Origin of the sequence: Flammeovirga sp. MY04, assembly GCF_001682195.2 — a bacterium.
Classification (GTDB): Bacteria; Bacteroidota; Bacteroidia; order Cytophagales; family Flammeovirgaceae; genus Flammeovirga; species Flammeovirga yaeyamensis.
In genome coordinates, this window is record NZ_CP003560.2 from 2,191,517 (window position 1) to 2,249,187 (window position 57,671).

Genomic DNA, 57,671 nt, shown 5'->3' on the forward strand with positions numbered 1-57,671 from the left:
GAAATCATAATAAATTGGGGAGCTTTACCCATTTCCATAGCTTTAGTGAGCACTTCAATACCGTCTTTCTTTGGCATTTTAACATCACAAAGTGCAACGTCATAATTATTGACTACCAATTTCTCCAATGCTTCTTCTCCATCTTTTGCTTCGTCCACTTCATAGTTTTCGAATTCTAAGATTTCTCTAAGTGTATATCGGATACTCTTTTCGTCATCGATAATCAGAATTTTCTTTGGCATTCTGTTTCAATTAGACTTTTAAAAATTTTTTAATTACCAGGCTACCTCTACGCAGTACTCATTGCCTTGACATTCGCCAAAATCAAAATCCATTTCAGCGTCGGCAAAATGTTTAGTGATTACTTCCATTACTTTAGCTACATCTAAAGCAGGTAATGGCTCTTTATTAGTAGGAGTTAAAATAGCAACTTCAAGCTTATTTGCGGAAACTTTACTTTTAAAGTAATTACATTGTTTTTCTGTTTCTGAAATCAGGTCATCAATAGATGTTCCAGCTGCATTAAAATTTCTTCTCATTATGATAAAGAGGTAGTTGTTAAAAATATACTCCAAAAATAGCTATCAAGGAAGCAATCCCAAATTATTTTTTCTTAAAATGTTCCATCTGTCTGTTTTATTGGGTAGATTAACTGTCTAATAATAAACCGCACTACTTATAAACAATGAAAAAAGACTATCGTAAACTATTACATCTGTATTCTAGAGCAGGCTTTGGTATCAATAAAAAAGAGGCCGATGAGGTAGTAAACAACAAAGATTGGATTACACCTTTAACCAGTATTAAAAATCCTGAGTTACTAAAGTTTGATCTCCCCGAATTTTCATCGAATTACATGCAAATGTCTGCTGATGAAAAAATGGATATGAGAAAAGAAATGCGTAAGCTTTCTAGAGACATTAATATCCATTGGATCGATCAGATGTCTACTGGAAAAGATCCATTGATAGAAAAAATGACACTCTTTTGGCATGGTCACTTTGCTTGTAGGATTGTCAACCCATACAATGCGGTTCAATATACCAATGTATTAAGATCAAACTCTTTGGGAAGTTTTAAAACATTGGTCACTGAAGTAGCTAAATCAGCGGCTATGATAAAGTATCTACATCTTCGTCAGAACAAAAAGAAATCGCCAAATGAGGATTTTGCAAGAGAGTTGTGCGAGCTTTTTACACTAGGCAGAGATCAAGAATATACTGAGAATGATGTAAAAGAAATTGCTAGAGCATTTACTGGATGGTCGAATAAAAAAGATGGTACTTATCGTTTTAATGAAAGACAACACGATAAAGGAGAAAAAACCATCTTTGGAAAAACAGGTAACTTTGGTGGTGATGATGTGATCGAGATGATTTTAGAGAAAAAACAATGTGCTCGATTCATCTGTCAGAAAATCTACAAGGAATTTGTCCATCCTGATATTAACGAGAAACACCTAGAGGAAATTACCTCTGTATTTTATAATAACAATTATGATATTTCCATTTTGATGCATCACATTTTTACATCAAAATGGTTTTATAGTAATGATGTGATTGGTGCTAAAATCAAAAGCCCAATTGAGCTAATCGTCGGGTTAAAACGCACTTTTGATCTTCAACCCAAAAGTGAAAGAGTTTGGCTTATCTTACAAAGAAACTTAGGACAAGAACTCTACTTCCCTCCTAATGTTGCAGGTTGGCCTGGAGATACGACTTGGATTGATAGTAGTCGATTGGCCATGCGATTACGATTGCCATCTATTCTTCTAAATAATGGCATAATACCTATTGCATTTAAAGAAGATTACGATGTGAACCCTAACGAGAATAAAAGGAAAATGAAAAAGTTAGGGAAGTTTCAGGGTGATATCAAATGGTCTAATGTAGAGGGGTTACATCAAGAAGAAGAAAAGAAATGTACACTTGCCAATATTATGATTCGAGGTGAACTTTCTGATGATGCTCAAAACTACCTTGATCAACATCAGCTATCCTCTTTCAAAGATCGAATGATTCAATTATTATCCTTACCAGAATATCAACTTTGCTAATTATGAACAGAAGAGATTTTTTAAAAAGCACATCATTGCTTACCACAGGCACCTTATTTACACCACTTTTTCTTCAACAGACAATGGGTAAGGATTTCTCGCCTTATCAGGGAAAGAGATTAGTAGTGATACAGTTTTCTGGAGGAAATGATGGATTAAATACAGTCGTTCCTTATTTAGACGACCTATATTATAAGGCAAGACCTCAAATTGCTATTCAAAAATCTGATGTCCTTAAATTAGATAATGATTTGGGATTGAATGGACAAATGAAAGGTTTAGCCGATTTATACAATGAAGGTTATCTTTCTGTAATAAATAATGTAGGGTACCCTAACCCCAACCGTTCACACTTTAGAAGTATGGATATTTGGCACACTGCATCTGATACTAATGAGTATTTGAATACTGGTTGGTTAGGTCGTTATTTAGATTCGCATTGTACTTCTGCAAGAGAAGGTATTGAAATGGACAATACTCTTTCTTTAGCAATGAAAGGTAAGAATATCAAAGGATTGGCTTTAGAAGATTCTAAATCACTTTACTTTAAATTGAAATCAGATCAATTTAACGCATTGTCAGAACAAGAGGATCTTAATGAGAATAATCAAGGGTATCTTTACAAAACATTAGCGGAGGCGCATCAATCGGCTAAATATGTATTTGATCATGGCAAAGTGTATTCTTCAAACAGTGCCTATCCTAATTCTAACTTGGGACATCATTTAAAAAGCATTGCCGAAATGATTGTTTCTGGAATGGATACCAAAGTGTACTATGCATCATTGGGAGGTTTTGACACGCATGCCAATCAGAAAAACAAACAAAATGGTCTTCTGAAAGATTACTCGGATTGTGTAAGTGCATTCGTTAAAGACTTAAAGAAAAACGATGCTTTTAAAGACACAGTGATCCTTACTTTTTCTGAGTTTGGTAGAAGAGTGAAACAAAATGCTTCTGGTGGAACTGACCATGGTGCTGCCAATAATGTATTTATCATTGGAGAAAACCTAAAAAAGGCAGGATTGTACAACGAGGGGCCGAATTTAAAGGAATTATACAGAGGAGATTTGGTACATCAAGTAGATTTTAGATCTATATATGCCAACCTATTAGATAATTGGCTAAAAGTCGATAACCATCTGATATTGAAAAAAAATCTGCCAAGTCTTTCTGTTGTTTAAATTAATAAGAAAATAAGTACAATGTTTAAGGTTAAATTCCTTAAAATCTAAGGTCTAGTTATGCTTTTTTGTAACTTTGCTTTACAAATATTTCAAAATGAATATTTGTTTTCTAAAAGTTATTTACGACTTCCGCTATGACATATTTAAAGACTGTACTTACTCTAATAATTACCTTTTCTTTATTCGTTTCTTGTCAAGAAAAATCTGAAAAGAAAGTTGAAAAACATATTGTCATCAAGAAAGATGTTGATGTACAAAAAAGCGAGAAAATGCTAGAAGCATTTGGTGCTGATATAGTTGATTATGAAATCAAAGATATTAATATCAATGATGATCAATTTGAGGTAACAGCTTCGATCACCAATAAAGAAGGTAAAAAAGAAGAAAAAACAATTACTCTAGCCAAAGAAGTCTTTGTAAAGGCGATGAACTCAGCATCAAATACAACGATTAATGTATCTGATGAGGAAAATACGTTTACTTGGAAATCTGATGAAGGTGAAGAAATTTCTCCTAAAAAAGGAATGTTTATTTCTGATGAAGGTTTTGAAAAGGAAATTTCTGAAGAAATAGAAAAGGAACATGGGCAGAACATCAAAAATATTAAAACTATTGATGTTCAAATCGAAAATCAAGATGTAGTTATTAAAGCTGATGTGATCCTTGAAGATGGTAAAGAAGTTCAAAAGACTATCAAAAAAGAATTGGATGAGAACTTTGGTGCAGAAGAAAAAGACGTTAAAGTTCAAGTGATCAAAATTGAAGGAAAATAATCCTAATTCACTATAAAATAAAAGGGAAGCAAAACGCTTCCCTTTTTTCATATCTCATTTATTTTGTACCTCTGTACATTTCATATTTGGCCAACCTACATTCGATTGCACCATTGTATAGTTCTATTCTTTTACTAGGTCGTAGACCAACATGTTTTAACGCTCCCATATTACCAGAGAAGATCCATGCGTCGTAGCCTGAGAAGTCCTGCTTCAGCTTGTCGCCCATATTTTTATAAAGTTCTTCGATGTCTTTACCGATTCTTTCCCCGTAAGGTGGGTTGCAAATAATGATACCGTTTTCACCAATCGATTTTCTATCGAAGAAACTTTGCTTAGAAATTCTAAGATCTTCGTCTAATCCCGAACGACCCGCATTGGCCATAGCTATTTCAATAGCACTTCTATCGATATCTGAACCTACGATTGGAACATCAATTTCTTTAATTGCTCTTTTAGCATCCCTGAATATCTGATTCCAAAGTCTTCTATCATATTTTGGCCAGTTCATAAAAGCAAACTTTCTTTTTAAACCTGGAGGTGTGTTTGAAGCGATCATTGCTGCTTCGACGATTATCGTACCTGAACCACACATTGGATCCAAGAAAGGACGATCACCTTTCCACCCTGTCATTAAGATAAGTCCTGCTGCAAGAACCTCGTTCAAAGGCGCTGCTTTTTGTTCAGAACGGTATCCTCTTCTATTCAATGCCTCACCAGAACTATCTAAAGATAGAATACAGTTTTGCTGAGAAATATGAATGTGTACCTGAATATCGGGATTCTTAATTTTTACGTTTGGTCTTCTTCTAAACACCTCCATAAAATGATCGGCAATAGCATCCTTTGTTTTTAAGGCTACATATTTAGAGTGTCTGAAAGAGTCTGACCATACGGTAGAATCGACAGCGAAAGTACCGTCTTTATCAATATATTTTGCCCAATTGACCTTCTTTACTTTCTCGTATAAATCATTTTCATTACGTGCATTAAACTCTTTGATCGGCATCAAGATTTTTAATGCCGTACGACAATGTAAATTGGCTTTATACATTATTTCAAGATCACCTTCAAAAGTAACGGCACGTCTACCCGCTTTTACTTTTGATGCTCCAATATTGATCAATTCTTGTTTTAAGACCTCTTCTAAACCAAAAAATGTTTTGGCGGTCATCGAGAAAGTATTTTCAGTCAATTTTCTATTCTTTTTGATGAAGTCACAAAGTTAATTCTTTTCATATGGATTGATATAGTTTCTGTTTATTTATTGAAATAAGTTATTGATATATTTTGATTCATTAGGAGGTCGAAGTAAAATTCTTTGCTCTCTGTTTTCATCTAATGGCTTATTTTAAAACAACATGAAACTTCAGTTAATTTATAAACAATCAATACTTTAAGCTCCCCTTTCGATAGCAAAATCAAGATATTTTTGGTATATTTAAAGAAGCACAAAATTTAGACTGGGTAAGCGATTCAATTTCTAAATACGTGCAGCATAACTATAAAACTCAAAGTGATGAATCAATATCAATTACGACAGCTGATTAAAAAAGGCGAAAGTCGCAACTTAGAATTCAAGCAAAGAGTGACCAAGCCTGACCGTTTTGCAAAGACGGTTTCTTCCATCGCTAATACACAAGGAGGGATCCTTTTAGTGGGTGTAAACGATGACCATAGTATCAATGGCATTGACCCTTTCGAGGAACAATATGTGGCCGATGAGATTATCAAATACAATATTCACCCCCCACTTCATGTTAAATTTTCTACTATTGAGACGGATGACGGGTTGGTATTAATGCTCAAAATTCCTAATTCTGAGTTTAAACCACATCGTGCATTATCAAAAAAAGGAGAATGGCAAACTTATGTTCGCTTCAACGATAAAAGTGTTTTGATGTCAGAACGACAGGAGAAAATTCAGAAAAAAGGCATCACACAATCAATACGTCCTTTAAAAAGAAAATTATCCCGACAGGAGAAATCGTTATTAGTGTATTTATATGAGAATGAAAAAATCACATTAAAAAAATTCTGTCAGTTAGTGAATTTTTCGGAAAGAAGAGCCCGAAAAACAGTGAATGAGTTACTGTATTTCGGGCTTCTTCGTGAGCACACCTTCGAAAAGGCCGTGTTCTATTCTTTATAAGGCTTCTTTGTACATTTCCTTATTTATTAAAGGAATCATGGCCAAGACTAAAGCTTGCACATAATATTCCGTTCTTCCGACGGCACCAAAAGTGAGTGAACCTACCGCACCTCCTTTTTGTTTGGAACCATGTTCGTTAAACACCTTATCGTTAGCATAACCTAACTCGATTCCTTCCTCTACAAGTTGTTGTACTTTTGGAGGAAGGTAAAAAACACCTGTCATTCCTTTTCCAATATCACCATCTTTATCAATTACACACATCCAAGCAAAAGCAAACATCTTTCCTTCATCATCTTTATCGATGCCTCCTTCCATGCCTACCCAATAATCCGCATCAGTTGCTTTGGCTTTGGCATTTGTTGCTCTATTTAATGCTCCTTGCCATGTTTCTTCAGTTGACATTGGCTGATCAGAAACTCCAGAAGGCACATCTATCCCTTCCACCTCAAAATCTATTTTTGGTAATATTTTTTGCATTCCTTCCAGTGAAGCATTAATTTTTACTGGATTTTTTGATGCGACGACTATTTTTTTATTCATTTTTTAAACAATTCTATTAAATTTGGCAAAAGAAGATTTTTTTCTCATTTTTGAGACATCAAAAATATTATCTTTGAATACAAACGTAAAAAACTAGAAGAAACCTTCAAAACACTATATATTCCGCGTTATGTTAAAGAATCTATTGATAAAGAATTATGCACTTATTGAGCATACAGAAATTGATCCTGACAAAGGGCTGAACATTATCACTGGTGAAACTGGTGCTGGTAAATCTATTATGCTTGGAGCTTTAGGCCTACTAAAAGGTGGAAGAGCAGACAGCAAAGCACTATTTGATAATGAAAAGAAGTGTATTATCGAAGGTACATTTAATATTTCCTCTTATAAATTAAAAAGTACTTTTAAAGATCTTGAGCTAGATTATGAGAAAGTAACTATTCTAAGAAGAGAAATCACACCTAGTGGAAAATCAAGAGCGTTTATAAACGACACTCCTGTACGTTTGGATGTATTGAAGAAAATCAGCGAAAAGCTGATGGATATTCACTCTCAGCACGATACTTTGCAATTGGGCTCAAATATTTATCAATTAAACTTGGTAGATGCTTATGGTCAACTAGAGAAAAAAGTGGAGCATGTGTTTGTAGCTTATAAAGAATACAGAAAAACAGCACAGTCTTACCAACAACTTCTAGATGAATACAATCAGATTAAAGAAGAATTTGAATTCAATCAATTCCAATTAAAAGAGCTTGATGATGCCAATTTAGATGACATTGACCAAGCAGAATTGGAAATGGAATTGGAAAAATTAGAAAATGCAGAGAACATTAAAGTAGCTTTAAATACTGTTCTTGAAACATTAAGTAGATCTGATTTTTCTGCTGATACAAGTATCTATTCTTCAATTACAGATTTGAATGGGTTATCTGATTACTCTAAGAAATTATCAGAAATTCGAGATCGTTTAGATAGTTGTCATATAGAATTAAGAGATATCATCTCTGAAATCGAAACTGAAGAGGATGCTTTATTCTTCGATCAGGAAAGAATATTCATGATTAAAGAGACATTGGACACTGTTTATGCTTTACAACAAAAACACAGAGTACAAGACCTTGAGGAATTAATCGAAAAAAGAGAATCTATCCGTAGTAAAGTGGACAAAGTAGAAAGCTTTGACGAAGCTTTATTAGAAGCAGAAACAGAAAAGAAAGCAGCATACGAGGCTTTAATGGAAATTGCTGAGACATTATCAGAAGCTCGTAAAAATGCTATTGTTCCTCTATCTGAAGAATTAAATAAAACATTGGCTGATTTAGGAATGCCAAATGGACAAATTCAAATTGATCACCGTATAACTGAACCAACTGTTATTGGTATTGATGAGGTTGAAGTGCTATTTACAGCAAACAAAGGTCGTGCTCCACAGGCACTTCGTGAAGTAGCTTCTGGAGGTGAATTTTCTCGTTTAATGTTGGCTATTAAGTATATTCTAGCCAGTAAAACTTCTTTACCAACCATTATATTTGATGAAATCGATACAGGTATATCTGGAGAAATTGCCATCAAAGTAGGAAACATCATGGAAGAAATGGGAAAAAGCCATCAGGTATTTACTATTAGCCACCTACCACAGATTGCTGCGCTAGGCTCTAAACATTACTATGTATTTAAGGATCATGAGGGTGACGCTACAGTCAGTAAAATCAAAACGTTAGATCAGGAAGGGCGTATCAACGAGATCGCACAAATGATTGGGGGTGCTCAACCTTCAGAAGGTGCTATACAATCTGCAAAGGATCTTATCGGTATTAAATAATTTTTCTGAGAGCTCTAGAGGCAACCAACAAATTCTGTTTCACCGCTTCTAGGACTTTCTACTTTGAAGCTTAACATTTTATTATAAGCATCTATTTTTCCAGATAAGTGTTCATCAGCATCATCACAACACACCTCAAACACATCATTATTTACCTCCTTGGTTAGTAAGCACATTTCTCCACTACCACATCCATCCATGAATATCTCAAGATGAAGATTATTACTTTCATCAAATGTTAGAGAGGTTTGTGCCTCTACTTCATATTTAAAGTCGTCTACCACCTTAAAAAGTTTTCCAGTGTAGCGGCCTGCAACTTTACTTAATTCTTTGTGTTCTAGATTTAACATGAGAAAAAATATTTAATAATTACAATAGTTGTTATTGCAAAAAAATCACCCTATTGAATTGTTGTATTATTATCAGTTGATAATCGATGAACGTTTATCATTCTTTCCAAATATAAATTTTAAGTTCCAAACTTTCAATAAATTATTATATTTTTTCGTAGAAAAATTATAAGTGATAATTATAATAGGGGTAACATTAATCGCTGTATTTACATCTTAATTTACGCAGCTTAAATTTTTAAGATCGAAATTGTTACTTAAAAAAATTGTAATAAATGAAAGTTACTGTGTATGTTTGCAGCGAATTTTTATTCTAAACTTAGTTTTAGTACATCATTTTTATAAAACATGGACGCAATTAAGAGTACAACCCTTTCATTCGAAAACGCAACGGATGTCTATAAAGGTAAAGTAAGAGATGTTTATTTCTTCGATGAAAAAATCGCTATCGTCGCATCAGATAGAATTTCAGCTTTCGATGTAGTACTAGATAGAGCTATTCCTTACAAAGGACAAGTACTGAATCAAATTGCCGAAAAGTTTCTTAAACTTACTGGTGACATCGTACCTAATTGGCTAGAATCTGCTCCTCATCCGAACGTTCACATTGGTAAAAAATGCGATGCCTTTGCTGTTGAAATGGTAATTAGAGGATATTTAGCAGGTCATGCTTGGAGAGAATACAAAGCAGGAAAACGTATCTTGTGTGGTGTGACTCTTCCTGAAGGCTTAAAAGAAAATGACCGTCTTCCTAACCCTATCATCACTCCTACTACTAAAGCTAAAGAAGGACATGATGAAGATATCTCAAGAGAAGAAATCTTATCTCAAGGTATCGTAAGTGAGGAGGATTATCTAAAACTAGAAGAATATACGCAAGCACTTTTTGCAAAAGGACAAGAGTTTGCAAACGAAAGAGGTTTAATTCTAGTCGATACCAAATACGAATTCGGTAAATTTAATAACGAAATTTACCTCATCGACGAAGTACATACTCCAGACTCATCAAGATACTTCTATCAAGAAGGATATGAGGAAAGACAAAAAAATAATGAGCCACAAAAACAATTATCAAAAGAATTTGTAAGACAATGGCTTATTGAAAATGGCTTCCAAGGAAAAGATGGACAAAAACAGCCATTTATGTCAGAAGAGTTTGTAAATTCTGTTTCTGATAGATATATTGAACTTTACGAAAACATAACAGGCGAAACTTTTGAAAAAGCTTCTTATCATCACATTGAAGAAGAAATTTTCAATTCTATCAAAAATGAATTAGGATAAAATCAAGATCCTTGTATTTTTGCATTAAGAAACGTCTAAATTATAACAGACTATAAAGAAATTATGAGATTTTCAGTCAATAAAAGCGAAAAATATACTGTTTTAGTCCCTGAGGAAGAAAAACTAGATTCATTAAAAGCTCCGCAATTAAAAGCAGAGATCGTTACAATGTTCCAATCAGGTACTGAAAACTTAATTATCGATTTGAGCAGCGTAAAATACGTTGATTCTTCGGGATTAAGCTCAATCCTTGTTGCTAACAGATTGTCTACGGAAGTAAATGGTAAGTTAGTTTTAGCTGGATTGAACGAACACGTTATGAAACTTATTAAAATTTCTAAGTTAGAGTCAGTTCTTGAGCTTCACCCAACGGTACAAGAAGCAATTGAAGCGATTTTCTTACACGAAATTGAAAAAGATATTGAAGGTGAAGAAGACTAATAAGTCCACTCTTTAACTTTAAAATAATATAAAAAAGCTCGGATCTCAATTTTTGAGATCTGAGCTTTTATATCCTTAAAGCTTATCCCCATAGTCTTATCCCTTGTCATTCGAGATTACTATATTAGGTTCTAGTGCCGCAATTCCATCGAAAGGCCGACAAATGACTTCTCAGCATTTACGAATTGGTAACCAGCAGTTTTTAATTGATTGTGGTGAAGCAACACAACATCAGTTATTAAACTTTGGCATCAGTTTGCATAAAATTGAGCATATTTTTATCAGTCATTTACATGGCGATCATTTCTTTGGTTTACCAGGATTATTATCCACAATGCATCTGCAAAGACGTACAGAGCCTTTGTATATCCATGGCCCAAGAGGTTTAGACGAAGTTTTATTGGCCAGTTTCAAGCACTCAAAAACAGAATTAAACTACAAAGTTTTTCTATACGACAATCCTACAATGTTTTCAGAGGTGATCTTTGAAAATGAAAAAATTACTGTAGAAACTATTCCTTTGACTCATAGAGTCCCTTGTACAGGATTCCTATTCAGAGAGAAGAAAAAGCAATACCGAATTATTCCTGAAAAACTTCCATCTGGACTTCCTTTTGAAGTTTTTAGAGCTCTAAAACGTGGAGAAAATATTGAATTTAACGGAGATACTATTCGCTATGAAGATGTAACGTTACCTCCAAGAAAATCAAGATCATATGCGTTTTGTTCGGATACCAAATATTCTAAAAGTGTGATCTCTAAAGTCTATGGTGTAGACTTGCTTTATCATGAATCTACTTTTATGGATAGACATAAAGAAAGAGCGAATATCACCTATCATACCACAGCGAAACAAGCCGGTTCAGTAGCCAAAGAAGCCAAAGTAAAAGAACTTTTAATTGGTCATTTTTCGGCACGCTACGCTGACTTAACAGAACTTTTAGAAGAGGCACAAACAGAATTTAACAATACGCAACTCGCCATCGAAGGTCAGAAGTTTTCTATTGTGGAATCTGACTAATTAGTTGTATCTTTAAATTCAATAGATACAAAACACGATTTAATATGCCTTTTGGATTTTTCAAGAAAAAAAAGAAAGAGGAGCCTCATTACGATCCTACCAATATTACTATACGCGATTTACGTTTAGGGTATATATTTGATTATGAACTCCAAACATTTGAAGTTGTTGGAGAATATGAATATGATTGGGGAGATAATGATTTCTCTTGGGAATATAAAATTGAATCTGCTAAGGACACTTTTTATTTAAGTGTTGATGAAGAAGGGTCACTAACAGGCACCGTAAGTCAGAGCATTCTTTGGGGAAAATTACCTGATAATGTTGAAGAAGATATCTTAAAAAAAGGTAAACCACCAAGAACAATCCTATTTAATGGTAAAGAATTCTTTAGGGATGAAAAATCTGTAGGGTATTGGAGAGATGTTCATAGCATGTCTTCAGAAGAAAGCACTGAATATATGTGCTGGGATTACTACGATGAATCTGAAAAATTCACTCTCTGTATTGAACAATATCAAGATGAAGGCTTTTCAGCTTCTTTAGGAATTGTTGAGGATGCAAGTAAATTCACCAACATTTTACCAAACGTTAATGACTAAATTACGTAAACTTACATTATCATAGTGTCAAAAAAACAACGAATTAAATTCATGAAAAAATTAATAATAGCTTCACTAATTTCTCTATTATTTTATTCATGTACCTCTAACGAAAATCGATTTAGAAAGTCACCTGTAGATCAAATGATCATTGAAATGAGTGATTTAAACGATTTTACTATTATTCTTGAGGACATGGATGCAGAAGAGCATTTATTTACGCAGAATTTTTACCGTCATAAATATAAGGTAATTACTCTTGGTGCTGATAGTATTCCTCAGGTAAAGAAAACGGATTGGTACGACGTTTCTCAAGACTTCTTCCAACTACATTCTGGAGATATCGGAATGGAAATAGCTTCTAAAGTCGATGGTAAATTAAGTAAACAAGTATCACCTCCAGGTTATTCTGGTTATGTTGGAAATGAGAGATACGGACATTGGCAAAGAGATAATTCAGGCCAAAGTTTCTGGGTATTTTATGGACAATACGCTATGATGCGTTCTATCTTCAACATGGGATATTATGGACGAGTGTATAGATCAGGCTATTATGATTACACAAGTCATTATAGATCAGGAAGAAATTATTATGGAGGTTCAGTAGGTACACCAAAATACGGAACTTACTCAAGTGGTGCTCAAAAAGCAAACCCTACATTCTCTAACCGTATGAGCAGCAGTAGTGGTTTTAAAAATACTGTAAATAGAAGTGTAAGTCGTTCTCCTGCTCGTTACTCAGCTGGATCAAGAGCTTCATCAACATCATCTTCTTCGAGATCAAATAGTTCTTCTTCTAGATATGGAAGTGGATCCTCAAGTAGATCCCGATCTTATTCTCGTGGAGGCAAATAAAATATCAACTAAATTCACCCTCTTTTCGAAGAGGGTCTTTTTTTATAATGGCAAACATTCTTTCTAAATCAAACACTTTAAAACTAGCCCTTTTTGCGACGGGACTTTCTGGTATAGTAGCTGAGTATGTGTTATCCACTTTAGCTTCATATTTTTTAGGAAATTCAGTATTTCAATGGACCATGACCTTGTCGTTTATGCTATTTGCAATGGGGTTGGGTAGTCGATTCAGTAAATACATAGAAACTAATCTTTTAGAGAAATTTATTATTGTAGAATTCATACTATCACTATTAGTTTCATTTTCTTCTATTATTGCATATAGTATTAGTGCCTTTATCAGTTTTACTCCTAAATACACTATTTTCCCGTTACCATTGGATGGTGTTGTTATTTATACTACCAGTATTTGTATTGGTTTTTTAATTGGTTTAGAGATACCACTTGCCACTCGATTAAATGATCAATTTGAAGCTTTAAAGGTCAATATCTCCTCGGTGATGGAAAAAGATTACTTCGGTAGTTTATTTGGAGGTTTATTTTTTGCTTTTGTTGGTCTTCCCCTACTTGGCTTAACTTACACACCATTCGTTTTAGGTTTTGTGAATTTACTAGTTGCCATCTTACTCTTACGGAGATTAGATGATTTACTTGAACATAAATGGAACAAAATACTCAAAATTAGTAGTGTACTTGTTTTCGCAAGTATCGGTATCGGTATGTTCTTCTCCAATAATATTATCAATTATGGAGAACAGAAATTATATAAGGATAAAGTCGTTTTTCAAAAACAAACCCCTTACCAGAGGTTAGTAGTTACCCAATGGAAAGACGATTATTGGCTTTACATTAACGGCCATCTACAACTAAGTACTTTTGATGAATGGCTATACCATGAACCAATGGCTATACCAGCGATGAGCATCTCTCCTATTCCTCAAGACATATTAATTCTCGGTGGTGGTGATGGATGTTTAGTAAGGGAAGCATTAAAATTCCCTTCTGTCAAAAGTATTACTCTCGTTGATTTGGATCCTGAAATGACAAAATTAGCGAAAGAAAATCCCATCTTTAAAAAATTGAACGGGGGTTCTTTAGAAGACTCTAAAGTGAAAATCATTAATCAAGATGCTTTTCACTACTTAGAACAAGAAAAGCAGTTTTTTGATGTAGTCATGATGGATTTCCCTGATCCTAAATCCATAGAATTAGGAAGACTACAATCGTTAGAATCATTTAGAATGTGTAATAAATTATTAAGACCTCATGGCGTAATTGTCACACAAGCAGGCAGCCCTTACTATGCTTCTGAAGCTTTCTATTGTATAGAAAAAACTATGGGAGCAGCCGGTTTTAATACAATACCATTACATAATCAGATTCTGACTTTAGGAGAATGGGGTTGGATTCTTGGTAGCAAAAGCATGTCGCCTGATGAGATGAAAAGTAAAATTAGACATACTGATTTGAGTAATATCGAGACAAAGTGGATTAACAAAGAAGCTTTATATAGTATAACTTCGTTTGGAAAACCAATCTATGAATTTGATAGTACAAAAGTGGGCATTAATACTGTCCACAATCCTGTACTCCCCACTTATTATAGTCATGGTAATTGGGATTTATTCTAAGGAGTTATTATCACTTTCTAAGCTTTCTTCTACAAGATTTTGAGGTAAAGAGTTAGGTAATTTAATATTACCTTTCTCTTTCATATCATTTAGAAGCTTAATTAAATTCCCTTTTCCATTCGTTAACTGATTCATAGCTTTATCTACTTCTTCATTCGTAGAACTAATCTTCTTTTGCAAGCTTACAAGAGTCCCAACAAAAAGCCTTGCCTTATTATAAATTCCTGAAGCAAGTTTAATCACTTCATCAATATTTTTCTGTTGATGTTCATTTCTCCATAATTCTTCAATTACTTTTAAAGTAGACATCAAAGTCGTTGGCCCAACTATGACCACTTTTTTATTATAAGCATAATCCCATAATGAATCATCTTGTTGTAATGCAATTAAAAAGGCAGGTTCAATAGGAATAAACATCAACACATAATCCAAGCTTTTAATATCAGGTAAACTTTGGTAATCCCTTTCATTTAATTCATCAATATGAGACTTAATTGCCTTGATGTGTAACCCTACTTCAATTTGTTGCTGCTGTATGTCATCTGTGTTTACAAATCGATCGTAGGCATTAAGAGAAACTTTTGAATCAACGACTACTTGTTTATTCCCAGGATAATGTATCACAACATCAGGTCTTTGTTTTTGCCCATCCTCATTATCAAAAGATGGTTGAGTGAAATATTCAAATCCCTCTCTCAAACCTGATTTTCTGAGAACAGAATCTAAAATCACTTCTCCCCAATCACCTTGTTTTTTAGCATCACCTTTTAGTGCTTTGGTAAGATTTTTAGCTTCTTCAGAGATCTGAAGATTCATTTTTCTCAAGAGTTCGATTTCTGTTTTTAAAGCTTGTCTTTCATTCGACTCCTTTCCATAGCTATCCTCGACCTTCTTTTTAAAAGCATCAATTTGTTCTTTAAAAGGATTAAGGATAACGTTCATATTATCTTTATTCTGATCAATAAATTTATTCGACTTCTCCTCAAAAATTTTATTGGCTAGATTTTCAAACTCCAATTTAAACTTCTGATTTAATGTATTAATTTCTTCTTGATGTTCAGTAATCTTTAAATGTAGATGATCATTATGTGTTTTCAGTTCAACGTTATCTTGTAGCAATTGATCATTCGTCTGCATTAACTGCTGATTGGCTTGATGAAATTCCTGAAGTCTTTCATTAAGCAGTAATAATGCTTTTTGGTTTTTAGCATTTTCTTCAGATAAGACCTGATGTTTATTCTTATAAAAATGTTCTGATTGCTTCAGTTCACTCAAAGTATTTGATTCTTTTTCATACTTCGTTTGTACGACAGCTATATTCTTTTTTAAATCATTTATATTTTTTTCTAACTCCTTATTTAATGTAGTCAGATTTTGATTTTCAATCGCTCTTACTGATTGATTGGATTTTAGTTCCTCCCATTCCCAAATTACCTTACTGTATTTATTTTTTTGGATAAAAAAGGTAATTAGAACCGCTACTACACTCGTAATCAATACAATTACTGAGATCAGTATATAATTTAACTCGATCATATAATATTCTTAAAAATGATTACTAATTTAATACATTTTGATACTTTATTAAACAAAAGTTGAAATTTTTATCAAAATATTTCTTATATAAAAGGTGATTTTCTAATGTGTTCTTTCATTCATTAACTATCAAAACTCAAATAATTGTACTAATAAAACAATTTATAAGATTATACATGAAAAGGTGTTTATTTTCAAGTTCTTCTCTAGTAATCTTTTTTGTGGGTCATTATTGATTTCATATATTTATAATCAATATTGACCCGCAAAAACTAATTTATTTGTTATATCCTACCATGAAAAAAATAATTACCTTAATAGTATTTATGTTATCATCTTTTATCTCTTTTGCACAAGTTGATTCCTTGACGTTAAAAAATGGAGATATGATTGTCGGTGAAATTAAAAATATGGAAAAAGGAGTTATTCAAATTGAAACCCCTTATTCAGATTCTGACTTTAAAATTGAGTGGGATGGAATTAAAGAAATAAAAGGAGAAACTTATTTCCTAATTACAACCACCGAAGGTCAACGTTACAATGGTAGAATCAAATCCTTAAATGGTGATCAATTTGTATTAGAGACTGATGATCACGGGGAAGTAATGATTGCCCCTGATCATATCGTCAATCTATTATCAGTAAAATCCACATTTATAAGTAGGCTTTCAGCAAGTCTTGATGTTGGATATAGCTATACAAAAGCCAATAACCTTTCCCAATTTAACACCAATGGTTTTATAGGATATACTACTAATCGATGGGGATTTACTTTTAATATTGCAAGTTTGCGATCAACACAAGATGATGTTGCTGCTATTGAAAGAAATGAAGGTACGCTTACAGGCAACTATTATTTACCTCATGATTTTTATATCACTGCATCTGCCAGTTATTTAACCAATACAGAACAGTCCATCAATCTTCGTGTTATAGGATTAGGTGGTTTTGGTAAGTATGTACTTAGAACCAATTCTGCTTATTGGGGTTTCTCTACTGGAGCATCGTTTTTAAATGAAAGTTTTGATCCAGTTTTTAACGAAAGTGACTCCACATTTACTACTGCACCTACAAGGTCAGAAGCTGAATGGTATTTAGGTACAGAAATCAACCTATTCGATACGGGTGATTTATCTTTCCAAACTACAGCAAAAGGATTTAGAGCATTAAGTGATCAAGAAAGATGGCGTGCTGACGTTAACGCTAACCTAAAATATGATTTACCTTACGACTTCTATATCAAAGCTTCTTACAACTTAAACTACGATAGTCAACCTGCAGAAGCCGGTAAAGAAATAGATTACCAATACACACTAGGCTTTGGCTGGGAGTTATAGTTTATACTATAATTCCTTTTTCGTATTATAAATACCAAAAATTAGAATAAACTTAAAAAAATCAAACCTTTAGTGTTTTTAGTGTGGTTTTTGCAATTGTAGTAAACTATGAATAGCGCATCTTTTTTTAGTTCTATAAGTAGCAGACGTAAAATTGTAATCGGATTAGTCATCACCCTATTAACACTAAACCTTGTTCAGTTATTTTTAAGATCAGGTGATGAAAAACGTTTAAATGATAGAGTTCAAAGTAAAAACATTGAACTTGTTTTAACGTACGCAAAATTAGATTCAATATCTACTGAATTAAATAAACAGATTCAAATCCTCACTTTATTGAATGAAGATGTCACTTCCTTGGAGAATGTAAGAGACAGTCTTGAAAGAGAAAAAAAAGAGCTTCGTTCAACTCAATTAATGCAAGAAAAAAGATATCATACTATTAAATCTAAAGTGGGGGTTTATGAGAATTTATTACGCCAAAAAGATGAGCATATTTCATATATGAAAAAGGCGAATGACTCATTAAAAATGGTTAATTCGAGTTTGGTGAAGGAAAGTTCAGATCTAAAAAACAAAATTGATGTACTTGAAAACCATCAAGGTGAATTAGAAAAGGAATTAGATGAAGCTAAAAAATTAAATGCTTTTGATTTTAACTGCTATGCCGTTGATCAAAAAGGGAAACAAATCATTGGTGATTCTTTCGACGCGAATAAAATCTCAGCAATAAGTATCGATTTTAAATTAGCTAAAAATGTATTACTCCCATCAGAACAAAAAACAGTTTATTTATGTCTTGTTGACCCTGATGGTGCGACCATATACAATGCGACTGAAGAATCAAAATATTTCACGTTAGCAGACACCAAAGAAAATCTATTTTTTACTACAAAAACCAATTATAACTTTGATAGTAATTTAGGTGCTAATGTTTCGATTTCATATCAAAATAATAGTTTTTTAAACAAAGGAAATTATAAGGCTTTAGTCTATACTGGAGGTTATCTATTAGGAGAAACTAAATTTACGATTCATTAATTCATTTTTTTCTTAAAAAATTCCATTTTTTCCTACAACTTAGATAAATTAAGGAAGAATTTTAGCAAATTCGTTTTCAATTTTTTTAGGATCCACTATTAACCTTTAGATGAGAGCCAATACTTATAAAACTGTTGAGGAAGAATCCCCAAAAAAGAAACGTACATCACCCTTAAATAGTTGGAATAGAAAGTTCCTGAAATGGAAGTTTATTTCCCAAGACGAAGAGGAGGAAAATAGTCAGTACATACAAAAAATTATTTTTGTAACTATTCTTGGTATTCTATATATCGCAAACAGTTTTCAGGCCGAAAAATCTCATCTAAGAATTAATAAACTTGAAAAATCTGTCGAAAAATTAAGAGTAGAATACAGTACCCTTAAATATGATTTCATTAACGAAAGTAAGAGAAGTCAAATTGAAAAAAAGGCAGAAGCTATGGGTTTAGTACCCCTAGAAACAGCTCCTATTGTTATAAGTGTTCCTAAATTAGAAGATCAGTAAATAGAAAATAATGGGAATAAGAACTTCCATACTTTTAAGAGTTAGAATCGCATTTCTTTTTATCGTTATGATTGCTGCTGCAATTGTTGTGAGGATTTCTGATCTGCAATTCATGGAAAAAGAAAAATGGGAAAAAGCAGGTAAGGCGAATCGTGTTAAAGTAAGAAGAGTCGATGCTACCCGTGGAAATATATTAGCAGATGATGGTTCATTGTTAGCGACATCAATACCTTTTTATAAATTAGCATTTGATCCCTTTGTCTCTCCGGATAGTGTTTTTGATAAAGGTATTGATTCATTGGCTTATAATTTATCTATCTACTTTAAAGAAAGATCAAAAAGTTATTACGATAGCCTTTTAAGAACATCTCGAAAAAAGAAAAGACGATATCTGATTTTAAGTCAGAAACAAATCAAACATCAAGACAAAAAGATTATAGAGCAATGGCCTATTTTTAGAGAAGGACGTCATCGTGGAGGGGTTATCTTTGATAAAGTCGAGAAAAGATTCAAACCATTTAATGATTTAGGTAGAAGAACAATTGGTTTTATTAGAAAAGATGAAGAAGCCAAATTCACTGGTCGTGGATTAGAATTTTCATTCAATGCCGATTTAGCTGGTAAAGATGGAGAAGCTTTGTTTCAAAGAGTTTCTGGTAACCAATGGAAGCCACTTGATAATGGTGCACAAATAAGAGCCAAAAATGGTTTTGATATTCAGACGACACTAAATATGGAGTTTGAGGAACATGCGCATAAAGTTTTAGAGGAAGCACTTATTAAACATGACGCCAATTTTGGTACTGTTCTTTTGATGGAAGTACAGACTGGACAAATTAAAGCCATTGTCAATTTAGGTCGCACAAAAGAAGGTAAGTATGTTGAGGATTACAACTACGCAATCCAAGGTGCTATGGAGCCTGGATCTACATTTAAAGGTGCTTCAATGCTTGCGGTACTAGAAGAATCGGATATTAATATCACAGATTCAGTAAATACAGGTGAAGGAAAGTATCAATTTTATGATGAGTGTGTCATGACGGATGCTCACGCTTATGGTTTTGGTATGCTATCTGTAGAAGAAGTTATCGAAAAATCCTCTAATATTGGTATCTCAAAATTGGTTTTCAAACACTTTCGAGAAAACCCAGAACGCTTCTTTAGATATTTAGATAAATACAATCTAACTTCAACGATTGGCTTCCAAATGGAAGGCGAAGCCCACCCAAACATCAGCCGTCCAGGTGACCCAAGCTGGAGTGGATGTTCATTACCTTGGATTTCTATTGGTTATGAAGTTGAAGTTTCTCCACTTCAAATACTTAACTTTTACAATGCCATTGCAAATGATGGCAAAATGATCGAGCCTTATATCGTAAAAAGAATTTTACAAGGTAACGAGATCATTGATGAATATGACACGAAAGTGATTAAGAAAAGTATTGGTAGCGAACGATCCGTAAAAGCACTCCAAGGAATGCTTCGTAAAGTAGTGAAAAGTGGTACCGCTAAAAAAATCAACAATACCGATTTTAATATATCTGGAAAAACAGGCACAACACAAAAGCTTAAAGGTGGCCGATATACTAAAAACTACTTTACTTCTTTTGTTGGCTACTTCCCTTCAGAAGCACCTAGGTACACTATGATTGTGGCCATAGATGAGCCAAAAGGAAATCAAAAATATGGCGGTGATGTCTGTGCCCCTGTATTTAGAGATATTGCTGAGGTAGTTTACAATAGAACGACCGAAAGAAATATCAACTATGTAACGAACGAAAACGAAACTGCTTTTCCTTTTATTAAAGCAGGTAATTATAAAGATTTATTACTTCTTTCAGATGCTTTTGACATTCAACAAATCTCTAAAAACACTAGCAATTGGGTGAGAACTCAGGTGCATGGAGATACCATTGCATGGGTGAATGCAAAAGTAAATAAAGGACTTATGCCAGATGTTAGAGGAATGACTTTGAGAGATGCTATTTACCTAGTGGAGACCGAAGGGGCGACAGTTACATTCTCTGGCACAGGTAGAGTTTCTACTCAGTCTATTTCTCCTGGTGGAAGAATAAATAGTAGAACGAAAGTTCATCTAAAACTTTTATAAGCGATACAAGTGAGTAAAATAAGAAATATACAAACCCTTTTAAAAGGTATTGAATTTGAACTCATAAAAGGAGATTTAAATCAATTAGTATCCGATGTACAAATAGACTCACGTCAACTTACAGCTGACAGTGCTTTTATTGCCATTAAAGGCACACAGATGGATGCACATAAATTTATTCCAAAGGCCATTGAATTAGGTGCTAAAACCATCATTTTAGAAGATGAACCTTCTGATCTTATTGATGGCGTATCTTATATCCAAGTCAACAATACGTCTCAAGTTGCTGGATTAATAGCTTCTAATTTTTATGATAATCCTTCTGATAATATCAAGGTAATAGCTATCACTGGAACAAATGGAAAAACAACAGTGGTTACACTTCTTCAGAACCTATTTATAAAATTAGGGTATAATACTGGAGCATTGACAACCATTGAAAATAAAATCAATAATGAAGTAATCCCTACTAAACTTACCACGCCAGACCCTGTCACTTTACAACGTCTATTGGCAGAGATGGTGAAAAAGAACTGTAGCTATTGCTTCATGGAAGCAAGTTCACATGCGATTGTCCAAGGACGTTTAAGTGGAATTAACCTTACAGGTGCTATTTTTTCAAATATCAGTCATGACCATTTGGATTATCATGGCACGATGAAAGAATATATCAATGCTAAAAAACGATTGTTTGATACTTTACCAAAAAATGCGTTTGCTTTGGTAAATGTGGATGACAAGCGTGGTCCCGTGATGCTTCAAAACTGCAAAGGCAAGCATGTAACTTTTGGTTTGCATACTATGGCAAATTACAAGGGTAAATTAATTGACAATACCTTTGAGGGGATTCAAATGGACATTAATGGACAAGAAGCCTGGTTCCAACTTATTGGGTCTTTCAACGCCTATAATATCCTTACGGCTTATGCTACTGCAATTTGTCTTGACGAAGAACCTATGGAAACATTACAATGTTTATCCGAGTTACGACCTGCTCGCGGTAGATTCGAACAGTTGGTTTCTAAAAAGAATGTCAGAGGAATTATTGATTATGCACATACTCCAGATGCTTTAGAAAATGTCTTAGAAACTATCAAAGACATAAAAGAAGATGGTGAAAATATAATCACAGTAGTAGGTTGTGGGGGTGATCGCGATAAAAGTAAAAGGCCTGTAATGGCTAAAACTGCCGCTATGTTAAGCGAAAAAGTTATTTTAACTTCAGACAATCCAAGAACAGAGGATCCAGAAGTTATTTTAGAAGAAATGATGGATGGTATCTCTCCTACTCAAGAGAGAAGAACTCAAGTGATTTTAGATCGAAAAGAAGCTATTCTTAAAGCAGTAGAAATGGCCGAACCTCGTGATATTATTCTTCTAGCTGGAAAAGGGCACGAGACCTATCAAGAAATTGATGGTGTCCGTCATCATTTTGATGATAAAGAAGAACTTTTTAAAGCATTTCACTCATAACAATAAGAATTTCAATAAAATATTAATATGCTCTACCATTTATTTAATTACTTAGACAAGCATTACGATTTAGCAGGAGCCGGACTCTTTCAATACATTACGTTTAGAGCCATGCTTACCACTATATTTTCTGTATTATTCATTGCCTTCTTTGGAAAGAGAATTATACATTTCTTACAAAAAATGCAGATGGGTGAGATTGTCAGGAATTTAGGTCTAGCTGGACAAATGGAAAAAACAGGTACACCAACTATGGGTGGTGTAATTATTATTGGTGCTATTGTTTTTCCTGTACTTTTGTTTGCTAATCTTCAAAATGTCTATATACAATTACTATTAACTACGTTATTGTGGACAGGGGCTATTGGCTTTATCGATGATTATCTAAAAAGAGTAAAGAAAAACAAAGATGGGCTTTCTGGTAAATTTAAAATTTTAGGTCAGGTGGGTTTAGGTCTTTTAGTAGGATTAACCTTAGTAAGTAACGAGGATGTTATGGTACGAAAATTCTCTAAAGGTATTAAGAGCAAACCTGTTTCGGAATTAGTTAAAGGACAAGATTATGAAGATATCAGATCTTTAGAAACAACTATCCCGTTTCTTAAAGACAATGAGATTAATTATTCAGAAATTCTACCTAATCAAACTGCTTCAAATGTTTTATACATCATTCTAGTGATTTTCATAATCACAGCAGTTTCAAACGGCACTAATATTACTGATGGCCTAGATGGATTGGCTGCGGGTACTTCCGCCATAGTCGCCACCGTGCTCGCCATATTCGCCTACCTTTCTGGTAACATTATCTTCTCCAATTATCTTAATATCATGTATATCCCACAATCTGGTGAGATCGCTATTTTCGCCACTGCATTGGTAGGTGCATGTATTGGATTCTTATGGTATAACGCTTACCCTGCCCAAGTTTTTATGGGAGATACAGGTAGTTTAGCTTTAGGAGGTGTCATCGCTAGTTTGGCGATTGTTCTACGTAAAGAATTGATGCTCCCTCTTCTTTGTGGAGTATTCTTGGTGGAAAATTTATCAGTAATGATTCAAGTATTTTATTTTAAATACACTAAGAAAAAATATGGTGAGGGTCGACGTGTCTTTTTAATGGCACCGTTGCATCACCACTATCAAAAGAAAGAAATACCTGAGCCTAAAATTGTTACTCGCTTCTGGATTGTAAGTATTCTATTAGCGATCTCTACAATATTAACTCTAAAAATCAGATAATTTTAATGAAAGATAAGTTGTTGGTACTTGGTGCCGGTGAAAGTGGAATTGGAGCTGCACTACTCGCATTATCAAAAGGTTTTGATGTTTTTGTTTCTGATTTTGGAAAAATTTCTGAAGAACAAAAAAAAACACTTAAAACTCATTCAATTCCATTCGAAGAAGGGTCTCATGATAAAGCACCAAGGAATCCTAAAATTGTGGTAAAATCCCCAGGCATTCCTGATACTGTTCCTATCATAAAAGAGTTGAAGGCGAATAATGCAAAAATCTATTCTGAAATTGAGTTTGCCTATCAATATACAGATGCCAAGATTATTGCAATTACAGGTACAAATGGAAAAACAACTACCACAAAACTTATCTATCATTTATTAAAGGAAAGTGGTTTTAATGTTGGTTTAGCTGGAAATATTGGAATTAGTTTCGCCAAAGAAGTTCTAGAGAACGACTATGATTGGTATGTATTAGAAATTAGTAGTTTCCAATTGGATGATATCGAAACTTTCGCTCCCGATATTTCTTTAATTCTTAACATTACTCCCGATCATTTAGATCGTTATAATTTTGATATCAATCAATATGCTGATTCTAAATTCAGAATTATTGAAAATATGTCGATGAAAGGTAGTTTTATCTACAGTGAAGACGATCAGAATATCAAAAAACATCTAAGTAAGAGAAATATAAAGCCTTGGGCCATCGGTTTTGATCACACATTCTTTGAACAAGGAAAATTAACTATTCCATTTAAAGGAGATAGTTATTCCTTTAATCATTTACCTCTAAAGGGGCCACATAACGAATGGAACATGAGTGCTGCAATTCTAGCTGCACTATCTGCTGGAGTTTCTCCTGAAGATATTCAAGATGCATTACCATCTTTTGTTGGAGAACCTCACCGATTGCAATTTGTCAAAGAAGTCAATCATATTAAATATATCAATGATTCCAAGGCTACAAATGTAGAAGCCGCATTCTTTGCGTTACAATCTTTTGATACGCCTATTGTTTGGATTGCAGGTGGTACTGATAAAGGCAATGATTACAGTATGTTACACGATGCAGTCGAAAGAAGAGTGAAATCTATTATATGTTTAGGAACTGATAATAGTAAATTATTGGCTGCTTTTGGAGATCAAAAAGTAATGATTGAAACCCAAAGTATGGAAGAAGCAATATCGCTAGCAACAAATGCTGCAGATACTGGAGAGGTAGTTTTATTATCTCCTGCTTGTGCAAGTTTCGACCTATTTAAGAATTACATGGATAGAGGGGATCATTTTATTGAGGCCGTTCAGAAATTATAAATAATGCATGGAAAAGCTATTAAATAGATTAGAGGGAGACCGTATCATATGGGGTGTAATGATCACATTATCGATGTTTTCGATATTGATTGTTTACAGTGCTACCGGGTCTTTAGCCTATATGCAAGCAGGTGGTGATAATGAGCATTACTTATTACGTCATTCTACCCTTGTCATTGTTGGTATCATTGGTGCTTACGTTTGTCATAAAATAGATTATATTTACTATTCTAGATTATCAAGATATGCACTTTTACTATCAATCCCATTACTGTTATTTACTTGGTTCTTTGGATCGGAAATAAACAGTGCTTCTCGTTGGATCGAAATCCCTTTTATCAATTTTACTTTTCAGCCTTCTGATTTAGCAAGGCTTGCACTAATCGCCAATATGGCTTCCATGCTTTGGAAAAGACAAAGAGATATTGGAGAATTTAATAAAGCAATTGTCCCTCTATTAGTATGGACAGGTATAATTTGTGGATTAATAGGTGTTTCTGATATCTCTACAGCCTCTTTGTTATTCCTCACTATTATGCTTCAGTTATTTATCGGGCGTGTTCCCGTTAAATACTTATTTATGTTGATAGCGATTGGTTGCCTTGCGGCCTTGTTTGTTTACCAATTTGGTCAAAGAGGTGGTACTGCAGTTTCTCGTTTATCTTCTTTTATGAGTGAAACTGAAATACCTTATCAGGCAGAACAATCTTATATCGCAATTTCAACTGGTGGAATTTCAGGTAAAGGTATTGGAGAAAGTACTCAAAGAAACTTCCTACCTCACTCTTATTCTGATTTTGTTTTTGCCATTGTGGTAGAAGAATATGGTTTAATTGGGGCTTTAGTAATTATAGGACTTTACATTACCCTACTTTACCGGGGAATGGCAATTGTCGCTACTAGTCAAAAAGCATTTGGTGGTTTATTGGCAGCTGGTCTTACCTTTAGTTTAATACTCCAGGCATTTGTACATATGGGCGTGGTCACAGGATTGCTTCCATTAACTGGTTTACCTTTACCATTAGTAAGTATGGGTGGTACCTCTTTATTGTTTACAGGTATGACCATAGGTATTATTCTAAGTGTGAGTAAATCTACACAAGAAGATTCTGAAGAAATCAGATTAAAAAGAACCGAGAGATCCAAAAAGCGTAAAGGATATGATGGTATTAATCGTCCTAAAAACGTTAGAATGAATTAAGTTTAATATAATCTTACATCAATTACTTGTTGTAATTAAAATATACATTCCACAACGACAATTTGATAAATGCATCAGATTGTCGTTTTTTTATTACTATAAGTCAAGTATAAAATTGGATCAATACCATTCACTACTTGTTTATATAAACCACATATCAAAAGATAGATCAAATGGTACGTAGTTTTTAATCGATAACTCACATCACGAATTAGGAGACAAGAAACTTAAAGAGATATATTGAGTGTTGTTCTGATACTTTCCCGTTAAACCTGATATCTTTTTTATTTGTAATTACACTTCACATGACCCTCAATACGACTACTACTATAAAAGACCATTTATATGGTTTAAGAGAGTGCATTATCGATCAATTAAAAAATAACATAAAAGGTGAATTAGAAATTCTTCATCAAACTATACATGAACTATGTAAAATTACAAGTTCAACTTATGGATTTATAGGTTTGATTGATCAAGACTTGGAAAAACTCAATTACTCCAACTTGATAGAATGTACCTCATTTCAAAATAATATACCGATGCTTGGTAATGGCCCTTTAAATACTTCCTCAATAGCAGTAAAGTATTTGAAATTGGCTCATGGTAAACAACTCCCCTTTTTTAGTTATGATGAAGATAAGTACAGAACACAAGCAAGCTGGTTCTCATTTTTATTAATCCCTATATTTCATCAAAACCAACAAATTGGATTAATTGGTTTATGTGATAAGAGAGAAGGATATTCAAAAAACCTATTGCGATCTATCAATTTATGTTCAACTGCGATCTATCATGTTATGCTTCAACAAATAGAAAAAGTAGATATGATGAAAGCTTTTGACCTAACCCCTCCATCAAGATTTTTTTGCGATAAAACCATTTACGATATCATGTCTACCATAGATGAAAATGGTACAATTGTACTCTCTAACATTATGTGGAATGAATGTTTTGGTTGTAAGAAGAATCAAATCCTTCAAATGATTATGCATCAAGACCATCATTTGTTTTTCAAATTAATGGAAGATGCACAACGCTCTGGCTTTACAGAAAGTGCTATTGTTCGAATGATAAAAAACAATAAGATTCTATACCTAAATATGCGTGTCATTAATCTTAGGAAGCAAAATCAAATTCAGATCATTGCTCAAGATGTCTCAGAAAGATATACCAAGAAAGCTAAAATAAAATTACTCTAATTCTGATTTAATTCTTTCTAATAATGAGTTTCCATAAAGTTTTGGTAAAGAATGATCAGATCGACCTCTTAACCCCATCAATTTTTCGGCTTGTAACATAGTTAGGTTTCTGTATTTTACTTCTTCTGAAGTCGATACAAATTGATTGCTTAGTACTTGATAGCACTCTTTTAATGTTAATTGAAACGGTTCTTTACTTGCCATAATTTTAAATTATAGTGTTATAAAATTCAACGAACATCAAGAAATAAGGGAGGTGATTTAGTTTTTTTGTCTAGAAATCGACCACATCATTTTTACCACCGTGGCTACTTTGCTCGGTTGGTACCTAAAGGTTCTTGATGATTATTGTGCAAGATTAAAATGATAATTCTTTAATTCCAAATCATTAAACTTGATTAACAAAAACATTTCATTTTTTTTAAAGTTGATGATTTAAGACACTACTCCCTCACAAAAAAATAATAAACTTTAAGTCTCCTTTTTATTTCAACACTGATTACCTAACTTAAAGTATTCTAAATAACATGAAACTTAATCTTTACATAGTACCCTTATTCTTATCAATTCTTTTTTCATGCTGTGAAAATCCAACTATTGATGATGAAAATAATCAACCTTATCCCCTAGAGTTGCCTTCACATTTTGGAAGAAATTTTGTATTACCAGAAAACAACCCAACCACTACAAAAGGCGTGGAATTGGGTCGAATGCTATTTTACGATACACAACTTTCCAGAGATCATTCTACTTCTTGTGGAACATGTCATCAACAATCCTTATCATTTACAGATGGAAAAGCTTTAGCCGAAGGTATTCATGGTCGTGTAGGTGAATTTAGTAGTATGGCTATTGTGAATGCTATGTGGCAAGGAAAATTTTTCTGGGACGGAAGGTCTGGTAGTTTAGAAGATCAAGCTTTAGGCCCTATCGAAAATGTGCTAGAGATGGACATGACTTTGGATGAAGTAGTTGAGCGTTTACAATCAGACCCTAAATATCCTCCGATTTTTGAGAAAGCTTTTGGCAGCGGAGTCATTACTGAAGAAAATATTGGCAAAGCAATTGCTCAATTCGAACGTACTTTAATTTCAAGTAATTCTAAATACGATCAGTACTTAAAAGGAAGTTACATTCCTACCGAAGAAGAGTTATTAGGTATTCAATTGTTCTTTACTCATCCAGAACCAAGTATAAACCTAAGAGGTGGAAATTGTGGTGATTGTCATTTAAATATTCTAACCTCAGGTGACTTTAAAGGGTTTAGAGGGTTCCATAATAATGGTTTGGATGACGATGATAATTTAAAAGAGGGCCTTTCTGATGTAACAGGGTCTGAGTTTGATAAAGGAAAATTTAAGGCACCGAGTTTAAGAAATATAGCTGTTACTGCACCGTATATGCATGATGGCAGATTCAATACACTTGAAGAAGTTTTAGAGCATTATAATGAACATGTAAAGGATAGTAAAACTTTAGATGCCCTAATTAGAGAAGGGAGCAATGAACCTATTTTTCCTGGTGATCCCGTAAAATTGCATTTAACAGAAAAAGAGAAAAAAGCTATCCTCACATTTTTAAATATGCTTACTGATGAGGATTTCTTAACCAACCCAGCTTTCTCAGATCCTTTTATTAACGAATAATCCATCTAAATAATCGTTTACAAAAAGTACAATTTGATATAAAATTCTGCATTTTTGTTATGTATCACTTAAATAAGGAAATGATTTTCTCTTTTTAAGTGAGCTGATAACTTAAGTTCAACAATGATATTGAATTTTAAAGTTTCGATCTGTCATTAATATTTCCACATTATCAATTATACCAATGAGTTTAGAAAGAGATTTACAGAAAAGAAGTAACGGAGTATGTGAATTATGTGCTTCAGAAGAAAATGTTTCCCCTTTTTTAGTAGAACCAAAATCTTCTAAAGATATTGAAGACCATGCTAATTTATGTCAGCATTGTCAAGATCAAATTCTTGATAAATCTAAAATGGATGCAAACCATTGGAGATGTCTAAATGATAGTATGTGGAATGAAAATCCTGCGGTTCAGGTATTGGCTTGGAGAATGTTGCAACGTTTAAAATCTGAAGGATGGCCACAAGACCTTCTAGATATGCTTTACCTTGATGAAGAAACATTGAAATGGGCAGAAGCAACTGGAGAGGGTGTAGATGATGAAGATAAAGTAATCCATAGAGATGCAAATGGAGCAATTTTAGAAAATGGTGATTCTGTTGTTCTAGTAAAAGATTTAGTAGTTAAAGGAGCGAATTTTACAGCTAAGAGAGGAACTGCGGTTCGAAATATATCTCTGGTACACGACAACCCGGAACATATCGAAGGTCGTGTGAATGGACAACATATTGTTATTTTAACAAAATTCGTAAAAAAATAATAGTATTCTATCGTCTTCATATAATTTGACGAAGATATACAAACAATGAGAGCGTTTATATTTCGGTATAATCGCTCTCTTTTTTTCTGTATTTGAATTGTTGTAGAAGTTTGTTCAAAAAATATCCAACAAACTTCAATTATTTATATAGATACTTGAAATAGTTACAATTCTCTTTTTATGAATAAGTAATTCTAGAAATAGTACAATTTTTGTCAATGAATTTTCTCCAAAATCAAGTGGTTATTAACATATTATCTCTAAAACATAGCTTCTTTAGTTCATTCAAATTAACTATTTACAAATATTTGTAACTATTTATTCAAACTCTCGTTACTAATACCATAACCGAAACAATTACTAACTACTAAAACCTACCTTATTTTAACTAACTATTAATAACTAAGTCGCTATAGAAACAATAATTTTTTAAAGCAAAAAAAAATATTAAACCACGTTTAGTGGGCGTATAGTGACTCCCTTTTTTCTACCCCATCTACTAACATAATATTATATATTTACCTTAAACGTGGGCACTAAAGTGTCCACGTACTTTACCCCCATTATCATCAATAAAAATATTATTTGTTGCTTTATACGGTAGAAGAACCCATATAAATTTTATTTGGGGACTTTAAAAACCTTAAATTTTAGGGACATTTATGTCCTAAATCAAAACACAGTAGAAAGATAAACCTATTCTCTATGGAGGATAGGTTTTATTTTTTTAAATTGTACTACAAAGTGATTTGCACATCGTTTAAATTATCCAAAAATGAGTTATGCTGTCCAACCCGGCGATACGTTATATAGTATCGCAAGAGCACACAATTTATCTACAAATCAATTATTAAGTCTTAATAATTGGAGTACACCTCCAACTCTACAAATTGGTCAAAATATTATTGTCAATAATACTATTGAGAATAGTTCAAATGAGGATATCATCCATATTGTAGCACAGGGTGACTCTTTATATTCCATCGCAAAAAAATACAATGTTGGACCTGCGGATATTATTGAAGAAAATGATTTAGATCCGAATAATGGAATTTACATTGGTCAAGAACTTTACATACCAGAATTAGAAAGTGATGAAGAAAAAAATATTGTTTCATCCACTTCATCAAATATTCAAAAGCATATCGTTTTAAAAGGAGATTCACTCTACAGTATATCAAGAAAATATAATGTTACTCCTCAACAACTGTTAGAAAAAAATCAGATGCAGCCCAATAGTCCAATCTATATTGGTCAGATCTTATTTATTCCAACATCAGATAGTAATGGTTCTGAAATAGTCTCAGAACAGAAAGAAACTACAATAAAGAAGAAAACACCACCAGAAGTATATACTGTTCTTCAAGGAGATACTTTATATCAGATATCTCAAAAATTTGGGATCAGCCCTCAAAAAATATTAGAATTAAATGGGTTTGATTCTAGTCAGCCTATTTATGTTGGGCAACAACTCAAGGTAAAAAACAATGGTAAAGCGAAGGTGATTCCTCCTCCTAAAAAGCAACCTTCCTCTTCTCAAAAGTCACATACTGTATCAAGTGGTGAGTCTTTGTATGCTATTGGACGAAAATATGATTTATCTCCAGCAGAGATTTTGTCAGCTAATAATATGTCAATTGGTGCTACTATTTATGTTGGACAGGTACTCACTATTCCTAGTCCTCAATTAAATGTAAAACCAAAAGTAACACCTACTACTAAAGAGGAAGTAAATGTGTACACCGTACAATCGGGTGATTTTCTATCTAAGATTGCAAAGAAATATAATATCACACCACAAGAATTAGTGGCGGCCAATCATATTCCAAAAGGTAGGATTTATGTTGGACAGAAGTTATTTATACCAACATCAAAAAATAATTCTTCACCACAAAATAATTCTGTGAAACAAGCACAAGGAAATAGTATCTATCAGTTATCAAAAATTGATGGGCAACAACTGTTTTCAAAAGGACTTTATAGCAGAATTGGCACAAATTATTCTATACACCCAACAGATCTTGACAATGTGCAAAAAAGACTTGTTCAATTGGGTATTTTACATGGTCAACACAATGAAAGCCCAAGGAATGTAGGAGGCAACACTAATAACATTTCAGGCCAAAGAGTGCCTAAGACTATGGCAGCAATTCGTAAACTTCAAGATCGCTATCGCTTGAATTGGTGGGTGGGTTCGCCAAGTAGAACTGAAATGTTAGATACGGATAAATATACTTATGGAGAAATCGTTCCTAACGATGTTACCTTTAAGTTCTTAAAAGAATATACTCAATATACTTTATCATTCCCTCACCCAATAACTGGACAAACTCAAACTGCTGAGTTTAGTAATTTTGTCTATAGCGGGTATAATCAATTTTATAATGGGGTTGGATATTTAGGAAAATCCCTTCCTAATGAGGTTCCTTTATCCGTTTTTAAAGAAGCTGGGTTATCTCCTATCTTAGCTGAGGCGATGAAAGTAGTTTCTAGTCATGAAGGAAACTTTGATGCCATCAATAGTTATGATAAAGCTTTCTTTTCTTACGGATTTATTCAATTTGCGGGAGGAGGCAGAGGACTTGCTCCATTAATTGCAAGAATGAAGGTTACAGAACCTGCTCTGTTTGGAAGTATCTTCCAAAATGCTGGAATTGATGTGGAATACACTACCAGAAATAACGATATTCATCAAGGAGAACTGATTATTAACTTCCCTGGGAAAGGTACTTTAAAAGGGATAGATGCCGAAAAAGAATTGAGAAATCATCATCAAATGTATGGTCCGTTTATTAGAGCAGCTTTCCATCCAAAATTGATAAAAGCACAAATTATTCAAGCTGTAAAAGCTTATGCAACTCCAGCATTAGGTATCAAACTGAGTATCAATACAGGACAGTTCAATCAAAGTAATATTCCAATTACAGATATTATTAATTCGCCAATGGGACTTGGTTTTGCAATTGATATGACTGTAAATAAATGGATTGTAAAAACTGGAGAAATGTTTAACAATGCTATTAGTAGCCTTTGTAAACAAAAAGGTTGGCATCAGTTACATCAGATTTCTATGATAGATGAGAGAGAGGTACTGCAAGAAATTGTCAGACAAGAAGGTGGAGCCGATAAACGTGTATCAGATAGAGGTAACAGCATGTTAAAAAGTTCGCTCAGCTATTCTAAAGATCCTCAAAAAGGTAAAGGTCTTTTGGCTTAAAAATAAATTCGCATTATCAAATGGACGTTGTATTTCAATGTCCATTTTTTTTGATTAATGAATTCGAAATCAGTTGACCTTAACTCTTTTTGTAATACTTTTTAATTCATCCATTCGTTTTATCACTCTATGAACTAACGTTAATCAACGATAATTTTTCATATATATTAAAAAAATTACATTTGATACTGTTATTTTCAACTCATTATGAAAACATTAAAAATGTAGTGTCGTTTTTATATTTGTGAACTTTCAAGATTTTACGACATTCGCAGAATATTCTCTTCAATTAAGAAGGCTTAGAATTGCATATTTAAAATCTTGTACATAAATTATTATAACCATGAAAATTGAAAATCCAATTAGCATCACAAAACGTGCTGCTAAAGAGATTCAAGAAATATTAACCCAGAAAAAAGTTCCTGAAGGATACTCTCTACGCGTTGGTGTAAAAGGAGGAGGTGGATGTGGAGGTGCTCAATTCACCCTTGGATTTGACCAAACTAAGGAAGGTGATGTGGAATACACTACTAATAACATACCTGTTCTAATAGAAAAGAAACAAATGCTTTTTCTAATTGACTTAGAAATTGACTTTGAGGAAAGAAGAGAAGAACGAGGTTTTGTATTTAACAAGTTGTCCGGACAGTAGCTTTTTGCATAACTTTCAGAAAATGACACACGATAGTACTAATTCAAAAAATGTAGACATTAAAGCGTGGCTACCTCTAATTGTAGGGGTTTCCATAGGCATTGGTGTACTCGTAGGCTCTCATTTACGGGCCCCAGATCCATCGACCAATCGGTTGATGGTGGATAAAAATGCCACAAAGTTTGAACGTTTATTGAATTACGTCGATCAATATTATGTGGATAGTGTTGATATTAATGTATTAACACAAGAAGCTATTGACCATGTTCTGAAAGATTTAGATCCTCATACTGTTTATGTTCCTGCAGATGAAGCTGATATTATGGCTTCTCGTTTAGATGATGGTTTTGAAGGTGTAGGTATTGAGTTTAGAGTAATTGAAGATACTTTAAAAGTTTTATCCGTAATGCCGGGTGGCCCCTCTAAAAAAATTGGTATTCGAGCAGGTGACAAGATTATTGTCGTTAATGGTGATACAATTGCAGGTAAAGAATTGGACAATGCTTCCATTGTAAAAAAATTAAGAGGCAAAAAAGGAACTAAGGTTGATATAGAAATCAAAAGAAAAAAGAAAGAAGAACTTATTGCTTTTACCATTACACGTGATGTTGTCCCTACTCCATCTGTCGAAGCCCATTACATGATTGATGAAGAAACAGGATACATTAAGATTAGTAAATTTGCTACGAAAACATACGATGAATTCCATAATGCTTTATTATTTCTGAAATCAGAAGGTATGGAAAACCTTGTGATCGATTTAAGAAATAATGGTGGTGGATTTTTAGGTCAGGCAGTAAAAATTGCAGATGATTTATTACCAAAAGACGATTTGATTGTTTACACAGAAGGTAAAGGAAACGAGTTCACTGAGAAAGAATTTAGCAAGAGAAATCCCGATTTCGAAGGACCAATAGCCGTTTTAGTAAATGAAAGAAGTGCTTCTGCTTCCGAAATTGTAACAGGTGCTTTACAAGACCATGATCGTGCGGTTGTCATTGGTAGAAGAACATACGGTAAAGGATTGGTTCAAAGACAAATACGACTTAAGGACAATTCTTTATTGCGCCTAACAATATCAAGATATTTCACTCCTAGTGGAAGAAGTATTCAAAAACCTTATGGAGAAGGAATTTCTTACGGTGATGATATTTCTAATCGATACGAGAGTGGTGAATTATTCAACAAAGACAGCATTAAAACAGATAAAATGCCTCAATTTAAAACCGACAAAAATAGAATCGTTTATGGCGGTGGAGGTATTATTCCTGACAACTTTATCCCTTTGGATACAGCATCAATGGGCATTTACTATTACACATTAGAACATACTGATGTGCTTCGAGATTTTGCAATTGAATACGCTAATGACCGTTATATTGATTTAATGGAGAATGGCTTGGATCATTTTATCAAGGATTTTGACAGACAAAAAAATGTCATCCAAGATTTAGAAGATTTTGCTGTACTCATGGGCATCAATAAAAGAAAACCCAATATCAATGATGCTACGATTAACATCAACCTAAAACATAGGATAAAAGAGTTAATAGCTCAGACGATTTGGGGTGATGAAGGATATTATAAAGTAGCGAATTTGAAAGACCCAATGGTCAATGAAGCTCAAAAAGTATTTGATGAAGGGTTAGCTGAAGATGACACCACTTCTAAGTCAAAAAGTTGATAAAATTTAGTTATATTAGATAGACAATAACCCATTAAAAATGTTCTATCTATTTGATAATTATATTGATCCTTTAAAAAGTTTAATTCAGGAGTTTGATATCAATGAAACAGTATTTCTTTTTCTTGTTGCTGAGAATAATAAAGAAGAAATACCAACACTAATTGATGAATGTAATAAAATCAACATCAAATTCTTTGGAGGATTCTTTCCTAAAATTATTCATGGTAATAAAGCCTTAGATGAAGGATTTATTTGCCACCCTATACCTTCAAAAAATTCACCCGTCTTCATTTCAAAAGAAAAGCTTTTCCACTCACAAAGTTTTAGTCATAAAGATGAGCAAAATATTTACTTGTTGATAGATGGTTTATCATCAAATTCTCAACGTATTATTGAAAACATCTATGAGCAGCTAGGTACCGATTATCAAATTTTTGGTGGAGGGACTGGATCTTTATCTCTCAATCAACATCTAAGTGTATTTGATAATCATGGCATTTATAAAGATTGTGCCATCATCTGTTCCACCAAAAGTGAGTTTACTATTGATGTAAAACATGGCTGGAATCGTTTATATGGTCCTTTGGTGGCTACAAAAACAGACAAAAATTGGATCTATGAATTGAATTGGCAGAATGCATTCGAAGTGTATCAGGAGATCATTGGAAAAGATGTAATTGATAAAGAGGATTTCTTTTCAGGTGCTAAAAATCATCCTTTCGGTCTTTCAAAAGAAGGTTATGAAGATATTATTCGAGATCCCATTTTAATTAATGAACAAGGTGCCATTAAATGTGTGGGTGAAATATTGGAAAACACCATTGTTTATATAATGGGTGCAGAAAAAACTGATTTGATAAATGCCGCAAACATAGCTGCCCAAAACGTAAAGGAAACTAAAAAACCTTCTCAGCTGTTTCTAGTAGATTGTATTTCTAGATTATTATTTCTGGAAGATGAATATGAAAAGGAATTAGAGGTTTGTAGTGCACAGCACAAAACATCTCCTAACACCATTGGGGTTCTATCTCTTGGAGAAATTTCTTCATTGAGTAAAAATAAAATGGTTGAATATTTAAATAAAACTATTGTAGTCAATGCTATCGAAAAATAATAACCATGAAGTTATACAGGATATGATGCTTTTGTATGAGCTATCATTACAGACTGGAAAAACTTTACATTTTTACGAGAACATTAATAATTTCATTAAACTTTTAATGCATAGAAAGAGTATTTCTAATGCTTCTTTGTGGATTAAAGGCAATACTATTTTAGAGACTAATTTAATAGAAACGGAAGATACTTCCATTGCTAACGAATGGATAAATATTTTAAGTTTCCCTACCAAAGAAGGTCATGAAACTGAAACTTCTTTGGTCAATCACTACCTTTCTCATCAGACAGCAGACGATATATTTACCATTGAAATTGCTGAGGATTATAATATAGAAGGGAATACAAAAATCGCATCAGGTACTCATCTATTTCATTGTTTGGATAACTTTGGCGTCATTCATTATCATTCCAGTACGCTCAAAGATGATAGACTAAATGCTCTTTCCATTAAAAAATTAAATGTTGTCTTTAAACATTTCAAAAACTCTATTATCGCATCTTTAAATCAGCTTAAGTTAGAAAAGGAAATTGCGATTTCTAAAGAAAAAACTAGAGAGATTGATATGATATCAAAATTTGCATTACAAAATCCTTATCCCGTAATGCGTTTTGATAGTGAAGGTGAACTCATCTTTGGAAATGATGCATCTCAGTTTATTCTACCCCACTTTGAAGAATTGAAATGGGCGTATGCTACTATGTTTAAGAAGACACTTGCACTAAATGAAATGAAAGTATATGAACAAGTGATTCATAACAAACACTATGCTTTTACAGTTAGGCCAATTCAACAATATAATTACGTGAATGTTTACGGTATGGATATTAGCTCCAGAAAAATTGTGGAGCAGAAATTAAAGGACGAAAAAGAAAAAGCGGAAAGATTGGCTAATATTAAGATGGAGTTTTTATCAACGATGAGCCATGAAATCCGAACACCAATGAACTCCATTATCGGTTCTATCAACTTATTATTTGATTCTCATCTTAACGATTATCAACACAAAAAGCTTAACATGATGCAATTTGCTGCCGATAATTTACTGAGATTAATTAATGAAATCCTTGATTTCAATAAATTAGAAGCCAATAAGGTGAATTTAGAAAAGATTCGTTTTTCTTTAACCGAGACTTTAGAGAATGTTTTTGCTATGCATATTGATAATGCAGAGAAAAAGAATATCACATTTGAATTGGAACTAGAAAAAATTCCTGTGGAATATGTTGTGGGTGACCCAACAAGACTTTCTCAGATTCTATTAAACTTAATATCCAATGCCATAAAATTTACTGATAAAGGTGGTGTGAAAGTAAATGTGCAAAGTACTTTCAAAAACGACTATTCAATAGTCTACGAATTTAAAGTTATCGATACAGGAATAGGAATATCAAAAGAGAAAATCAATAATATATTTCAAGCTTTTACTCAGGAGGACACGAGTACAACTAGACGATTTGGAGGTACTGGCTTGGGATTAAGTATTTCTAAGAAATTGGTCAATCTTCTTGAAGGTAGCTTAGACGTAGAAAGTGAAATAGGCAAAGGCACCTCTTTTATTGCAAAAATTCCTTATCAAATTTCTCCTAATCAAAAAAAAGAAGAAAAGAAAAAACGCAGACAAGTAAATATCGATCCTCAACAAGATCTAAGAAATGTAGATGTACTTCTAGTAGATGATAATGAATTCAATGTCCTTATTGCTACAGAATTTTTAAGCCGATGGCATGCAAATATTATTACAGCTCGAAATGGTCAAGAGGCAATTGATCAACTAAAGTCGAATAATGAATCCATTAAAATTATTTTAATGGATCTTCAGATGCCGGTTATGGATGGATTCGAGGCCACGAAAATGATACGATCTTTTGAAAAAGACTATTACAAAAACTTACCTATAATTGCTCTAACTGCAGATGTAACAAGTGATGATATTCATGGAATTGAAAACAAAGGCTTCAACGATTTTGCATCTAAACCTTTCGATCCTGAAAAACTATTAAAAAAACTGCTTCAATACATTTAAAAAAAGCAATAAACTTCTTGATAATTGAAAATTGACTGTATTTTTGAGAGTCCAAAATAAGGACATCTCACATCTCCGACTTTTCAAGATCTTAAACCAACAAAAAAACCGGCATTCCTATGGATACGCAACAGCAGAAAATGCTTAAAAACTTAAGTCCAACTCGGGCTTTAATTCCAATATTAATTGGTTTAGCAGTGCCGATATATATGGTTTGGTCATCCGATGATTTTCAAGTGGATCAAATAATCGATCACTTAGGGAACATGAACATTTGGTGGATCTTCCTATCTTTTGTTGTTTTAATTGGTCGAGATGCAGGCTATATGTATAGAATTAGAACATTAACCAACAAACACCTCAGTTGGAATTCTAGTTTCTTTGTTATCATGCTTTGGGAGTTTGCTTCAGCAATTACTCCTTCTGTGGTTGGTGGGACAAGTGTCGCCGTCTTTATCATGAATCGAGAAAAAATATCTTTTGGTAAGGCATTAAGTTTTGTAATGCTTACCGCCATATTAGATAATCTATTCTTCGTGTTCGCCTCCATTTTTGTCATCATACTTTTTCCTGGATCAATATTCCCTGCCAATAATTATTCTGCAGAAATACTCGGAATGACGCTTGGGTTGAAACAGATATTTGTGGTCAGTGTTAGCTTAATCGCAGTATATACCGCATTTATGGCTTGGGGATTATTTATCGGTCCAAAATCGTTTAAAAAATTCTTATGGTTTCTTACTTCCAATAGATTTACAAAACGTTGGAGAAGAATGGCCGTAAAAAGTGGCAACGAAATGATTGTAGCTTCAAGAGAATTAAAAGGACATAAAACTTCCTATTGGCTTAAAGTAATTCTCTCTACTGTCTTTATTTGGTCATCTAGATATGCAATGTTGAATTGTTTAATCAATGCATTCCTTCACATCGATTTATTCTCTTTAACTCAAGGGCAATTTTTAGATCAATTCCTTATTTTCGGACGTCAGATTATCATGTGGATTGTGATGTTGATCTCTCCTACTCCAGGTAGTGCAGGCACAGCCGAATACTTCTTCGGAGAATTTTTTAAAGAGTTTTTCAACGATGCAGGCTTAGTAATTGTCGTCGCCCTTTTCTGGAGATTGTTCACTTATTATACTTATTTGTTGATGGGAACAATCGTTTTACCTACTTGGATCTCGAAAAGGTTTAAATAATTCCATTTAAATAACAATAATCAATTTCTTTCTTACGAACTTTGCAGATGCATGTCTCGCAAAACTTTTGATACTACATTTAGTTAAATGTTAGTTAAAGTGCGTATGTACTTACCAAAATAGTATTTGATAACTTTCAATCAATTCAATATCAAATATTTTGGGGGACTTCAGATTAAGTTTATTATGATCAGAAAGGAAAATAATTTGTCCGATTGGTTGCCTATCACTAAAAAAGAGATGGAACTAAGAGGATGGGATAGTTTAGATGTAATTATCATCTCTGGAGATGCTTATGTAGATCACCCTTCGTTTGGTGCTGCAGTAATTGCCCGTTTGGTAGAAGCTGAAGGTTTAAAAGTAGGTATTATTCCTCAACCGAATTGGAGAGATGACTTACGTGATTTCAAAAAATTAGGGAAACCCAATTTATTCTTTGGAGTGACAGGTGGCTGCATGGACTCCATGGTAAACCACTATACTGCCGCAAAGAGAAAGCGTTCTAACGATGCCTATACTCCAGATGGTGCACCAGGTTTTAGACCTGACTATGCAACAGTTAAATACACTAAAATTCTTAAAGAATTATATCCTGATATTCCTGTTTTAATTGGTGGTATTGAGGCTTCACTTAGAAGAGTGACTCACTACGACTATTGGTCTGATCAGTTAAAACCTTCGATTTTAAAGGAATCGGGTGCTGATATCTTGGTATATGGTATGGGAGAACAACCTTTGAAGCAAATCATTAAGTTGGTGCAAAAAGGGGTACCTATGCGTTCGTTAAAAACGATTCAGCAAACAGCGATTCTTCAACCTATCGAAGAAGATATTCCAAAAGGAGTGCATTGGAATACGATTGAGTTGAATTCACATGAAAAATGTTTGGAAGATAAAATCGCTTTTGCCTCTAATTTTAAGCATATCGAAAGAGAATCGAATAAACAATATGCCGATCGTTTAACTCAAGAAGTAGGCGACCAAAGGTTAGTCATTAACCCTCCTTACAAAACCATGAAGGAGAAAGAAATCGATGCTTCTTTTGATTTACCTTATACCCGATTACCTCATCCAAAGTATAAAAACAAAGGACCTATTCCTGCCTTCGAAATGATTAAGTTCTCTATCAATATGCATAGAGGATGTTTTGGTGGATGTAGTTTCTGTACAATTTCGGCACATCAAGGTAAAATGATTGCTTCCCGTTCAGAGAATTCAATTCTGAAAGAAATCAAGGAAGTGACCAAAATGCCTGATTTTAAAGGTTACTTAAGTGATTTAGGTGGACCTAGTGCGAACATGTACAAAATGAAAGGTAAAGTACAATCCATTTGTGATAAGTGTGTGAGTCCATCATGTATCCACCCTGTGGTTTGTGATAACTTAGATTCTTCTCACAAAGCGATGACACAATTGTATCGTAAAGTAGATAAGATGCCTGAAATTAAAAAGGCATTTGTAAGTAGTGGTATCCGTTATGACTTACTGGTATCTGATTATAACAAATCAGATGAAACCAAAAGTTTACATGAATACATGGAACAAGTGGTGACAAGACATATTCCAGGACGTTTGAAAGTAGCTCCTGAGCATACTTCCGACCCGGTTTTAAGAATTATGCGAAAGCCATCGTTCAAGCATTTCCATACTTTCAAACAAAAGTTTGATCAGATCAATAAGAAGCATGGTTTAAAGCAACCACTTATTCCTTACTTTATTTCTTCACACCCCGGGTGTGAAATGGAAGACATGGCCAATTTGGCATTAGAAACTAAGGAAATGGGCTTCCAATTGGAACAAGTGCAAGACTTTACTCCTACTCCAATGACTACTGCCACTGTCATCTATTACGCAGGAGTACATCCATATACATTAAAACCTGTCGATACGGTAAAAGATCCTAGAAGAAAGAAGGATCAGAATAAATTCTTCTTCTGGTATAAAAAAGAAAATCACCAATGGATTAGAGATACTTTAAGAAAAACGGGTAACTCTAGAATGGCAGAAGATCTACTTAAATATCACGCACAACAAAAGCGTGAAGAAAAATTCAAGCAAGTGGATAAGGGTGTATCAAAAGTTAGTGCTGGAAAAGGAAAAAGTAATTCTGGTAAACCGAAATCTAGAAACAAAAAGAGAAGAAGGTAACTTTTTCTAAATTGATATAAACAAAAAAGCCTGTCTTACGACAGGCTTTTTTACTTTGAAGAATATAATATTTCTACTTGTTATGTTTAGAAATTCAATGAAAAATTGAATGGAATCACCACCCAAGATGGAACTGCTTCTGCATCCCCTGTTGTATTATTAATTACAACCGTTGGCTCAAACTCTAAAGATTTCACTGCATTATCTACTGCAGATGCTAAACGAGTATCAGAACCTTCCATAATAGTATATTTCTCTACGGTCCCCTCAGCACTAACATATACTCTTACTTTAACAGTACCTTCGATGGCTAAATTTTTCCCTATCTCAGGATACTCTACTAAACGCATAGCCTCCTCGTAGTTAATAGCTTTAGCCTGCTTATATGAGAATAAAGGTTTGTCATCTTCTGGATGATTTTCTGCAGTAGCACTATTTAAGAATAAAGCAAATGTGAATAATAAAGCCGATAATATATTTAATTTTTTCATAGTTGTATTTTTTTGTTTGTCGTCATTCCAATGTCACGCTTTGTTAACATTGATGTAACAAATATAGATAAAACATTTGTAAAGCGTGTGAATCACACTTATCATTTTTTGATGATTAACATCATGTATATGACTCAACAAAAGTGTTTTTATGTGTAAATCGTTGATTTATTGACTGTTAATGAATTATTTTATAATATTCACTTTCTTAACATTGAGTTCATATTGCGTAATATGTTAAACCTATTTTAATCTTGTTGAGTTGCGTTTTAAACTAAGTTTTTAGTTTTTTAACTAAAATATTAGTTGATAAATTTTGATAACTAAACTTTTAGTTGATAATTGCAGATGTATTCGAATAGTTAAGTACTATTTCATTCAATCATCATCTATCATATGAAAAAGTTAACCACTGCAGAAGAACAAGTAATGCAAGTTTTATGGAACCTAAATAAAGGTTTTGTAAAAGAGATTATAGCAGAACTTCCAGAACCAAAACCTGCTTATAATACCATCTCTACTATTATTAGAATTTTAGAGCAAAAGGAATTTGTTGGTCATGAAACCTTTGGAAAGTCACATCAATATTATCCTTTGATAAGCAAAGAACAATACTCACATCAGTATTTAAAAAGCTTTGTTGGACGTTTCTTTAGTGGTTCTTTTGAAAACATGGTATCCTTCTTTGCTAAAAAAGAAGATGTCAATATCAATGAATTAGAAGATTTATTAAATGATTTAGAGTCAGATAAAAACAAAAAAGAATAAGTTATGATACGCTATCTATTTATCTCCTCTATTGGTATTACTCTCCTTTCTTTAGTTTATCTATTATTCTTAAAGAAGCAAACGTTTTTTCAACAAAACAGGCTGACACTATTGTTGGGGTTAATTATCAGTTTATTGTTCCCGGCAGTAAATATGCTAAGCTATACTGCTGATATAGCTGCAATACAAAGTTTACCAACTGTTTATCTTCCTGAACTCACTATTGGTGAAGATACTTCCGTAAAAGAGACTTTAACTACCATTAATTATTGGTCTATTTTACTTTGGCTCTATATAGGAATTACCTCTGCATTACTTATTCGATTTATTTTTTCGAATATCAAATTAATACGATTTATTTCGAAAAGTAAGTGGGAAAAATTTGAAGGAAACCATTTGGTTTTCACCGAGGGTAAGTATCCAACCTTTGCTTATCTGAAATATATCTTTTGGGATAACTCAAAAGAACTGAATAAAAAAGAGCAGTTACTGATTCTTAGACATGAAGAAACGCATGTTAAAGAACTACACTCTATTGACATATTTGCGATGGAATTGATTAAAATTCTATTTTGGTTCCATCCAGCGATATATATCATTGATGCTGCACTGCGCACGCAGCATGAATACATTGCCGATAAAAAGGCAAATGAAATGACTAACGATGCATCATACGGTCAGTTAATGGTTCGATCACTTTTTGAAGATCTCTCTCTTAGTGTCGGCCATGGATTTCAATTTTCCACCGTAAAAACAAGAATTAAAATGCTAAAACAAGAACGCTCAGCACAATGGAAACGTGCTTTCTCGATTGTATCTCTTATTTCTATCCTTGGTTCTATTGTTATTCTTCAATCTTGCATTGATAATGAGGTGAGAGCGATGAATGATCAGTTACAAGAGGTAAAAGTTAAAACGTTATATGGTTTTAATATTGATGATAAAACTTACTGGGATACCCAAGGTAAAATATTTTCATCTAATCTAGAAGAAGGAACTTCAACAATTACATCTGATCAGCTAGAACCTGGAAACATTGCATCAATCAATATCATTAAGGAAACTTCTAAAATGCCAGTGATGTTTCATGGCAAGGTAGATGGAATTATAGTTATGACATTTAGAGATGCTCTTAAATCACCTATTATTTCTCAAATTAAATCTCTTCCATATACTGAAAGAGATTATGACGCAGAGAAAGAATTTGAAATAAAGACAACAGATGCAGCAAAACTACAACCTGCAAATGATGTTTTCGAAGTAGTAGAAAACCCTGCTAGTGCTCCAAATGGTATGAATGCATTTTACGCTAAAATGTCTGAAAACATCAAATACCCAGAGGACGCTAAAAAGGCAGATATTACAGGAAAGGTTTATGTACAATTTGTTGTAAACAAAGAAGGTAAAGCTGAAGATGTAAAAGTTGTTAGAGGTATACATCCATCATTAGATAAAGTAGCAGTTGAAGCTGTTGAAAAAACTGTAACCGACTGGTACCCTGCCACTCAAAGGGGACAAGTGGTTAAACAAAGAATAGTACTTCCTGTGAATTTTCAGCTATAATATTGACCTAATCTAAAATTTTACGGGTTGTTGTATTTCATCTACAACAACCCGAAAAAACTAACTTTCATGAATATCAAACTTTTTCTTACTCTCCTATTTATCCATTATTATACTTTTAACTTCGCTCAAGAAAGTAGAAGAGATATCAAGCAAAAACAATCTGAACAGGTTTTAGCTTACAAGGCTGACAAACTTCATATCACACTATTAAATAGTAGTTATCTTCCATCTTCTGCTGAGAGAATGAAGAAACAAGATGAAAAAAGAAGGGCTGAGAAAAGGTTAGAGGTTTTAAATCAATGTTCTACTCTATCAATAAAAGAGCATAAAATTAAATTTAGTGATTCTGACTTAGAAGAAATTCCTGATGAAATTATAGCGTTAGAAAAATTAGATACGCTCGTATTTACTAATCATCGACTAAAGCAATTTCCATCTGATTTAAAATCGATAGAAAATATTCGATATCTAAATTTATCTCAAAATGATTTTTCTAATAAACGGATTAATATCAAGAAGTTTAAAAATCTAGAGTATTTGGATTTAAGTGATTGTGGTATTTCTCAGTTACCTAAAGGTCTGAAAAAACTGAAAAAGCTAAAGGTGCTTCGAATAGGTAATAACCCTTTGATGAACACCAAAAGAATCCAAAAATGTAAATCACTTGAAAGTCTAAATCTTGATGGATCGAGTCGAGTGCTTTAATTGATCCCTTTTCAATTTGTAAAATGAAGGGATTATCCAACTTATCAATTAATGAAGGGTATATAGATCAAATACCTGATGAAATTAATCAGTTGAAACAGTTAAAGGTTCTTCTACTAGCGTCAAATAACATAGCAGAAATTCCCGAGTCTATTGGTCAGTTAGCTCAATTAGAAAATTTGATACTTTACAAAAATCAGATACAAAATATCCCAAAAGAAGTATTTTCGTTAAAGGAACTAAAAGAATTAGATATCTATCATAATCAGATCACAGAGGTTGATGCTGATATCAAACAACTACAAAACTTAACTAAGCTCTATCTCTCATTTAACCTTTTGGAAGATGTTCCTGATGAATTAGGTGAATTAAAGAATTTACAAGCACTCTACATTCATCATAACAAACTGAGAGGATTCATCAATATCAAACAACTTAGTCAATTAAGAATACTTGATATTTATGATAATCAACTCTCAGATCTTCCAGAGGGAATCACCCAATTAGATCAATTAAAAGAATTAAATATTAGTAGCAATATGATTGAGAAAATTCCTAATCAACTTATTCAGTTAAAGCAGTTGGAATATCTCAACATTAAAAATAATCCACTAGATGATGATTCTAATCTAAACAAAACACTAACTCAATTATATAACAACGGAGTATATATCACAAAGTAGGTTAACCATAAACAACCTTACTTTGATTAATATATAGATGATGATGATGAAAAAGGGTTTCCGAAAGGAAGCCTTTTTCTATTTATTTAAATTATTATTGTTAACCAATTTAAATATCGCAACCCAAATGCAGTTTAACCGTTTGGTTAATTATAAGTTTAATATCAACCAATAATATTTGATGATAAAATTTATACTCTCTTGATTTGAGGTTAATAATCAAATCAATTTGCAAAATCATAAACCTGATTTAACCAAATGGTTAAATTAAAAAAATTCACTAAAATGAAAAAATTAATATCTCTTTTTGCTATCAGTTTATTTATGACATTCAATGTTGTAGCACAATACGATCAAGGTCCAAATGATTACAAAGGTGATTATAAAGGAACTGGCACTAAAGCCGCTGGTTACGTTAACAATAAAGAAAGTGTAGTTACTGATGACATTAATGATTTAAAAAATCAAGCAGGTGTTTTCCAAACAGATTCTGCTCAATTAATGACCACTTTAACAGCAGGTGTTCCATTAGGAAGGTGGAATGAAGGTTTAATGTTTGAAGGAATCGCTCCAATGGATCATATGGTTTCAGCAGCCAATTGGTATCCAAATACAGAAGACCTTTTGGAAGAAGAAATTAGAATCATATTTATGGGGTCTTCACCAATGATTCGCCCTGGTCAAGCCAATACTTCTATCTTAATACAATTTGGCAATGGTAAGAACTTAATCTTTGATATTGGAGAAGGTTCGGTTGCTAACTTTGTTGGTGCTGGTATTGCCTTAAACGAGATCAACGACGTATTCTTAACTCACTTGCATGTTGACCACTACGGTGCATTACCTTATGTGTATATGTTTGGTGCATGGAACGGTAGATGGAACGAACCTCTAAGAATTACTGGACCATCGGGTTCTGAACCTAAATACGGTACAGCACACATGGTTGAAGGTATGAAGATGATGACGGAATGGCACAGAGATGCTTTCGATGTGTTCCCTATTGGTAGAGGATGGGAAATTGAAGTAAACGAATTCGATTTCACTGATGATGGTGGTGTAATCTATGACCAAGATGGAATTCAAGTGATCCACTGGCAACAAGCACACTGTAAAGATGGAGCTTCAGCTTACCGAGTAGAATACAAAGGTATGTCGGTTGTTTTTTCTGGTGATGGTAGACCTAATAAATTAACCGCTAAATATGGTAAAGACGCCGATGTCTTGATTACAGAGATGCAAGTAGAAGTAGTTTCAATATCTTCTCAAGTATATGGTGTTCCGGCAGTACTTTCTAGATATACCATTGATACGCACCACAACCCTGCTTATGCAGCCGGTAAATTATACGATGATGCTAACCCGAGATTAGCGATGGCCACTCACACCTTCGACGACTTATACGCCAACAACGAGATGGTGGCAGAAGTTAGAGAACACTATAATGGTCCTTTCCACTTTGGTTTTGATGGAGTGGTTGTGAATGTCACAAAAGATAAAATTTGGGTAAGAGATGGTCAGTTACCAGATTATCCAAATGCTACACCTCCTCAGGCAGGATCTCAGGTATCTGCAAACGATGGTATGATTGTACCAGTTCCAAGAAAGAAAAGAGAGGATATGCAAAATCAATATATAAGAGACATGCAGTATAAACCAGAAGAGTACTACCCAGAAGGATACCAACCAGAGTTAATGCCAGTATGGCCATCAGATAAACCAATATTCGTTCCTACAGAAAAGATTCCTTCTTCAATGAAGAGAAGAAGAACAGACTTCGATGCTGATGGTAATTTCATCAAAAGCAGAGATTATAAATTAGATAACACAGAGAATAAATAATTATTAAAATAATAAGCCGGCCTTCGGGTCGGCACTAAAAAATATCATTATGAAAAAGTTAATCACTCTATCCATCTTCCTTTTATTTCAAATCACTTCATTCGCTCAAACAAAAGAAATTGCCATTATGGCTTTACGTTCAGAAGAACATACAAAAGTTACCTTGGAAGATGACACCGTTGTATTTACCGATCATTTTAACGCTTTGGAAAATATTGAAGATTATGATTTTCTTGCTTTGGAATTGGCAGAAAGTTTATTTCACCAAATGTGTAATGAAGAACAAACTAAGTATTTTAATACTCTATTTGCTGAAAATTTAAAATACCAAAACATTATTGAGTGTAAGGGAGGAACTATTCTTAATCTTACCGCTGATAATAAAGGAATTAAAGTAGTAATTACCACTTACCCAGAAGGTGAAGTTGCTAACGAATACTTTAAGTTTGATAATTGATCTTCCCTCAAAAACTAAAAAAGGCTTTGATGAATTGAATCATCAAAGCCAAAATTTCTTATTGCTGCTTTTAGTAAATTGATATAGGTTTTTTATTGGTTTTTAGTAATGATTACACCTTTTCAGTCTTTCGTTTCCTAAACTTATTTACAATACTCACCTTTCTGAATAATGAGTAGTACACAAATAAACCACCTGCTGCGAAATCAATAAAAATCCAAACTAACTTACTACCAATCTCTAATGGAAATAATGGATTAAAAACAACAAAGATGGAAACAAACCCTAACAAGTGAACGGTTAACCGTTGAAACATTTTCCACTCTCTTGCAGAAGCAAGAACGGCCCCAATACTAATAATTACTTTTAAAAATACATAGTACTCAGTAGGTAAGGGAAATACTGAGAGGAACAATAATGTGGCGCAAATTATAAAGAAGTTAATCATTTTTATAGTCGAAGTTGGTTGATGGATAATAAAACAAATTTATGTCTAAAGGATAACCGTTATACGATAAAGTTGTTTAATGAATTAATTTTCGTACACTCTATATAACAGTGTAAAGTGTTTAGATTATTCAGTTATATGAAAATATTCACAATCAAAACACTGCTATTTATATACAAACTCCACAAATATCATCACAATAACAATACCTTTATTGTTAAATAATTAATATTCAGAGCATTTTTTCGATTTTTCATTAAAAACTGTCAAATGACAGATAATTATACAATTAAAAACTATTACTAAGATGAAATATCACATAGTTTAAAGGAAATGCCTATTCTACTTTTGTAGAGTCAGCAAACAAAACTTAACGTTTTAAAGATTGTGTAACAAAAGGAATTAAGTCACGCTTATTCCCTACTAACAAAGATATCAATGAACTTTTATACTTTTTCAATTTCTCATCGCAACGCTACAATAAACATTAGAGAGAAGTTTTACTTATCAGATCAAGAGACTTCTGAATTTTTATTACAACTGAATGATACTATAAATATTCAAGAAGCTATAGTGTTATCTACTTGCAATAGAATGGAAGTCTATTATCTAAGCGAATCCAATCAAACTGATTTGATCCTTAAATTACTTTGTGCTTTTAAGTGTGAACTTCCTTCCAAAAAGTATTATAAATACATTGATTCTTATGAGCATGAGGCTGGTATAAAACATTTATTAGAGGTGGGTATGGGTGTAGACTCCTTTATTCTAGGTGATTTACAAATCTATGGTCAGTTAAAAAACGCATACAATATTGCTACTGAAGTGGGTATGTGTAAAAGTTACCTGCACCGCTTAATGCACACTTTATTTAATGTTCATAAAAAAGTCTTTAACGAAACGGAATTTCTCAAAGGAGCTACATCTTGTGCCTACAATGCCGCGAAACTACTAAAAGATACTTGCTTACCACATGAAACCACATTAATTATCGGTATTGGCGATATGGGAAAAAACGTCGCAGGCTATCTGTCAAGATTAAATGTGAAGAATGTTTTCCTAACGAATAGGACCATGTCAAAGGCGATACAAATGTGTAATGAAACAGGTTTTCAGCTACTTCATTATGATCAGCTCAATGCGCATTTATCTTCTTTTGATCACATTATTTCTTGTGTAGACGGGAATTCAAGAACATTTGGTGTAGGTGATTTTGATGGTGCCTATCCTAAAACTTTAATCGATCTTGGAACACCTAGATCGATCAACTCTCAACTACTTAAATACGGTTGTCAGGTACTTAATATAGACGATTTAAGTAAATACAAAGAACAAACATTAGCTACTAGAAAATCAGAGATTGAAAAAGTAAATACTTTGATTCAAGAGGGTATTCATCAATTTGCACTTTGGAAAAAGGAGCAAAATATGGTTCCCACAGTACGATTCCTTAAACAACAATTGCAAGAGTTAAGAGAGTTATCCCTAGCCAACTTCAAAAAAGAAATGAACCCAGAAGAAATTGCTGCGGCAGAAAAGGTATCTAATCAACTTATCAATAAGATTATTAGTCTACCTGCAGTACAATTAAGAAAAGCTTGTCAAAGAGGAGATTCTGCAGATTTAAGCGAGGCATTAACTGCTTTGTTTACTCTTGACAAGGAAGAAATATTATCATAATAACTAAATTTTACTCTACTATGGGATTTTTATCATCACTTTTCGGTAAGAAGAAAAAAGAAGAAGGACCGATCACTTCACAACAAAAAAAACTTGTGCAAAACACTTTTGCTATGGTGGCACCAATTTCTGATAAAGCAGCAGAAATTTTCTACACCAAACTTTTTGAACTGGATCCTTCTTTAAGACCTTTATTCAAAACAGACATCAAAGAACAAGGTAAAAAGTTGATGACCATGCTTGCTGCTGCAGTGAATGGATTAAACGACTTAGATGCGTTAGTTCCTGTAGTACAAGATTTGGGTAGAAGACATGTAGTGTATCAAGTAGAAGATAAACACTATGATACTGTTGCAGAGGCTTTACTTTACACTTTAGGTGTAGGATTAGGCGACGACTGGACAGATGAAGTACAAGAAGCTTGGACAACTGTTTATACTGTTTTGGCAACGACTATGAAAGAAGCTGCCGCAACTGTAGAAACTGTTGAATAAATAACAATCGACTCTTTCATGAGTAACCATTCTATGGTACATGGGCAAGGGGCTTTTCACTCGGTGTCCCTTCGCCCACCTTTAACAATCACGCTTAATTAATATCAGACAGCTATTGCTACTGATTTTTTAATACACATGTTTCAAACAATACACTACAATCATGACTTTCAGATCTAACATTATTAAGACAACTTTCATTTTATTTATTATTGGTTTGACAAACTTTAGTTGTCAACCATTACCAGAAGACAATACTGGAACCGAAGTTTCCTCGAAAAAGTATTCTATTGAAGAGGCTTTTACAATTGTCGCTAAAGAAAATGATGTAGCCAGAACATTATACACTAAAGCCATTGTGGGTGCTGGCAAAAAGAAAGGACTTAAGTTCGATGAAGATTGGGAAAAAGACCATGTGGAAGCTGGTCCACTACCTGCTCTATTTTTAAGAGGAATTGCTGGAGAAATCAGAAAAGACAAAGAAGTGCCACTTGGGTTGTTTCTTGGTTCGGATTTCCCCATTAGAAAATCGAATAAATTCAAGGGTAAACAAGCTGAACTGTTTGCACAGATGAGAGAAGACGAACAGCCAAAGTTCTTCTTCGATGAGGAAAATAAACTCTACACAGCTATGTTCCCTGACTTTGCATCGGCTGGTGCTTGTGTCAGCTGTCACAATCAACACCCTGAAACTACTAAATCGGATTGGGTATTGGGAGATATTCAAGGAGCAACAACATGGACTTATCCTGAAGACTCTGTATCATTCGATGAGCTGGAAAAAATGATTATGGCATATAGAAATGGGGCTTCGTCTACCTTCCAGAAATACATTGATAAAACAAAGACATTTAAAGATAGCGATATCCCTGTGGTTGGAGTTGAATGGCCTGCAGAAGGTTATCAATTACCAGAACCTACCATTTTCTTAGATTCAGTTGGGGAACTGGCCTCTGAAGAAACATTAAATGCAATACTAAAACTTTAAAAGAATTCTATCAGAAGTTTGTGATTTTTAATATTTACTATCATTAGTTAGTATGATGATGCCGCGCCTCCAACTATTATGTATTGGTATTCCCCACTTTCACCTGGCCAATAGTGATGTATTACAACCCCGGAGGTGCGGTCCATCTAAATCTCATCGTTATGAGCAAGCAAAATTACATTTATATTGGTGGTTTTCTCTTTCTATTATTTGTATTACAAGATGCATTAGAACTGAGGTGGGAACCCCTTTACAGTTTACAACAAGAACAATCTTACAGAAGGTGGTCAGGGCTTGGGCTCATGATTATTATTCTGTTTCAATGGACTTTAAGCTTAGTGCGTATTACCCCAAAATGGGAAAGCCGTTCTATCTTGTTTCATAAGATCCATAATTGGTTGGGAGCCTTTACTCCTCTCCTATTTTATATACACTCTATGGAACTAGGGTTTGCCTACTTAATGGTATTGAGCGTTACTTTCTTCCTCAACTTTTTGATGGGGATGTTCAACCTGCAAGTCCTTAAATCAAAATCTCAACTCGTTTTTCAAGGCTGGATGATTATTCATGTAGGCTTTTCTGTTTTCATCACTTTTATGACCTTCTATCATATTTGGGTGGTGTTTTATTACGAGTAACTCACAACTAAAAACATAGAAACTCATGGAAAAGATTATAAAATTAAAAGTGGTCGATGTAGTACAGGAAACACCTGATGCTATCAGTATTCACTTTAAACAACCGTTTTTTAAAAAGATTAAATACACTCCTGGTCAATTTTTAACGCTATTGGTCAATGTTGATGGAAAAGTAGAAAGAAGATGCTATTCTTTAAACTCTGCACCAAAGGTGGATCAAACAGTGAGTGTAACCGTAAAAAGAATTAAGGATGGTAAAGTATCGAACTTTCTATTTGATAATATCAAAAAGGGAGAAAAAATAAAGGTGCTTTACCCAATGGGTGATTTCACTATCAAGCCTGATGCTAAACTGAAAAGACATATTGTTTTGTTTGGTGCCGGTAGCGGTATTACTCCTTTGATATCCATTTTGAAATCAATTCTTCATCTCGAACCTCAAAGTATTGTTTCCTTATTTTATGGCAACAGAGATGTTGAATCCATCATATTCAATAAGGACTTGATGAACTACCAGAATCAATTTGTCGACCGACTTCAATTGGTACATATTATAGAACAACCGGGTGATTTTAAAGAGTGCTATAAAGGTAGAGTAGAAAGATCTCAGGTGGCTGAATATCTTAAAAAGATACCAAAATGGGCCGCTGAGGAAACAGAATATTTTATTTGTGGTCCATCGGGAATGATGATCGAAGCCGAAGAAGGTTTAAAAGCTGCAGGTGTAGACGAAAAGACCATTCATATCGAACGTTTCTCTGCTCCTCCTCCATCTGCACAAGAAATGCAAAAAGTAGGTGCTTTCCTTGAAAATAGAGAAATGAAAATTATTCGAGGAGGCACAGAACATACCATTACGGTACAAGCCAAAAGTAACATTTTAGAAGCTGCTTTGGATCATAAATTAAGCATGCCTTATGTTTGCATGGATGGTATTTGTGGTAGCTGTACGGCTAAGGTGAAACAAGGTGAAGTCTATATGAGAGATGGGCATGTGCTGAGTAAAGAACAACAAGATGAAGGTTATATTCTTCCTTGTATTTGTCATCCAGTTTCTAACGATGTAGTCATTGAATATGCTTAAAATAAGTAGAAAAAGACGCCGACAATGGATTGGGTTAAGTGTTGGTTTCTTTATCACAAGTATATGTTATGTAGTCTTGTCTCACCCAGCTAATGAAGACTATTTAAGTAAAGGCCCATTGAATACAGGACATGAAGAACTTCAATGTTCTTCTTGTCACACTTCTGCAAAAGGCAATGTTTTTCAACAATTGCAAGCCAATGTGATGCATACGGTTGGACTGAGAAGAACAGAGGCCAACTTCGGTACGGAGAATGTGGATACTCAGAAATGTTTAGCGTGTCATGATCGAGAAAACGACAGACACCCTCTACATCGTTTTGAGGAACCTCGTTTTGCTGAGGCAAGACAAGAATTAGGGGTGACTCAGTGTGAGTCTTGTCATCAAGAACACAATGGGGTAAGAATCACTCAAACTAATTTAGGGTACTGTCAGAGTTGTCATGAAGACACAGAAATGAAGAATGATCCTTTAGAGATTTCTCATAAAGAGCTCATCGCCAAAAAGAATTGGAATACCTGTTTACAGTGTCACGATTTCCATGGCAATCATATCTATGAAGCTTCAGCCACATTAAAAGATACTATTCCGATTGCAGAAATTAAAGCTTACTTCGAAGGAGAAGATTCTCCATATGCTGATATCAAAAAGTATTATGCGACTACTGAAGAAGAGTTTTTAGCCGAGGCTGAAGAATAATAAACTACCTACTCATACATTGATGTTTACTTAACTATCGATTTAATTATTGATAGTTAAGTTTAATCGTCTTTTACTGTTGAGTAAGTAATTCAGCTCTGCTAAAGGAAAATCGACATATTTCAATCCTATCGATTCACTTCCCTGATGTAAAGAGTATTTTTTATAAATATCTACCTCATCCACATAGAACAGTTTTTCATTTTCGAAATAAGTGATTTTTAGTTCGGCATGTTTAAACTTTCTCTTCGGATGGCAGATTTGAATATCAATTACTCTATCCCAAGGAATACGCTTTAGATTGTACAATTGAATTTTCTCGTAATCAAACGTAATTGCTGGAGTATTTGAGAAGTACATTCGATTTAAGTAAGACACTCGATAATGTACAAAAACACTAAAAACAAGGGGAATAAGAATTCCGGGTGCTAGTGTGTAAAACGTTTTATTATTGAGAAAAATGAGATAAAGGATTTGAGACACCCACAAAGTCATCAATAAAATTTGTGCTATCCTTTTCTCTTTTTGCAGCTTGTGTTTGTTGAAGTATATATTGTTAATTTCAGTCATGATAATCTCCTAGGTTTGTTGTATTGGTTCTATGAACTAAATATAAGAAAATATCATGTAATTTCTACACTTATACCTTAATTAATCATCACAAAAGCTCCCCAATAATAGGGCCTTTCATACTTTTTTAAGATATCCAATTGGGCTTTTCTGAATGCTTGATGTCGATCATTATTATCACTCCAATACTCATAAAACTTGGTCATTAGCTCTTGAGTAGCCTGATCGTCCACATTCCATAAACTCATCACCACGGATTTTACACCTGCAATAGAAAAGGCATATTGCAACCCCGAAATCCCCTGACCTTCTTTCACTTCTGAAACTCCAGATTGACATGCCGAAAGAATAAGTAGTTCCGTATTTTGCAGATTAAGTCCCGCTACCTCATAAGCTGTTAGAATCCCATCGTTTCCAGATTCGTATATCTCCTGAAGTGATCTTGAATCGCTATTGGTGTAATCACTAAAGAAAAGACCCGACTTCAATAAAGTATTTTCGTTGATACTGTTTTTAAAGTTATTGATAAAAAAACCATGAGTTGCAATATGAATAATATCCGGTGACTTTTCCATATTTTTAAAAATTCCTTCTTTTGCTTTTTCCCTTGTAAAGACCTCTACATCCCACCCTCCTTTAAGTAATAATTGGTGAGAATTTGATATTTCTTTTCCTGTACCGGGCAATTCAGCTAAGCGTACGTTCAATCCTTTGCTTATTGAACCCCTCGTTTTTGATTCCTCCAGTAAACGTTCGTCAAATATTGGATTACCGACCAAATAAGCCGTTTTATGTTTTTTATTTCTGTTTATTATCAAATCAAATGATGTGGTCGTACTTGTCAACTGACGGATATAATCCTCCTCTAGTACATAGCGGTTTGTCTTTAGATTCTTTAGGGTGTTTACATTAATCAGATTATAAATTCCATCTGTGACTAAATAGATTCGCTCTGCGTTAATATTTAACGATGCTATTGTCTTCTTGATAGGCAACCAATAATTATCATAAGGATCATCATTTTTCTCCTCATCGATAAATTCCAATCCTCTTCCAAGCGGAGTATTTTTCCTTTGATAATTATAAAATACTTTTCCTTCCAAGAAATTACTTTCTCCTAAATCTACTTTTAAAGGGTGATCAATTTCTTTACTCACCAATAAAGCGATATACTTATTCGAGTGTGTTTTTGAAGTCCTTAATTTGATGATTTCTATAGCCACCTCATTATTACCAAGCTTTTGACGTACACTTTCAAAACTTAAATCTCTGTTATATTGTTGTTTCCCAAGGTATTTGTTACTTGCTAATACTAAGGTCTTTTCTAAGTTATTGATTTTCGATTGCAGCTTATTGATATTCACTTTTAAGGAATCTCTTTGCTGATTGGATAAGAAATTAACGGTAGCAATTTGATCCCTACCTTTCAATAACTTGCTGGTATAGGATGGAAAACCTTGGTTTAATCTTTCTTCTCTATACTCATACATATGATCCAATCGATCTCTTGTTTCGACCAAAAAGTAATCCCTGAACCGTATCTGAATGGTGTAACAATACATCAACATTTCTGGTGAAACCTCATCACCCATTAAATCAAAAATGTCGAAAAAACGATCAAATAACCTGTTTGTACTATTGAGATATTTCATTTTTTCCTGAGAACTTGAATACCTCATAGTTAAGTCATAAAATTCGAAACGGTCTTTTACTGCTTCAATAATTAACTGTTCTGCTTTTTCCCATTCTTTACTTAGCGCCAAGGTGTATGCCCAATCAGCCCTTACCCTTGTATTTAAAATTGTTCCGTCAAAAGTAAGATGAGAAAGTTGTTCAAATTCCTTTATTGCTGATGTATATTGCTCTCTTTTTAAATAAATTAAAGCTTTATAAATTCGAGCATGAATAAAATGCACCTCCGTTTTTTTGAGTTTATCGTCATATAGTTCTAATGCTTGATTGATACAATAAGTGGCCGAATCTAATTGATTGAGATAATAATAATTTCTTCCCTTCTGCTCATTGATCATCCCTATCCCAAGGTGATCTTTACCACAGAAACTCATCAATAACTTTTCAGATTGTTCTAACTTTTTTAAAGCAGCATGATATTGTCCCTCATATTCATCTAGAAATGCTGACACCGATAAAATTTCAGCATAATTTAAGGTGGAATCTTGCCCTGCCTCTCTAAGCAATTTCTCCCCTTGCTTTAATAACATTTCTGGACTTTTCGTCCTTCCTACATAAATCTGTAACTCTATTAAATCGAGGTAAGACTCCACAAAATTTCTAGTGTACATTTTATGGCTATAGCGTAGTCTATCCAATTGAGAAGTTAATAATATCTCTGCTTTTACAAATTCCCCTTTTATGATTTGCCATCGTGCCTTAGTCGTTTGCAGGTAAAGGTTTTCTTTTGCATTATCTCCTAACAAACGTTCTACTTCTTCTAGTAACTTTTCGATAT

At 33.5% G+C, this 57,671-nt stretch carries 52 protein-coding genes and 1 riboswitch (2 of these 53 running past the window's edge); of the genes, 41 read left to right on the forward strand and 11 right to left on the reverse strand.

Features of this window, described 5'->3' with window-relative positions; genetic code table 11:
- Together MY04_RS08840 and MY04_RS08845 are read right to left on the reverse strand one after the other, a co-directional pair.
- Positions 1-242 carry the start of a sigma-54-dependent transcriptional regulator gene (locus MY04_RS08840; RefSeq protein WP_066208746.1) on the reverse strand. The gene continues 919 nt to the left of window position 1, outside the view, so only the first 242 of its 1,161 coding nucleotides appear in the window; its start codon is at positions 240-242; its stop codon lies off the left edge, out of view.
- A 33-nt stretch (positions 243-275) separates the two neighbouring features.
- The gene (locus MY04_RS08845) at positions 276-539 is read right to left on the reverse strand and encodes a hypothetical protein (RefSeq protein ID WP_066208750.1); all 264 of its coding nucleotides are present in this window, start codon (positions 537-539) and stop codon (positions 276-278) included.
- A 146-nt stretch (positions 540-685) separates the two neighbouring features.
- On the opposite strand from MY04_RS08845, the gene MY04_RS08850 reads away from it, so the two are divergent.
- The 3 genes from MY04_RS08850 to MY04_RS08860 all read left to right on the forward strand — a co-directional run bounded on the left by MY04_RS08850 (position 686) and on the right by MY04_RS08860 (position 4,016).
- A complete protein-coding gene (locus MY04_RS08850; RefSeq protein WP_066208753.1) occupies positions 686-2,056 on the forward strand; it encodes a DUF1800 domain-containing protein in 1,371 nt (456 codons plus the stop codon).
- A gap of 2 nt (positions 2,057-2,058) precedes the next feature.
- Positions 2,059-3,240, forward strand: coding sequence for a DUF1501 domain-containing protein (locus MY04_RS08855; protein ID WP_066208755.1), 1,182 nt, complete (start codon positions 2,059-2,061; stop codon positions 3,238-3,240).
- Between the two features lie 137 nt (positions 3,241-3,377).
- Positions 3,378-4,016: a hypothetical protein gene (locus tag MY04_RS08860; protein ID WP_066208757.1), complete on the forward strand. Its 639-nt coding sequence runs from the start codon at positions 3,378-3,380 to the stop codon at positions 4,014-4,016.
- Between the two features lie 58 nt (positions 4,017-4,074).
- Here the strand turns inward: MY04_RS08860 and MY04_RS08865 are convergent, their stop codons facing one another.
- Positions 4,075-5,211 (reverse strand): THUMP domain-containing class I SAM-dependent RNA methyltransferase, encoded by a 1,137-nt coding sequence (locus MY04_RS08865; RefSeq protein WP_236941106.1) that lies wholly within the window; start codon positions 5,209-5,211, stop codon positions 4,075-4,077.
- A 324-nt stretch (positions 5,212-5,535) separates the two neighbouring features.
- Between MY04_RS08865 and MY04_RS08870 the strand changes: the two genes are divergently transcribed.
- Complete coding sequence (locus tag MY04_RS08870) at positions 5,536-6,168, forward strand: AlbA family DNA-binding domain-containing protein (protein WP_066208761.1); 633 nt, start codon at positions 5,536-5,538, stop codon at positions 6,166-6,168.
- Here MY04_RS08870 and yjjX read toward each other — a convergent pair.
- A complete protein-coding gene (yjjX, locus tag MY04_RS08875) occupies positions 6,163-6,711 on the reverse strand; it encodes an inosine/xanthosine triphosphatase (protein WP_066208763.1) in 549 nt (182 codons plus the stop codon). The two genes, MY04_RS08870 and yjjX, sit on opposite strands and share 6 nt — an antisense overlap.
- Before the next feature lie 130 nt (positions 6,712-6,841).
- Here yjjX and recN point away from each other — a divergent pair, with 130 nt between their 5' ends.
- On the forward strand, positions 6,842-8,497 hold the full coding sequence (recN, locus tag MY04_RS08880) for a DNA repair protein RecN (protein WP_066208765.1): 1,656 nt from the start codon (positions 6,842-6,844) through the stop codon (positions 8,495-8,497).
- A 14-nt stretch (positions 8,498-8,511) separates the two neighbouring features.
- On the opposite strand, the gene MY04_RS08885 is transcribed toward recN, so the two are convergent.
- The gene (locus MY04_RS08885) at positions 8,512-8,847 is read right to left on the reverse strand and encodes a hypothetical protein (protein WP_066208767.1); all 336 of its coding nucleotides are present in this window, start codon (positions 8,845-8,847) and stop codon (positions 8,512-8,514) included.
- 348 nt (positions 8,848-9,195) lie between these two features.
- On the opposite strand from MY04_RS08885, the gene MY04_RS08890 reads away from it, so the two are divergent.
- The 6 genes from MY04_RS08890 to MY04_RS08915 all read left to right on the forward strand — a co-directional run bounded on the left by MY04_RS08890 (position 9,196) and on the right by MY04_RS08915 (position 14,681).
- The gene (locus tag MY04_RS08890; RefSeq protein ID WP_066208769.1) at positions 9,196-10,131 is read left to right on the forward strand and encodes a phosphoribosylaminoimidazolesuccinocarboxamide synthase; all 936 of its coding nucleotides are present in this window, start codon (positions 9,196-9,198) and stop codon (positions 10,129-10,131) included.
- A 63-nt stretch (positions 10,132-10,194) separates the two neighbouring features.
- Positions 10,195-10,572 carry an STAS domain-containing protein gene (locus tag MY04_RS08895; protein WP_066208771.1) on the forward strand — a complete coding sequence of 126 codons (378 nt, stop codon included), beginning with the start codon at positions 10,195-10,197 and terminating at the stop codon, positions 10,570-10,572.
- Between the two features lie 103 nt (positions 10,573-10,675).
- A complete protein-coding gene (locus tag MY04_RS08900) occupies positions 10,676-11,593 on the forward strand; it encodes a ribonuclease Z (RefSeq protein WP_066208773.1) in 918 nt (305 codons plus the stop codon).
- A gap of 44 nt (positions 11,594-11,637) precedes the next feature.
- Positions 11,638-12,195, forward strand: a complete 558-nt coding sequence (locus tag MY04_RS08905) for a DUF4178 domain-containing protein (protein WP_066208775.1) — start codon at positions 11,638-11,640, stop codon at positions 12,193-12,195.
- Positions 12,196-12,246: 51 nt separating this feature from the next.
- Positions 12,247-13,050 (forward strand): hypothetical protein, encoded by an 804-nt coding sequence (locus MY04_RS08910; RefSeq protein WP_066208777.1) that lies wholly within the window; start codon positions 12,247-12,249, stop codon positions 13,048-13,050.
- A 47-nt stretch (positions 13,051-13,097) separates the two neighbouring features.
- Positions 13,098-14,681, forward strand: coding sequence for a polyamine aminopropyltransferase (locus MY04_RS08915; RefSeq protein WP_066208778.1), 1,584 nt, complete (start codon positions 13,098-13,100; stop codon positions 14,679-14,681).
- On the opposite strand, the gene rmuC is transcribed toward MY04_RS08915, so the two are convergent.
- Positions 14,673-16,217, reverse strand: coding sequence for a DNA recombination protein RmuC (gene rmuC / locus MY04_RS08920; RefSeq protein ID WP_066208779.1), 1,545 nt, complete (start codon positions 16,215-16,217; stop codon positions 14,673-14,675). The two genes, MY04_RS08915 and rmuC, sit on opposite strands and share 9 nt — an antisense overlap.
- A 296-nt stretch (positions 16,218-16,513) precedes the next feature.
- Between rmuC and MY04_RS08925 the strand changes: the two genes are divergently transcribed.
- The 9 genes from MY04_RS08925 to MY04_RS08965 all read left to right on the forward strand — a co-directional run bounded on the left by MY04_RS08925 (position 16,514) and on the right by MY04_RS08965 (position 27,635).
- Complete coding sequence (locus MY04_RS08925; protein ID WP_066208780.1) at positions 16,514-17,554, forward strand: DUF481 domain-containing protein; 1,041 nt, start codon at positions 16,514-16,516, stop codon at positions 17,552-17,554.
- Positions 17,555-17,662: 108 nt separating this feature from the next.
- Complete coding sequence (locus tag MY04_RS08930) at positions 17,663-18,595, forward strand: hypothetical protein (protein ID WP_066208782.1); 933 nt, start codon at positions 17,663-17,665, stop codon at positions 18,593-18,595.
- A gap of 109 nt (positions 18,596-18,704) precedes the next feature.
- Positions 18,705-19,100 (forward strand): FtsL-like putative cell division protein, encoded by a 396-nt coding sequence (locus MY04_RS08935; RefSeq protein WP_066208786.1) that lies wholly within the window; start codon positions 18,705-18,707, stop codon positions 19,098-19,100.
- Between the two features lie 10 nt (positions 19,101-19,110).
- Positions 19,111-21,210 (forward strand): penicillin-binding protein, encoded by a 2,100-nt coding sequence (locus tag MY04_RS08940; protein ID WP_066208788.1) that lies wholly within the window; start codon positions 19,111-19,113, stop codon positions 21,208-21,210.
- A 9-nt stretch (positions 21,211-21,219) separates the two neighbouring features.
- Positions 21,220-22,683, forward strand: a complete 1,464-nt coding sequence (locus MY04_RS08945; RefSeq protein ID WP_236941107.1) for a UDP-N-acetylmuramoyl-L-alanyl-D-glutamate--2,6-diaminopimelate ligase — start codon at positions 21,220-21,222, stop codon at positions 22,681-22,683.
- A gap of 27 nt (positions 22,684-22,710) precedes the next feature.
- On the forward strand, positions 22,711-23,922 hold the full coding sequence (mraY, locus tag MY04_RS08950) for a phospho-N-acetylmuramoyl-pentapeptide-transferase (protein ID WP_066208790.1): 1,212 nt from the start codon (positions 22,711-22,713) through the stop codon (positions 23,920-23,922).
- Positions 23,923-23,927: 5 nt separating this feature from the next.
- Positions 23,928-25,232, forward strand: a complete 1,305-nt coding sequence (gene murD, locus MY04_RS08955; protein WP_066208792.1) for a UDP-N-acetylmuramoyl-L-alanine--D-glutamate ligase — start codon at positions 23,928-23,930, stop codon at positions 25,230-25,232.
- Between the two features lie 7 nt (positions 25,233-25,239).
- A complete protein-coding gene (locus MY04_RS08960; protein ID WP_066208794.1) occupies positions 25,240-26,433 on the forward strand; it encodes an FtsW/RodA/SpoVE family cell cycle protein in 1,194 nt (397 codons plus the stop codon).
- Positions 26,434-26,738: 305 nt separating this feature from the next.
- Entirely contained in the window at positions 26,739-27,635 is an 897-nt protein-coding gene (locus tag MY04_RS08965) for a GAF domain-containing protein (protein WP_066208795.1), read from the forward strand.
- On the opposite strand, the gene MY04_RS08970 is transcribed toward MY04_RS08965, so the two are convergent.
- Positions 27,627-27,839 (reverse strand): hypothetical protein, encoded by a 213-nt coding sequence (locus MY04_RS08970; RefSeq protein WP_066208796.1) that lies wholly within the window; start codon positions 27,837-27,839, stop codon positions 27,627-27,629. The two genes, MY04_RS08965 and MY04_RS08970, sit on opposite strands and share 9 nt — an antisense overlap.
- Positions 27,840-27,891: 52 nt before the next feature.
- Positions 27,892-27,985, reverse strand: a riboswitch (SAM-I-IV-variant riboswitch).
- A 177-nt stretch (positions 27,986-28,162) separates the two neighbouring features.
- Between MY04_RS08970 and MY04_RS08975 the strand changes: the two genes are divergently transcribed.
- The 9 genes from MY04_RS08975 (at position 28,163) to MY04_RS09015 (ending at position 42,087) form a co-directional block, all read left to right on the forward strand.
- Positions 28,163-29,281: a cytochrome-c peroxidase gene (locus tag MY04_RS08975; RefSeq protein WP_066208798.1), complete on the forward strand. Its 1,119-nt coding sequence runs from the start codon at positions 28,163-28,165 to the stop codon at positions 29,279-29,281.
- A gap of 184 nt (positions 29,282-29,465) precedes the next feature.
- Positions 29,466-30,041 (forward strand): PhnA domain-containing protein, encoded by a 576-nt coding sequence (locus MY04_RS08980; RefSeq protein WP_066208800.1) that lies wholly within the window; start codon positions 29,466-29,468, stop codon positions 30,039-30,041.
- 775 nt (positions 30,042-30,816) lie between these two features.
- Entirely contained in the window at positions 30,817-33,258 is a 2,442-nt protein-coding gene (locus MY04_RS08985; protein ID WP_066208802.1) for a muramidase family protein, read from the forward strand.
- Between the two features lie 343 nt (positions 33,259-33,601).
- Positions 33,602-33,910: a HesB/IscA family protein gene (locus MY04_RS08990; protein WP_066208805.1), complete on the forward strand. Its 309-nt coding sequence runs from the start codon at positions 33,602-33,604 to the stop codon at positions 33,908-33,910.
- 22 nt (positions 33,911-33,932) lie between these two features.
- Positions 33,933-35,594, forward strand: a complete 1,662-nt coding sequence (locus MY04_RS08995) for a S41 family peptidase (RefSeq protein WP_066208807.1) — start codon at positions 33,933-33,935, stop codon at positions 35,592-35,594.
- A 40-nt stretch (positions 35,595-35,634) separates the two neighbouring features.
- Entirely contained in the window at positions 35,635-36,711 is a 1,077-nt protein-coding gene (locus MY04_RS09000) for an FIST signal transduction protein (protein ID WP_066208808.1), read from the forward strand.
- A gap of 106 nt (positions 36,712-36,817) precedes the next feature.
- A complete protein-coding gene (locus MY04_RS09005) occupies positions 36,818-38,740 on the forward strand; it encodes an ATP-binding protein (protein ID WP_158297626.1) in 1,923 nt (640 codons plus the stop codon).
- A gap of 119 nt (positions 38,741-38,859) precedes the next feature.
- Positions 38,860-39,939 carry a lysylphosphatidylglycerol synthase transmembrane domain-containing protein gene (locus tag MY04_RS09010; protein ID WP_066208815.1) on the forward strand — a complete coding sequence of 360 codons (1,080 nt, stop codon included), beginning with the start codon at positions 38,860-38,862 and terminating at the stop codon, positions 39,937-39,939.
- A gap of 186 nt (positions 39,940-40,125) precedes the next feature.
- Entirely contained in the window at positions 40,126-42,087 is a 1,962-nt protein-coding gene (locus MY04_RS09015) for a YgiQ family radical SAM protein (protein ID WP_066208817.1), read from the forward strand.
- An 86-nt stretch (positions 42,088-42,173) separates the two neighbouring features.
- On the opposite strand, the gene MY04_RS09020 is transcribed toward MY04_RS09015, so the two are convergent.
- Complete coding sequence (locus MY04_RS09020; RefSeq protein ID WP_066208819.1) at positions 42,174-42,578, reverse strand: energy transducer TonB; 405 nt, start codon at positions 42,576-42,578, stop codon at positions 42,174-42,176.
- A 396-nt stretch (positions 42,579-42,974) separates the two neighbouring features.
- Here MY04_RS09020 and MY04_RS09025 point away from each other — a divergent pair, with 396 nt between their 5' ends.
- The 6 genes from MY04_RS09025 (at position 42,975) to MY04_RS09050 (ending at position 48,599) form a co-directional block, all read left to right on the forward strand.
- A complete protein-coding gene (locus MY04_RS09025; protein WP_066208821.1) occupies positions 42,975-43,346 on the forward strand; it encodes a BlaI/MecI/CopY family transcriptional regulator in 372 nt (123 codons plus the stop codon).
- 3 nt (positions 43,347-43,349) lie between these two features.
- On the forward strand, positions 43,350-44,909 hold the full coding sequence (locus MY04_RS09030; RefSeq protein WP_084005813.1) for a M56 family metallopeptidase: 1,560 nt from the start codon (positions 43,350-43,352) through the stop codon (positions 44,907-44,909).
- Between the two features lie 69 nt (positions 44,910-44,978).
- Entirely contained in the window at positions 44,979-45,617 is a 639-nt protein-coding gene (locus MY04_RS09035) for a leucine-rich repeat domain-containing protein (protein ID WP_066208824.1), read from the forward strand.
- A gap of 23 nt (positions 45,618-45,640) precedes the next feature.
- Entirely contained in the window at positions 45,641-46,300 is a 660-nt protein-coding gene (locus tag MY04_RS09040) for a leucine-rich repeat domain-containing protein (protein ID WP_066208826.1), read from the forward strand.
- Positions 46,301-46,585: 285 nt separating this feature from the next.
- Positions 46,586-48,142, forward strand: a complete 1,557-nt coding sequence (gene gntH / locus MY04_RS09045; RefSeq protein ID WP_158297627.1) for a guanitoxin biosynthesis MBL fold metallo-hydrolase GntH — start codon at positions 46,586-46,588, stop codon at positions 48,140-48,142.
- Positions 48,143-48,191: 49 nt separating this feature from the next.
- Positions 48,192-48,599 (forward strand): hypothetical protein, encoded by a 408-nt coding sequence (locus MY04_RS09050; RefSeq protein WP_066208830.1) that lies wholly within the window; start codon positions 48,192-48,194, stop codon positions 48,597-48,599.
- Positions 48,600-48,711: 112 nt separating this feature from the next.
- Here MY04_RS09050 and MY04_RS09055 read toward each other — a convergent pair whose 3' ends face one another.
- Positions 48,712-49,047: a DUF6804 family protein gene (locus MY04_RS09055; protein ID WP_066208831.1), complete on the reverse strand. Its 336-nt coding sequence runs from the start codon at positions 49,045-49,047 to the stop codon at positions 48,712-48,714.
- Positions 49,048-49,485: 438 nt separating this feature from the next.
- On the opposite strand from MY04_RS09055, the gene hemA reads away from it, so the two are divergent.
- From hemA to MY04_RS09085, 6 genes are all read left to right on the forward strand, one after another.
- A complete protein-coding gene (gene hemA, locus MY04_RS09060) occupies positions 49,486-50,727 on the forward strand; it encodes a glutamyl-tRNA reductase (RefSeq protein WP_066208833.1) in 1,242 nt (413 codons plus the stop codon).
- A gap of 20 nt (positions 50,728-50,747) precedes the next feature.
- The gene (locus MY04_RS09065; protein ID WP_205958175.1) at positions 50,748-51,221 is read left to right on the forward strand and encodes a globin family protein; all 474 of its coding nucleotides are present in this window, start codon (positions 50,748-50,750) and stop codon (positions 51,219-51,221) included.
- A 163-nt stretch (positions 51,222-51,384) separates the two neighbouring features.
- Entirely contained in the window at positions 51,385-52,209 is an 825-nt protein-coding gene (locus tag MY04_RS09070) for a c-type heme family protein (protein WP_066208835.1), read from the forward strand.
- A gap of 161 nt (positions 52,210-52,370) precedes the next feature.
- Positions 52,371-52,847 (forward strand): hypothetical protein, encoded by a 477-nt coding sequence (locus MY04_RS09075; RefSeq protein WP_066208838.1) that lies wholly within the window; start codon positions 52,371-52,373, stop codon positions 52,845-52,847.
- A gap of 25 nt (positions 52,848-52,872) precedes the next feature.
- Positions 52,873-53,931, forward strand: coding sequence for a ferredoxin--NADP reductase (locus MY04_RS09080; protein WP_066208841.1), 1,059 nt, complete (start codon positions 52,873-52,875; stop codon positions 53,929-53,931).
- Complete coding sequence (locus tag MY04_RS09085; RefSeq protein ID WP_066208843.1) at positions 53,924-54,631, forward strand: cytochrome c3 family protein; 708 nt, start codon at positions 53,924-53,926, stop codon at positions 54,629-54,631. The genes MY04_RS09080 and MY04_RS09085 overlap by 8 nt, the downstream gene beginning before the upstream one ends.
- 42 nt (positions 54,632-54,673) lie before the next feature.
- On the opposite strand, the gene MY04_RS09090 is transcribed toward MY04_RS09085, so the two are convergent.
- Both MY04_RS09090 and MY04_RS09095 read right to left on the reverse strand, forming a co-directional pair.
- Positions 54,674-55,201, reverse strand: a complete 528-nt coding sequence (locus MY04_RS09090; protein WP_066208844.1) for a hypothetical protein — start codon at positions 55,199-55,201, stop codon at positions 54,674-54,676.
- A 77-nt stretch (positions 55,202-55,278) separates the two neighbouring features.
- On the reverse strand, positions 55,279-57,671 hold the 3' portion of the coding sequence (locus MY04_RS09095; protein ID WP_066208846.1) for a CHAT domain-containing protein. The gene runs 1,015 nt beyond the window's last position; the window shows 2,393 of its 3,408 coding nt (coding positions 1,016-3,408); its start codon lies off the right edge, out of view; its stop codon occupies positions 55,279-55,281.

Bases quoted from the DNA above. Each gene is read 5' to 3' on its own strand.
- MY04_RS08940 (WP_066208788.1), top strand. From the start codon at position 19,111: ATGGGAATAAGAACTTCCATACTTTTAAGAGTTAGAATCGCATTTCTT.
- MY04_RS08850 (WP_066208753.1), top strand. From the start codon at position 686: ATGAAAAAAGACTATCGTAAACTATTACATCTGTATTCTAGAGCAGGC.
- MY04_RS08925 (WP_066208780.1), top strand. From the start codon at position 16,514: ATGAAAAAAATAATTACCTTAATAGTATTTATGTTATCATCTTTTATC.
- MY04_RS08855 (WP_066208755.1), top strand. From the start codon at position 2,059: ATGAACAGAAGAGATTTTTTAAAAAGCACATCATTGCTTACCACAGGC.
- MY04_RS09050 (WP_066208830.1), top strand. From the start codon at position 48,192: ATGAAAAAGTTAATCACTCTATCCATCTTCCTTTTATTTCAAATCACT.
- MY04_RS08980 (WP_066208800.1), top strand. From the start codon at position 29,466: ATGAGTTTAGAAAGAGATTTACAGAAAAGAAGTAACGGAGTATGTGAA.
- MY04_RS08975 (WP_066208798.1), top strand. From the start codon at position 28,163: ATGAAACTTAATCTTTACATAGTACCCTTATTCTTATCAATTCTTTTT.
- mraY (WP_066208790.1), top strand. From the start codon at position 22,711: ATGCTCTACCATTTATTTAATTACTTAGACAAGCATTACGATTTAGCA.
- MY04_RS08845 (WP_066208750.1), bottom strand. From the start codon at position 539: ATGAGAAGAAATTTTAATGCAGCTGGAACATCTATTGATGACCTGATT.
- MY04_RS08935 (WP_066208786.1), top strand. From the start codon at position 18,705: ATGAGAGCCAATACTTATAAAACTGTTGAGGAAGAATCCCCAAAAAAG.
- MY04_RS08890 (WP_066208769.1), top strand. From the start codon at position 9,196: ATGGACGCAATTAAGAGTACAACCCTTTCATTCGAAAACGCAACGGAT.
- MY04_RS09030 (WP_084005813.1), top strand. From the start codon at position 43,350: ATGATACGCTATCTATTTATCTCCTCTATTGGTATTACTCTCCTTTCT.
- MY04_RS08910 (WP_066208777.1), top strand. From the start codon at position 12,247: ATGAAAAAATTAATAATAGCTTCACTAATTTCTCTATTATTTTATTCA.
- recN (WP_066208765.1), top strand. From the start codon at position 6,842: ATGTTAAAGAATCTATTGATAAAGAATTATGCACTTATTGAGCATACA.
- MY04_RS09065 (WP_205958175.1), top strand. From the start codon at position 50,748: ATGGGATTTTTATCATCACTTTTCGGTAAGAAGAAAAAAGAAGAAGGA.
- MY04_RS09025 (WP_066208821.1), top strand. From the start codon at position 42,975: ATGAAAAAGTTAACCACTGCAGAAGAACAAGTAATGCAAGTTTTATGG.
- MY04_RS09085 (WP_066208843.1), top strand. From the start codon at position 53,924: ATGCTTAAAATAAGTAGAAAAAGACGCCGACAATGGATTGGGTTAAGT.
- MY04_RS09090 (WP_066208844.1), bottom strand. From the start codon at position 55,201: ATGACTGAAATTAACAATATATACTTCAACAAACACAAGCTGCAAAAA.
- MY04_RS08885 (WP_066208767.1), bottom strand. From the start codon at position 8,847: ATGTTAAATCTAGAACACAAAGAATTAAGTAAAGTTGCAGGCCGCTAC.
- MY04_RS08985 (WP_066208802.1), top strand. From the start codon at position 30,817: ATGAGTTATGCTGTCCAACCCGGCGATACGTTATATAGTATCGCAAGA.
- MY04_RS09005 (WP_158297626.1), top strand. From the start codon at position 36,818: ATGCATAGAAAGAGTATTTCTAATGCTTCTTTGTGGATTAAAGGCAAT.
- MY04_RS09055 (WP_066208831.1), bottom strand. From the start codon at position 49,047: ATGATTAACTTCTTTATAATTTGCGCCACATTATTGTTCCTCTCAGTA.
- murD (WP_066208792.1), top strand. From the start codon at position 23,928: ATGAAAGATAAGTTGTTGGTACTTGGTGCCGGTGAAAGTGGAATTGGA.
- MY04_RS09020 (WP_066208819.1), bottom strand. From the start codon at position 42,578: ATGAAAAAATTAAATATATTATCGGCTTTATTATTCACATTTGCTTTA.
- MY04_RS08970 (WP_066208796.1), bottom strand. From the start codon at position 27,839: ATGGCAAGTAAAGAACCGTTTCAATTAACATTAAAAGAGTGCTATCAA.
- MY04_RS08915 (WP_066208778.1), top strand. From the start codon at position 13,098: ATGGCAAACATTCTTTCTAAATCAAACACTTTAAAACTAGCCCTTTTT.
- MY04_RS09010 (WP_066208815.1), top strand. From the start codon at position 38,860: ATGGATACGCAACAGCAGAAAATGCTTAAAAACTTAAGTCCAACTCGG.
- MY04_RS09040 (WP_066208826.1), top strand. From the start codon at position 45,641: ATGAAGGGATTATCCAACTTATCAATTAATGAAGGGTATATAGATCAA.
- MY04_RS09000 (WP_066208808.1), top strand. From the start codon at position 35,635: ATGTTCTATCTATTTGATAATTATATTGATCCTTTAAAAAGTTTAATT.
- MY04_RS08930 (WP_066208782.1), top strand. From the start codon at position 17,663: ATGAATAGCGCATCTTTTTTTAGTTCTATAAGTAGCAGACGTAAAATT.
- yjjX (WP_066208763.1), bottom strand. From the start codon at position 6,711: ATGAATAAAAAAATAGTCGTCGCATCAAAAAATCCAGTAAAAATTAAT.
- MY04_RS08995 (WP_066208807.1), top strand. From the start codon at position 33,933: ATGACACACGATAGTACTAATTCAAAAAATGTAGACATTAAAGCGTGG.
- hemA (WP_066208833.1), top strand. From the start codon at position 49,486: ATGAACTTTTATACTTTTTCAATTTCTCATCGCAACGCTACAATAAAC.
- MY04_RS08860 (WP_066208757.1), top strand. From the start codon at position 3,378: ATGACATATTTAAAGACTGTACTTACTCTAATAATTACCTTTTCTTTA.
- MY04_RS08870 (WP_066208761.1), top strand. From the start codon at position 5,536: ATGAATCAATATCAATTACGACAGCTGATTAAAAAAGGCGAAAGTCGC.
- MY04_RS09080 (WP_066208841.1), top strand. From the start codon at position 52,873: ATGGAAAAGATTATAAAATTAAAAGTGGTCGATGTAGTACAGGAAACA.
- MY04_RS08965 (WP_066208795.1), top strand. From the start codon at position 26,739: ATGACCCTCAATACGACTACTACTATAAAAGACCATTTATATGGTTTA.
- MY04_RS08960 (WP_066208794.1), top strand. From the start codon at position 25,240: ATGGAAAAGCTATTAAATAGATTAGAGGGAGACCGTATCATATGGGGT.
- MY04_RS08990 (WP_066208805.1), top strand. From the start codon at position 33,602: ATGAAAATTGAAAATCCAATTAGCATCACAAAACGTGCTGCTAAAGAG.
- gntH (WP_158297627.1), top strand. From the start codon at position 46,586: ATGAAAAAATTAATATCTCTTTTTGCTATCAGTTTATTTATGACATTC.
- MY04_RS09035 (WP_066208824.1), top strand. From the start codon at position 44,979: ATGAATATCAAACTTTTTCTTACTCTCCTATTTATCCATTATTATACT.
- MY04_RS08895 (WP_066208771.1), top strand. From the start codon at position 10,195: ATGAGATTTTCAGTCAATAAAAGCGAAAAATATACTGTTTTAGTCCCT.
- MY04_RS09075 (WP_066208838.1), top strand. From the start codon at position 52,371: ATGAGCAAGCAAAATTACATTTATATTGGTGGTTTTCTCTTTCTATTA.
- MY04_RS09070 (WP_066208835.1), top strand. From the start codon at position 51,385: ATGACTTTCAGATCTAACATTATTAAGACAACTTTCATTTTATTTATT.
- MY04_RS09015 (WP_066208817.1), top strand. From the start codon at position 40,126: ATGATCAGAAAGGAAAATAATTTGTCCGATTGGTTGCCTATCACTAAA.
- MY04_RS08905 (WP_066208775.1), top strand. From the start codon at position 11,638: ATGCCTTTTGGATTTTTCAAGAAAAAAAAGAAAGAGGAGCCTCATTAC.
- rmuC (WP_066208779.1), bottom strand. From the start codon at position 16,217: ATGATCGAGTTAAATTATATACTGATCTCAGTAATTGTATTGATTACG.